This window comes from Prevotella dentalis DSM 3688 (assembly GCF_000242335.1).
GTDB lineage: Bacteria > Bacteroidota > Bacteroidia > Bacteroidales > Bacteroidaceae > Prevotella > Prevotella seregens.
Genome location: NC_019960.1, coordinates 633,762 through 691,432, shown reverse-complemented (window position 1 = coordinate 691,432; position 57,671 = coordinate 633,762). Strand labels below are relative to the sequence as shown.

The 57,671-nt window shown below is 52.8% G+C and carries 44 protein-coding genes, 2 tRNA genes and 5 pseudogenes (2 of these 51 cut by a window edge); 32 read left to right on the top strand and 19 right to left on the bottom strand.

Going from position 1 to position 57,671, the window contains the following annotated elements:
- Window positions 1-261 carry the 3' portion of a Fur family transcriptional regulator gene (locus PREDE_RS02795; protein WP_005843542.1) on the top strand. Its footprint begins 159 nt before the window's first position, so 261 of the gene's 420 nt are visible here — the last part of the coding sequence; its start codon lies beyond the left edge, outside the window; its stop codon occupies window positions 259-261.
- Window positions 262-464: 203 nt separating this feature from the next.
- Here PREDE_RS02795 and PREDE_RS02790 read toward each other — a convergent pair whose 3' ends face one another.
- From PREDE_RS02790 to PREDE_RS02765, 6 genes are all read right to left on the bottom strand, one after another.
- Window positions 465-3,005, bottom strand: coding sequence for a transglycosylase domain-containing protein (locus PREDE_RS02790; protein WP_015298410.1), 2,541 nt, complete (start codon window positions 3,003-3,005; stop codon window positions 465-467).
- An 89-nt stretch (window positions 3,006-3,094) separates the two neighbouring features.
- Window positions 3,095-4,012: a tRNA (adenosine(37)-N6)-dimethylallyltransferase MiaA gene (miaA, locus tag PREDE_RS02785; protein ID WP_005843546.1), complete on the bottom strand. Its 918-nt coding sequence runs from the start codon at window positions 4,010-4,012 to the stop codon at window positions 3,095-3,097.
- A gap of 45 nt (window positions 4,013-4,057) precedes the next feature.
- The gene (lpxA, locus tag PREDE_RS02780; RefSeq protein ID WP_005843548.1) at window positions 4,058-4,828 is read right to left on the bottom strand and encodes an acyl-ACP--UDP-N-acetylglucosamine O-acyltransferase; all 771 of its coding nucleotides are present in this window, start codon (window positions 4,826-4,828) and stop codon (window positions 4,058-4,060) included.
- Window positions 4,829-4,834: 6 nt separating this feature from the next.
- On the bottom strand, window positions 4,835-6,226 hold the full coding sequence (locus PREDE_RS02775) for a bifunctional UDP-3-O-[3-hydroxymyristoyl] N-acetylglucosamine deacetylase/3-hydroxyacyl-ACP dehydratase (RefSeq protein WP_005843550.1): 1,392 nt from the start codon (window positions 6,224-6,226) through the stop codon (window positions 4,835-4,837).
- A gap of 11 nt (window positions 6,227-6,237) precedes the next feature.
- Complete coding sequence (gene lpxD / locus PREDE_RS02770; RefSeq protein ID WP_005843552.1) at window positions 6,238-7,272, bottom strand: UDP-3-O-(3-hydroxymyristoyl)glucosamine N-acyltransferase; 1,035 nt, start codon at window positions 7,270-7,272, stop codon at window positions 6,238-6,240.
- 203 nt (window positions 7,273-7,475) lie between these two features.
- Window positions 7,476-7,712, bottom strand: a complete 237-nt coding sequence (locus PREDE_RS02765; RefSeq protein ID WP_005843554.1) for a hypothetical protein — start codon at window positions 7,710-7,712, stop codon at window positions 7,476-7,478.
- A 177-nt stretch (window positions 7,713-7,889) separates the two neighbouring features.
- Between PREDE_RS02765 and istA the strand changes: the two are divergent.
- Window positions 7,890-8,665, top strand: a pseudogene (istA, locus tag PREDE_RS13815) (IS21 family transposase); the annotation flags it as partial.
- 54 nt (window positions 8,666-8,719) lie between these two features.
- Window positions 8,720-9,034: pseudogene (locus tag PREDE_RS02755) on the top strand (ATP-binding protein); the annotation flags it as partial.
- A 194-nt stretch (window positions 9,035-9,228) separates the two neighbouring features.
- Here the strand turns inward: PREDE_RS02755 and PREDE_RS02750 are convergent.
- The 3 genes and pseudogenes from PREDE_RS02750 to PREDE_RS14220 all read right to left on the bottom strand — a co-directional run bounded on the left by PREDE_RS02750 (window position 9,229) and on the right by PREDE_RS14220 (window position 10,910).
- Window positions 9,229-10,015 (bottom strand): annotated as a pseudogene (locus tag PREDE_RS02750) (DUF481 domain-containing protein).
- Window positions 10,016-10,144: 129 nt separating this feature from the next.
- On the bottom strand, window positions 10,145-10,561 hold the full coding sequence (locus tag PREDE_RS02745) for a hypothetical protein (RefSeq protein WP_005843564.1): 417 nt from the start codon (window positions 10,559-10,561) through the stop codon (window positions 10,145-10,147).
- Between the two features lie 202 nt (window positions 10,562-10,763).
- Complete coding sequence (locus PREDE_RS14220; RefSeq protein WP_005843565.1) at window positions 10,764-10,910, bottom strand: hypothetical protein; 147 nt, start codon at window positions 10,908-10,910, stop codon at window positions 10,764-10,766.
- Between the two features lie 694 nt (window positions 10,911-11,604).
- On the opposite strand from PREDE_RS14220, the pseudogene PREDE_RS13390 reads away from it, so the two are divergent.
- From PREDE_RS13390 to PREDE_RS02705, 7 genes and pseudogenes are all read left to right on the top strand, one after another.
- Window positions 11,605-12,174, top strand: a pseudogene (locus tag PREDE_RS13390) (DDE-type integrase/transposase/recombinase); the annotation flags it as partial.
- A pseudogene (locus PREDE_RS13810) lies at window positions 12,170-12,648 on the top strand (ATP-binding protein); the annotation flags it as partial. The pseudogenes PREDE_RS13390 and PREDE_RS13810, both read left to right, overlap by 5 nt.
- Window positions 12,649-12,755: 107 nt before the next feature.
- Entirely contained in the window at window positions 12,756-14,066 is a 1,311-nt protein-coding gene (locus PREDE_RS02725) for a replication-associated recombination protein A (RefSeq protein ID WP_005843569.1), read from the top strand.
- Between the two features lie 12 nt (window positions 14,067-14,078).
- Entirely contained in the window at window positions 14,079-15,029 is a 951-nt protein-coding gene (locus PREDE_RS02720; RefSeq protein ID WP_005843571.1) for a D-2-hydroxyacid dehydrogenase, read from the top strand.
- Entirely contained in the window at window positions 15,030-15,665 is a 636-nt protein-coding gene (locus PREDE_RS02715; protein ID WP_005843573.1) for a trimeric intracellular cation channel family protein, read from the top strand.
- 83 nt (window positions 15,666-15,748) lie between these two features.
- Window positions 15,749-18,217 (top strand): phenylalanine--tRNA ligase subunit beta, encoded by a 2,469-nt coding sequence (pheT, locus tag PREDE_RS02710; protein ID WP_005843575.1) that lies wholly within the window; start codon window positions 15,749-15,751, stop codon window positions 18,215-18,217.
- A 47-nt stretch (window positions 18,218-18,264) separates the two neighbouring features.
- On the top strand, window positions 18,265-18,993 hold the full coding sequence (locus PREDE_RS02705) for a YebC/PmpR family DNA-binding transcriptional regulator (protein WP_005843577.1): 729 nt from the start codon (window positions 18,265-18,267) through the stop codon (window positions 18,991-18,993).
- A gap of 94 nt (window positions 18,994-19,087) precedes the next feature.
- Here PREDE_RS02705 and PREDE_RS02700 read toward each other — a convergent pair whose 3' ends face one another.
- Window positions 19,088-19,588, bottom strand: a complete 501-nt coding sequence (locus PREDE_RS02700) for a hypothetical protein (RefSeq protein ID WP_005843579.1) — start codon at window positions 19,586-19,588, stop codon at window positions 19,088-19,090.
- A 38-nt stretch (window positions 19,589-19,626) separates the two neighbouring features.
- Between PREDE_RS02700 and lepA the strand changes: the two genes are divergently transcribed.
- The 6 genes from lepA (at window position 19,627) to PREDE_RS02670 (ending at window position 28,152) form a co-directional block, all read left to right on the top strand.
- Complete coding sequence (gene lepA, locus PREDE_RS02695; protein ID WP_005843581.1) at window positions 19,627-21,408, top strand: translation elongation factor 4; 1,782 nt, start codon at window positions 19,627-19,629, stop codon at window positions 21,406-21,408.
- Between the two features lie 52 nt (window positions 21,409-21,460).
- The gene (locus PREDE_RS02690) at window positions 21,461-22,051 is read left to right on the top strand and encodes a Crp/Fnr family transcriptional regulator (RefSeq protein ID WP_005843583.1); all 591 of its coding nucleotides are present in this window, start codon (window positions 21,461-21,463) and stop codon (window positions 22,049-22,051) included.
- 172 nt (window positions 22,052-22,223) lie between these two features.
- On the top strand, window positions 22,224-23,423 hold the full coding sequence (locus tag PREDE_RS02685) for a pyridoxal phosphate-dependent aminotransferase (RefSeq protein WP_005843585.1): 1,200 nt from the start codon (window positions 22,224-22,226) through the stop codon (window positions 23,421-23,423).
- Between the two features lie 4 nt (window positions 23,424-23,427).
- Entirely contained in the window at window positions 23,428-24,675 is a 1,248-nt protein-coding gene (locus PREDE_RS02680; RefSeq protein ID WP_005843587.1) for an ABC transporter permease, read from the top strand.
- An 89-nt stretch (window positions 24,676-24,764) separates the two neighbouring features.
- Entirely contained in the window at window positions 24,765-26,432 is a 1,668-nt protein-coding gene (locus tag PREDE_RS02675) for an AMP-binding protein (protein ID WP_005843589.1), read from the top strand.
- Window positions 26,433-26,487: 55 nt separating this feature from the next.
- Entirely contained in the window at window positions 26,488-28,152 is a 1,665-nt protein-coding gene (locus PREDE_RS02670; protein WP_005843591.1) for an AMP-binding protein, read from the top strand.
- 474 nt (window positions 28,153-28,626) lie between these two features.
- On the opposite strand, the gene PREDE_RS02665 is transcribed toward PREDE_RS02670, so the two are convergent.
- Entirely contained in the window at window positions 28,627-29,256 is a 630-nt protein-coding gene (locus tag PREDE_RS02665) for a TetR/AcrR family transcriptional regulator (protein ID WP_005843595.1), read from the bottom strand.
- 132 nt (window positions 29,257-29,388) lie between these two features.
- On the opposite strand from PREDE_RS02665, the gene PREDE_RS02660 reads away from it, so the two are divergent.
- Genes PREDE_RS02660 through PREDE_RS02635 form a run of 6 tightly spaced genes read left to right on the top strand, consistent with a single transcriptional unit; the run spans window position 29,389 to window position 36,736 of the window.
- Complete coding sequence (locus PREDE_RS02660) at window positions 29,389-31,677, top strand: NADP-dependent malic enzyme (protein WP_005843597.1); 2,289 nt, start codon at window positions 29,389-29,391, stop codon at window positions 31,675-31,677.
- A complete protein-coding gene (locus PREDE_RS02655) occupies window positions 31,677-32,117 on the top strand; it encodes a hypothetical protein (protein ID WP_005843599.1) in 441 nt (146 codons plus the stop codon). Before PREDE_RS02660 ends, PREDE_RS02655 begins: the two co-directional genes overlap by 1 nt.
- 49 nt (window positions 32,118-32,166) lie before the next feature.
- Window positions 32,167-33,651, top strand: a complete 1,485-nt coding sequence (locus tag PREDE_RS02650; RefSeq protein ID WP_005843600.1) for a glycoside hydrolase family 10 protein — start codon at window positions 32,167-32,169, stop codon at window positions 33,649-33,651.
- Between the two features lie 36 nt (window positions 33,652-33,687).
- Window positions 33,688-34,671: a Gfo/Idh/MocA family protein gene (locus PREDE_RS02645; protein WP_005843602.1), complete on the top strand. Its 984-nt coding sequence runs from the start codon at window positions 33,688-33,690 to the stop codon at window positions 34,669-34,671.
- Window positions 34,672-34,674: 3 nt separating this feature from the next.
- Entirely contained in the window at window positions 34,675-35,775 is a 1,101-nt protein-coding gene (locus PREDE_RS02640) for a DUF4421 domain-containing protein (protein ID WP_005843604.1), read from the top strand.
- Between the two features lie 19 nt (window positions 35,776-35,794).
- Window positions 35,795-36,736, top strand: a complete 942-nt coding sequence (locus tag PREDE_RS02635) for an N-acetylmuramoyl-L-alanine amidase-like domain-containing protein (RefSeq protein WP_005843605.1) — start codon at window positions 35,795-35,797, stop codon at window positions 36,734-36,736.
- Window positions 36,737-36,757: 21 nt separating this feature from the next.
- Here the strand turns inward: PREDE_RS02635 and PREDE_RS02630 are convergent.
- The 3 genes from PREDE_RS02630 to PREDE_RS02620 all read right to left on the bottom strand — a co-directional run bounded on the left by PREDE_RS02630 (window position 36,758) and on the right by PREDE_RS02620 (window position 38,575).
- Window positions 36,758-36,828, bottom strand: a tRNA-Gly gene (locus PREDE_RS02630).
- Window positions 36,829-36,846: 18 nt separating this feature from the next.
- Window positions 36,847-36,922 (bottom strand) — tRNA-Thr (locus tag PREDE_RS02625).
- 744 nt (window positions 36,923-37,666) lie between these two features.
- Complete coding sequence (locus PREDE_RS02620) at window positions 37,667-38,575, bottom strand: DUF6261 family protein (RefSeq protein WP_044127326.1); 909 nt, start codon at window positions 38,573-38,575, stop codon at window positions 37,667-37,669.
- Between the two features lie 389 nt (window positions 38,576-38,964).
- Here PREDE_RS02620 and PREDE_RS02615 point away from each other — a divergent pair, with 389 nt between their 5' ends.
- Window positions 38,965-39,216 carry a hypothetical protein gene (locus PREDE_RS02615; protein WP_005843615.1) on the top strand — a complete coding sequence of 84 codons (252 nt, stop codon included), beginning with the start codon at window positions 38,965-38,967 and terminating at the stop codon, window positions 39,214-39,216.
- Entirely contained in the window at window positions 39,206-39,550 is a 345-nt protein-coding gene (locus tag PREDE_RS02610; protein ID WP_005843616.1) for a type II toxin-antitoxin system RelE/ParE family toxin, read from the top strand. Before PREDE_RS02615 ends, PREDE_RS02610 begins: the two co-directional genes overlap by 11 nt.
- A 108-nt stretch (window positions 39,551-39,658) precedes the next feature.
- Here the strand turns inward: PREDE_RS02610 and PREDE_RS02605 are convergent, their stop codons facing one another.
- A complete protein-coding gene (locus PREDE_RS02605; RefSeq protein ID WP_005843619.1) occupies window positions 39,659-42,502 on the bottom strand; it encodes a fimbrillin family protein in 2,844 nt (947 codons plus the stop codon).
- A 227-nt stretch (window positions 42,503-42,729) separates the two neighbouring features.
- On the bottom strand, window positions 42,730-42,969 hold the full coding sequence (locus PREDE_RS13380; protein ID WP_015298404.1) for a hypothetical protein: 240 nt from the start codon (window positions 42,967-42,969) through the stop codon (window positions 42,730-42,732).
- Window positions 42,970-43,499: 530 nt separating this feature from the next.
- On the opposite strand from PREDE_RS13380, the gene PREDE_RS13805 reads away from it, so the two are divergent.
- Window positions 43,500-43,646, top strand: a complete 147-nt coding sequence (locus PREDE_RS13805; RefSeq protein ID WP_005843623.1) for a hypothetical protein — start codon at window positions 43,500-43,502, stop codon at window positions 43,644-43,646.
- Here PREDE_RS13805 and serB read toward each other — a convergent pair.
- The gene (serB, locus tag PREDE_RS02595) at window positions 43,643-44,887 is read right to left on the bottom strand and encodes a phosphoserine phosphatase SerB (RefSeq protein ID WP_005843624.1); all 1,245 of its coding nucleotides are present in this window, start codon (window positions 44,885-44,887) and stop codon (window positions 43,643-43,645) included. The two genes, PREDE_RS13805 and serB, sit on opposite strands and share 4 nt — an antisense overlap.
- Before the next feature lie 153 nt (window positions 44,888-45,040).
- Here serB and PREDE_RS02590 point away from each other — a divergent pair, with 153 nt between their 5' ends.
- The 7 genes from PREDE_RS02590 (at window position 45,041) to PREDE_RS02560 (ending at window position 55,731) form a co-directional block, all read left to right on the top strand.
- The gene (locus PREDE_RS02590) at window positions 45,041-46,183 is read left to right on the top strand and encodes a CobW family GTP-binding protein (protein WP_005843628.1); all 1,143 of its coding nucleotides are present in this window, start codon (window positions 45,041-45,043) and stop codon (window positions 46,181-46,183) included.
- Between the two features lie 32 nt (window positions 46,184-46,215).
- Complete coding sequence (locus PREDE_RS02585) at window positions 46,216-48,426, top strand: RelA/SpoT family protein (RefSeq protein WP_005843629.1); 2,211 nt, start codon at window positions 46,216-46,218, stop codon at window positions 48,424-48,426.
- 613 nt (window positions 48,427-49,039) lie between these two features.
- Complete coding sequence (locus PREDE_RS02580; protein ID WP_005843631.1) at window positions 49,040-52,369, top strand: glycosyltransferase family 117 protein; 3,330 nt, start codon at window positions 49,040-49,042, stop codon at window positions 52,367-52,369.
- Between the two features lie 102 nt (window positions 52,370-52,471).
- Window positions 52,472-53,083, top strand: a complete 612-nt coding sequence (locus tag PREDE_RS02575) for a polysaccharide deacetylase family protein (protein WP_005843633.1) — start codon at window positions 52,472-52,474, stop codon at window positions 53,081-53,083.
- Window positions 53,084-53,101: 18 nt separating this feature from the next.
- Window positions 53,102-54,076, top strand: coding sequence for a tRNA epoxyqueuosine(34) reductase QueG (queG, locus tag PREDE_RS02570; protein WP_005843635.1), 975 nt, complete (start codon window positions 53,102-53,104; stop codon window positions 54,074-54,076).
- Entirely contained in the window at window positions 54,073-54,363 is a 291-nt protein-coding gene (locus PREDE_RS02565; protein WP_005843637.1) for a hypothetical protein, read from the top strand. The genes queG and PREDE_RS02565 overlap by 4 nt, the downstream gene beginning before the upstream one ends.
- A 45-nt stretch (window positions 54,364-54,408) precedes the next feature.
- A complete protein-coding gene (locus PREDE_RS02560; RefSeq protein WP_005843639.1) occupies window positions 54,409-55,731 on the top strand; it encodes an MFS transporter in 1,323 nt (440 codons plus the stop codon).
- Between the two features lie 118 nt (window positions 55,732-55,849).
- Here the strand turns inward: PREDE_RS02560 and PREDE_RS02555 are convergent, their stop codons facing one another.
- Together PREDE_RS02555 and PREDE_RS02550 are read right to left on the bottom strand one after the other, a co-directional pair.
- Entirely contained in the window at window positions 55,850-57,274 is a 1,425-nt protein-coding gene (locus PREDE_RS02555; RefSeq protein WP_005843641.1) for a sulfatase-like hydrolase/transferase, read from the bottom strand.
- Window positions 57,275-57,490: 216 nt separating this feature from the next.
- Window positions 57,491-57,671, bottom strand: partial view of a Maf-like protein gene (locus tag PREDE_RS02550; protein WP_005843643.1) — the end only. It continues 380 nt past the right edge of the window; the window shows 181 of its 561 coding nt (coding positions 381-561); its start codon lies beyond the right edge, outside the window — the gene reads right to left on this strand; its stop codon occupies window positions 57,491-57,493.

The window sequence follows — 57,671 nt, the reverse complement described above, 5'->3', positions numbered from 1 at the left end:
ACGGTGTATAACAGCTTGCGGCTGTTTTCTGAGCACAATGCCGCCCAGATGATTACCATCGACGAACATCGGGTGTGCTATGATGGCGACATTCATCCGCACGTGCATTTCTATTGCCGCAATTGTGGCCGGGTGTTCGACCTCCTCGACGAGGATGCCCCTCACCTGAGCGGCCCCCGCAAGATAGAGGGAAACATTGTCGACGAGATTCAGCTCTACTACAAGGGCGTCTGCCACGACTGTGCCTCGAAGCAGACCTGAGTCTGCTTGTCGAGGGGTAGGGGACAGCCCGCCCTCATGCAAAAAAGGAAAGCCTTGCCTCATTTCCTTCTTGGGGGATGGGGCAAGGCTTTCTCTTTGGGGCAACCGTCCGGTGCCGGCAGGGCTGCGATGGCATGAATATGAAACAGGCGGACGTGCAAGAGCACGTCCGCCTGTGGCTTGTTCATGATGTCTGGCCAAGGTTACAGGTCGTCGAAGTTCACCTCCTCGGTAGAGCGGCGACGCTTTTCGGTCTTGCCGTCCGTGCCTTTGCTCTCTTTCGGCTCCTGCGTCGGCGCGGCGGTCTTGTTCTCTATGGGGTTGCCATTCTCGTCGAGGAAGATCTCTTGGTCGGAGACGATAGTGCTGTCGCTGTGTATGCTGTCGTTGTGGACGGGGGGATAGTAGCTCTGGCACATATACATGTCCGGTGTGATGCCGGCGTCGTCGGGCTTCTTGAACTTGCCGTGATACTTCTTGAACGCCGGGTCGGCCAGCACGGCCTGCATGAAGTAGCCCGTGATGGGAAGTGCTGTGCGCGATCCCTGCCCCAGTGCGCCCGTGCGGAAATGAATGCTGCGGTATTCGCCGCCCACCCAGGCACCGGCCACCAGATTGGGCGACACGCACATGAACCAGGCATCGGAGTGGTTGTTGGAGGTGCCGGTCTTGCCGCCAAATTCAGTGTCGCGATATTTGCCCACGTAGCCCCAGAGGCTCTGGCTCGTGCCGCCGGGCTCGCGCATGCCGCCCTGGAGCAGCTGCTGCATGAGGAAAGCACTCTTGTAGGGGATGACCTGCTCGCCCCGGCTGTTGCTGTTGAAGACTTCGTGGCCGTCCTTGTCGACAATGCGGGTGACGAGCACGGGGTCGTGGTGCATGCCGTTGTCGGCCACGGTGCAATAGGCATTGGTCATTTCCAGCAGGGTGACGTCGCTTGAGCCAAGGGCCAGCGAGGGGGCGTCGTCGAGCGGGCTCTTGATGCCCATGGCCTTGGCCGTGGCAATGATGCGCTTGATGCCCATTTCCTGCCCCAGACGAACGGCCACAGAGTTGATACTCTTGGCAAAGGCACTCTTGAGCGGCATGGAGTCGCCGGAGAAAGAGCCGTTGGCATTGCCGGGGGTCCAGGTGGTCATTTCGTTTTTCTTCTTGTCGAACACCTGCATGGAGATATACTCGTCGCGACGCTTGTCGCAGGGCGTGAGGCCCTGGTTCATGGCCTCGGTGTAGACAAAGAGCTTGAACGTGGAGCCGGGTTGGCGTTCGGCCGTCACCTTGTCGTACTTCCAGGCCTTGAAGTCTATGTCGCCCACCCATGCCTTCACGGCACCGGTCTGCGGCTCCATGGCCACCATGCCGCAGTGCATGAATGTAACCATGTACTTGATGGAATCTTCGGAAGTGAGGTTTTTGGTGATGGTGCCCTTGCTGTAGTCGAAGACCTTCACCGGGTGTTTCCACTCCTTGTAATAATAGCGCACGGAGTCGGGATTGTTGGGGAACCGCTCCTGAAGGGCCTTGTAGAAAGGCTGCCGCTCGGCAATCTTGTCGATGAAACCGGGGATGGGCTTGCCGTTCTCGTCACGCCAAGGCTCTTGGCGCAGCCAGTTGGTGTCCTGCGTGCGGTAGATGCTCCAGTGGTTGTTGAAGTTCTGCTGCACCTGCTTCATCTGTTTCATGGCGGCTTCCTCGGCATACTTCTGCATGCGGGTGTCGATGGTGGTGTATATCTTGAGACCTGCGCTGTAGAGGTCGTAACCGTTTTCTTCGCACCAAGGTTTCAGGTAGTCGGCAACGGCCTGGCGGAAATACATGGCCTGACCGTCGTAGTTCTCCTCCATCTTGAACTTGAGTTGGATGGGAAGTTGCTGCAAGGAGTCGCACGCCTCACGCGAGAGGTCGCCATGGGCCCGCATGTTGGCCAGCACGGTGTTGCGGCGTGACTTGCTGTTCTCGGGGTTGGTCCTGGGATTGTAGAGCGTGGTGGCCTTGAGCATGCCAACGAGCACGGCAGCCTCCTCGGTGGTGAGGTCTTTGGGAGTCGTGTCGAAATAGGTCTTGGCCGCAGTCTTGATGCCGTAGGCGTTGGAGCCGAAGTCCACGGTGTTGGCATACATCGTGATGATTTCCTTCTTGTCGAACACGGTCTCCAGCTTGGTGGCGATAATCCACTCCTTGCTCTTGACGATGAGAATCTTCAGCCCCGGGATTTTGCCCAGCAGACCGGTGGAATACTGGGAGCGCACGCGGAACATGTTCTTGGCCAGCTGCTGCGTGATGGTCGAGGCGCCACGCCCGTCATGACGGAGCACGGCATCCTTCATGGCACCCAGGATGCCCACGAAATCCACGGCCATGCCGCGCGGCCGCTGGTAGTAGCGCTCGTCCTCAGTGTCGATGAGGGCCTTGAAGAATGCAGGGGCCACCTCGTCGTACTTGACGGGCGTGCGGTTCTCATTGAAGTATTTGCCAATGAGCTGTCCGTCGGCACTGTAAATCTCAGAGGCTTGGCTGGTCTGCGGATCCATAATGCCCGAGAAATAGCCGGGGCTGCGGCCGAAGAGCCATAAAAAGTTGATGTCTACAGCACCCAGATAGAGGATGAAGACAATAATACACGACGTGATGCCGACAAGTGTCTTGGTGTACCACGCCCGTCCGCGATACAAACCCTTGTACCATGGCCAGAAGTTGCGGCCTTTACGCCACACCCAGGCGGCGAATGTTTTTATCTTTCTCATAATCGTTGTATCTCGTTCTAATTGGTTTATCATGCAGATGCCATGTCACAGTGGCTGTTTCTCCTGTACAAAAGTACAAAAAAGTGTGGTCATGAAATGGCTGCGTCAATTGTTTTTAAGATATATTCAACATTGTCGGGAGGCAGCCAGATGGTGGTCTCGTCTTTCTTGAACCATGTCATTTGCTTGCGCATGTACCTGCGTGTATTGGACTGGATTTGACGGATGGCCTCTTCCCGGGGAATCTTCCCGTCGAAATAGGCAAACAGCTCTTTATAGCCCACTGTGTTCAGGGCATTGAGCCCCTGAAGGGGATAGACGGTGCGTGCCTCCTGCTCGAGCCCGTCGGCCATCATTTGGACGACACGCTGGTTGATGCGTTCGTAAAGCTCTTCGCGGGGACGCGTGAGTCCGATTTTGATGATGCGGAAAGGCCGTTGCTTGTGGCTGTTGGTGCGAAAGGAAGAGTAGGGCTTGCCGGTCATGTGGCAGATCTCCAGTGCATGAACGACGCGTCGCGGATTCTGCAGGTCGACGATGGCCCAGTGTTCCGGGTCGAGCCGTTGGAGTTCGGCGGCCAAGGCTGGCAACCCTTCTTGCTGGAGACGCCGCTTCATGATGGCACGCGTCTCGTCGTTGACAGTGGGAATATCGTCGATGCCATTGCATACGGCATCAATGTACATCATGCTTCCACCAGCCATGATGGCAATGTCATGGGGCGTTCCGTCGGCCTGTCCACTGAATAATCGGTCGAGCAGCGAGAGCACATCTTGTTCAAAGAGCGCAGCATTGTAATAGTCGTCGAGATGATGGTTGCCTACAAAATAGTGCCTGACACGCTGTTGTTGCTCTGGGGTGGGGGCTGCCGTACCAATGGGGAGTTCGGCAAAGATTTGTCGGGAGTCGGCATTGATGATGGGCGTTCCATAGTGTTCGGCTATGCGAAGACACAGCTCCGTTTTTCCTACACCTGTGGGACCGAGAACAACGATGAGTGTTTTCATGCAGTGGGTATCCTCTGCGTGTACCGAAAGTCTGTGCAGTATGCCTTATCGGATGATACCGCGTTTGGAGGAGGAAACAAAATCAATGATATATTGAATCTCTGGTATGAGCTGGAGATTCTTCTGAATCTCTTCGATGCCTTCGGCAAGCACTCCTTTGCTGTAAAGCAGACGGTAAGCCTCGTGGATGAGCTGAATCAGATCGTTGCTGAAGCCACGGCGGCGCAGTCCTACCAGATTGATGCCAGCATAGCGAATGGGTTCCTTGCCGGCGATGATGTAGGGTGGGATGTCCTGACTGAACCGGCTGCCGCCCTGAATCATCACGTAGCTGCCTATCTTGCAGAACTGATGGCAGAGCACCTCGGCACTGATGATGGCATTATCGTCGACAGTTACTTCGCCGGCAAATTTGGTGGAGTTGCCGATGATGAGATGGTTGCCCAGCACACAGTCGTGGGCCACGTGCATGTTCTCCATGAGAAGATTGTTGCTGCCTACCTTGGTCGTTCCTTTGGAGGCTGTGCCACGAGAAATGGTCACATTCTCGCGGATGCTGTTGTTGTCGCCAATCTCGCACAGAGTTTCCTCGCCCTTGAACTTCAGATCCTGTGGCTTGGTAGACAGGCTGGCACCGGGGAACACCTCGTTGCCGTTGCCGATACGGGCACCGAAATTAATCGTTACACTATTCTGAAAGACGTTGTTGTCGCCGATGACGGTGTTGCGGTCAATATAGCAGAAAGGGCCGATGACATTGTTCTCACCCAGCTTGGCCTCGGGATGCACAAAGGCTAAAGGACTTATCTGATTCATGATTGTCTATTTGTTCTTGATGATTTGAGCGGTAAAGGTGGCCTCGGATACGACGTGATCGCCCACAAACATGTAACCTTTCATGGAACTGATGCCGTGGCGGACGGGCTGAAGCAACTCTACGCGGAAAAGCAGGGTGTCGCCGGGAACCACCTTGTGACGGAACTTGACATCGTCTATTTTCAAGAAATAGGTGGACCATTTCTCAGGTTCTTCCAGTTGGCTAAGCACCAACAGGCCTCCACACTGGGCCATAGCCTCAATTTGAAGTACGCCTGGCATGATGGGCTCATCGGGGAAATGGCCCTGGAAGAAAGGTTCGTTGGCTGTGACATTCTTTACACCCACAATACTTGTAGCTCCCATGGCCACAATCTTGTCAACGAGCTGCATCGGGTAGCGGTGGGGCAGGAGCTGGCGGATGTGGATATTGTCCATCAGTGGTTCCTCGTTGGCATCGTAGATGGGAGCCTGCACCTCGTGTTTCCGAATCTCCTTACGCATGAGACGGGCGAACTTGTTGTTGATGGTGTGTCCGGGGCGCGTAGCCACGATACGACCCTTGATGGGTTTGCCAATCAAGGCCATGTCACCAATCACATCCAGCAGCTTGTGGCGTGTGCACTCATTGTCCCACATGAGCGGTTTGTGCTGGATATAGCCAATCTTGGTCGCATCCATGTGGGGAACCTTGAGCAGGTCGGCCAGTTTGTCGAGCTTGTTTTGCTCCACTTGCCGCTCATAGATGACGATGGCATTGTCCAAGTCGCCTCCTTTGATGAGATTGGCCTCCAGCAAAGGCACAATATCGCGTACAAAGACAAAGGTGCGTGCCGGAGCTATTTCCTCGGCATAGCTGTCCACGTTGTCGAGCGTGGCAAACTGGCTGCTGATGAATTTCGACTGGAATGAGCACATGGCCGTAATAGAGAAGTCCTGGTCGGGGAGAATGGTGATGCAGGAGCCTGTGTCCTCGTCCTTGATTTCGATTTTCTTGCGAATGATATAATAGTCCTTGGGGGCATTCTGATCAACGATGCCCACTTCGCGGATATGCTCAACATAAAGGGCTGCAGAACCGTCAAGAATAGGAAATTCGGGGCCGTTGACCTGGATGAGACAGTTGTCAATCCCCAGTGCATAGAGTGCAGAAAGCCCATGCTCTACGGTAGAAATGCGTGCGTTGCCTTTCTGTAGTACAGTACCACGCTGGGTATCGGTCACGTTTTCGGCAACGGCTTCAACGATGGGCTGCCCGTCAAGGTCTATACGCTGTATTTTGTAGCCTGTATTCTCAGGTGCCGGATTGAAAGTTACCGTAAGGCTTAAACCTGTATGCAGTCCCTTGCCAAAGAGAGAGAAACTCCCTCCCAGTGTCTTTTGTTTAGCGGTATCCATATTCTTCTTATCTATTTATTCTTCCTAAATTTTTCTACCTCTTTTTGTAATGCGTTCAGCTGCTTGTACATGTCTGGCAGTTTTCGCAAGATGGCCTGACTCTTGAAATAGGTCAGCTTGGGCATGGGAGGGGTGCCAATGAGCATTTGATTGCCTTTAATGGAGCCGGGCGCACCCGACTGGGCTCCGAGCATGACACGGTCACCGATGGTAATATGACCGGATACGCCAACTTGTCCACCAAACATACACCACTGTCCCACCTTTGTGGAGCCGGCAATGCCGACTTGTGCAGACATCACTGTATTCTGGCCAATGTCGGTATTATGGGCGATCTGCACCAAATTGTCGAGTTTCACACCTTTCCTGATATAGGTGGAACCCATTGTGGCACGGTCCACACAGCTGTTGGCTCCAATCTCCACATCGTCTTCGATGGTTACAATACCAATCTGGGGAATCTTGTCGTAACTGTCGCCGTTGGGTGCAAACCCGAACCCGTCAGCACCAATGACAGCCCCTGCATGCAGAATAACATTATTACCAATGCGACAGTCATGGTAGATGGTAACGTTGGGGTAGACGATGCAGTTGCTTCCTATGGTGACATTCTCACCAATTGTAACATGGGGATAAATCTGGCATCCCTCGCCAATCTCTGCTCCCTCCGCAATATAAGCAAAGGCACCGATATACACATTCTCGGGCACCTTGGCTTGGGGCGACACGTAGGCCAGCGGATCAATGCCTGTTTTCTTGGGCTTGGTTGATTCGTAGAGCTGAAGCAACCTTGCTACACAGTCGCGGGCATTCTTCACGCGAATTAATGTGGCTGATACCGGGCGGTCAATCGTCAGGTTCTCATCGACCAAAATGATCGACGATTTTGAGTCATAAATATAATGGAGATATTTGGGGTCTGCCAAAAAAGAAATGGCTCCGGGAGTGCTTTCTTCTATTTTCGCAAAAGTGTGGACACTTACATTCTCATCGCCTTCTACCTTTCCTTGGATAAATAGGGCAATTTGCTTTGCGGTAAATTCCATAATTGAAATCTAATTTTAATATCTGTGCAAATATACCAAATTATTCCCTAATCCATGAAGAATTGCCTTATATTTTGCAAGAAAAGTTTACGACAGGCTAAAAGTTAGGTTCTAAATGAAGAGGAGAATCCATACTTCGATAACTTAAAATGTTGGCTTAATCTTTTCTTATACCGTAATAATAAGCCAAATCGACACGGCGATCATGATGCCAGCGACAATACGTTGATAGCGTTTCTTGTGGGCATAGCGGATAAGAGCAATGCGATGAAGTTGCCGACCATCATGGCACAGCCGATAAAAAGGCCGTTGAGGAAGATGCTCCAACTCATCAAATTGAACCTGCCATAGGTAATGGCCTTGACAATGTGCATGGAAGCAGCTGCAGCCGCCTCGCTGACAATGTAGGCCACAGGAGTAAGATTAAGGGTGAGGAACACGGCTGGAAAATCCAGTGTAAGATGCCCCCTAAAACCAAGCGATTCTATCCCCTTGTGCCAAAATAATCCTGCCCATTGATTCCAATATAAAAATGCCCCTGTCAGACAATGTCCGGCAGGGGATTTTTTCGTAGATTTGATACCCGTCTTGACCGGTGGGATAAAATCATTTCTACTATGACAACAAAGATAGCAAACATTCTCCAGTGTTACGCATTGGGGATGGGGATAAAGCAGATAAGCAGGAGCTTTGAGCTGTCCCGCAACACGGTGCGCAGATATGTGCGCCTGTTTCAAGAGTGTGGCATACCGATAAAGGAACTGGCAGCCATGCCTTCCGCCCGCATCCAGGAGATGTTCTCCGAGTGTGTTGGCCGCAACAGGGTTCCGTCACAATGCCAACTTGAGCTTGAGGCACTTCTTCCTGCGTATGCCGCCCGACTTAGTCGCCGGGGTGTAACAGTGAAAACCTTGTACGAAGAGTACCGCGAAACACATCCTAACGGATACAGACATGCCAGTTTCGGCAACTATCTCATGCGCTACCGCATGGTAACGCATGTTATAGGACATGTCGAGCATTATGCCGGAGACTAGATGTACATCGACTTTGCCGGCGATAAACTTGAGGTAGTTGACAGTGAAAACGGCGAATGCCGCAGCGTTGAAGTGTTCGTGGCCATACTTCCATGCAGCCACTATACCTACTGCGAGGCGGTCTGGTCCCAGTCAAGGCAGGACCTGATCAGGGCGTGTGAGAACGCCCTTCATCTTTACGGCGGGGTTCCGATGGCGATAGTACCTGACAACATCATCTCAAGGCCGCCGTGACCCGTAGCGACCGCAACGAGCCTGTAATCAACGAGGAGTTTACAGCATTTGCTGAACACTATGGATGTACCGCATATCCCGCACGGGTACGTCATCCAAAAGACAAGGCCTTGGTGGAGTCACCTTCCAGCTTCACCATTACAGTGTACCGAAAGAGTATATAGGCAAACGTGTCGAAAGTGGCAAAATTAAAAGGCACACTGGAATCGGAACTCAAGAGAATCGAACGGAGCACACTGCTCATATTGGATAATCTATTCCTTGTGAACCTTGACGCCAAGGAACGTCCCATCCTGCTTGATATAATAGAGGACCGGCATGGACGTAAGTCTATCATCATTACCTCGCAACTGCCGACGGATAATTGGTATGACGCAATCGGGGAACCTACCGTGGCAGATGCCATAATGGATCGTATTATACATACGGCTCACCGAATTGAGTTAACCGGAGAAAGTGTCCCGAAGATGGCGGCATACAGAGGGAATTAAACTAAAATAATAATAACCCCATCGGTCAAGACTTTTTAAGGGGGCATTATTGAATATTTTCAGGGGGTAGAATCATTTTGGGTTTAGGGGGCATCTTACACTGGATTTTCCAGATGTAGCCAAGCCTTATTGTATGTGGACTTTCCGTCTCTCGTCTGGATACTTATGCCAGGAATATGCTGCAAGGCAGCTGTTTAGAAAGCGATGTTAAGCCCAGCCTCTACCGTAGTGTAAGTCTTCCTTATAGGGACGATAGGGTCTGTATCATAGATGAGACGGTAGGCACCATTGATGCCAATTTTCGGTGTTATGTTATATTTCAGGTCTACAGCACCTCCGAAGCGTGCCGCCTTGAAGTAGCTGTCGGGTTTTGTCTGATGGATGGCTGTGGTTGTCAGCTCCCAATGGTCACCCAGATGGTACTTACAACTGACGGACAGATGAGTCTTTATGCTGCGGCTATAAGCGTGAAGCCGAGCCGGGGCAGGAGAGGGGGCTTCCCACTTTTCAAACTCATAGAACAGCCCGATAGCGGCAAACATGAGAAACTTCTCTTTGTTTACCAGCCTGTAGCGTGACTGTAGTCCGGTGGAAATCTTGTACTTCATGCCGCGGCTCTCGGCCCACTGTGACTCCGCATAAGGATAAATCTCAAAGGGCACGACTTAACAGATAGCGGTATTCAACGTGTACGTAGCCCCCGCTTACCGTAACTTTCTTGCCATAGGTGGAGAACTCTAGTTTGTTGATCAGGTTAACGACACGTTTGTGTTTGATCAGCAGGTTGAGATTTGCTATGTTCTTGAGTGTGAGTACGTTTTCCTTTTCCGTCTTGAAGTCCAATACAGGCTGCAGCGATCCCTGTATGGTTTTCGTACTGTCTATGTCCATCGTCATGTTCTCTGAAAAGAGCATCTGTGAATAGGTGGGAAGATGGAATAAAACTACCGATAATAGGGGAAAAAGTAATTTATTTATCATTGTTTTTTGTCTTCTTGGAAAGTATATCCTTAACATTACGGACAGGCACTCCCGCCTATTTGTAGACATAATAGAGGAGGGCAGACGAGCTTGTCCATCCTCCTACTTGAACATGATTGTCACAAGATGTTATTTGTCAATGATTTGGACTCTTTTGTTCAATTTATCAATCTGAGTCTGGAGCTTGGCAATCTTCTTTTCCATCTTGCTCATATTCTTCTGACTCTTGGCAAGTTTCTTGTTGACGGATTTTGTCTCCTCAAGTTTCTTTACCGTATCCTTTGCCTGCTTTATAGTGGTTGAGGGATCGGATGCCGTGAAATCTGTCGTGGCAGAGTTTGCATCGGCGTTGACGTTGGCAGCCTTGACGCTGAGGGCATTGTAAGTAGCTTTCTCTTTCTCGTAGTCAAGCTGAAGTTTATTCAACTTTGCTGTCAAATTGAGCACTTTCTGCTGCTCTTTTAGGTTGTTGACTATGGTAGTGTTCTGGGAAAAGCCAGTAATAACTGATATTGCCATTATCCCCATCAATAATAATCTTTTCATCTTTAAAACCTATTTAGAATTACGTTGCAAATATACATATTTGTCCTGAATAAACGAACATTTATCCCCGTTTTTTCAATTATCTCGCTAAAATGGTTAGGGAAATCAATGTACTTCAGCCGTCAGGCTCTGCCTTTCCTCATGCCTGGCCGACTTTTGGGTAGACTTAAATAGAGTCGGCTGTGAATGTTTATCTTCGACTTTACTTCTGTGGTTCGCCCCCTAATCCAATGCCGTCCAACTGTCTGTCCAGTACTCCTCCCAGTATTCCCTCAATGGCTGTCGTAGCGGGATCGACGACATTCTCCTGCAACATTTTCTGTGCTTTTTGCCTGAGCTGTTCTTTCACGTTTATCTCCGACTTCTTGTAATACTGCTCCGCGGCCTTCTGCAGGTCGTCTTCGTCAACGGTGAAGATATGCCCTAAAGAGTCCTAAGGATACGATATAGTCCTTGTCATTAATAATGTACTTTCCCCAGTGAACAGACAACGTAGTTGTCAACGGTTACAAGGTTGTCGACGACAGCTTTGAAGACCTTGCCGGCAAAGGCATTGCTGATGCTTCGGAATGCATTGTCAATAAGCTCGTTCCTGGTTGTGTTTTATGTCTGATGCCGGCGGTGCAGACGAAGCTATGGGTGTGGTCTCGACGAAAGGGACGGCGTCTATCTGTGTTCCTTGTTTTCAGAGGGTTCCTCGCCGGATAAGATTGTACGAATCTCTTCTACCTGCCAGGCTGGGAGCCATTGTGTGCCGTCGGACGGCATCACCAATGCGTAGCCTGAATGTTACGTCTGGATAATTCCTTGAGGCTATAGTGGCTTCGCTTCTCATTATCAATGCTGATGTAGTATCCCTTTTTGGTTGATTTAAAGTTGCAATGGCAGGGGAAGAAAAGCTGGAACAGGCATTCTCCCTATTCCTCGACCGTTTTTTTGATAGGTGTGAAGTTATTTAATATTTCTGAACTGGCAAAGAACTTTTGTTTCTTTTTTATTGTTCTGAGGACGGGGTTTGTCTGCAGAGGCGTACGGGAAGGATGATTTTCGGCTGTTCGGAAGCCCGGCATAGGGAGCCCTCTCCCAGAAGGATTGAGTTGGAGGCTTTGCTTCCCGGATATGTATCCCGTCTGGCACGCAGAGGAATGAGTGTGAGAAAGTTGTTTAAGGAGTATCATGCAGAATATCCTAACGGTTTTCCAGCTCTCTTCTTTCAAGCGGGCCATCCGTGAGTATAAGTTTCACGTCAAGGTCACCGGCCATGTCGAGCTCTATGCTGCAGACTAGATGTATGTTGATTTTGCCGATGACAGGCTCGAGGTTACTGATGAAATGACAGGAGAGACGAAGAAAGCAGAGGTGTTCGTTGCCATCTTGCCGTTCAGTCATTATACTTACTGCGAGGCCGTATGGTCGCAACGCAAGGAAGATCTGATCAAGGGGTGTGAGAATGCCATGCTGTATTTTGAAGGAGGTCCCGGAAGTTATTGTTCCCGACAATCTCAAGGCTGCCGTTACCCGTAGTGACCGAAATGAGCCTGTTATCAACGATGATTTCCTCGCTTTTCCGGACATTATGACTGCGCTGTCTATCCTCCCGTGTACGCCATCCTTGCACGGGAATGGGGATTATCGTGCCCAGGCTGCCATAGCACGGCTTACCAAGAATGAGGCCTTCCGATACAAGGCCTATCCCGAACAGATTGACAATGCTGTAAACCGGGGACAGGAGCGTAATCAGATGGAACGCCTCACCACCCTTGATTTTGTGCATAAATGGCAGAACCTTTTCGTTACCGGTTCTTCATGGAGAAAAGCTATCTGGCCTGCGTACTGGGGCACGAGGTAGGGTAAAAGGGGAATCCGCACTTTCTATGCCAATGGCCCAAAACTGCTCGGGGCACTGAAAGTGGCCAAAGTCAAAGGGACGCTTGAGACAGAATTCAAGAAGATTGAGCGTTGTCAGCTGCTCATCCTCGACGACCTATTCCTTGTCCCTCTTGATGCCAAGGAACGCCCCATACTGCTCGAAATCATTGAAGATAGGCACGAATGGGAAATCAATCATCATAACCTCGCAATATCCATTCTTATTACTTATTCCCTAACTATCAAAGGACTTAAAATGTTTGTCTGCTAAAAAACAACTACCATTCTTGTGTCTTTCGCGTCTTTTTTCTAATTTTGCAGGTATATGAGTGAACCATTAGCAGAAAGATTGCGCCCGCGGACACTGGACGACTATGTGGGACAGGAACACCTTGTGGGCAAGGATGCAGTGCTACGCAAGATGGTGGAGTCGGGACATATTTCCTCTTTCATCTTGTGGGGGCCTCCTGGTGTGGGCAAGACCACATTGGCCCAAATCATTGCCTCACAGCTGAAAGTTCCTTTCTATACGCTGAGTGCCGTGACCAGTGGAGTGAAAGACGTGCGCGAAGTGATAGAGCGCGCCAAGCAGGGCCGGTTCTTCAATGCAGAATCACCCATTCTCTTCATCGATGAGATTCATCGCTTCTCCAAATCACAGCAGGATTCCCTGCTTGGGGCTGTGGAAAGAGGGGTGGTGACACTCATTGGTGCCACAACGGAGAACCCCTCGTTCGAAGTCATTAGGCCATTGCTCTCGCGTTGCCAACTCTATGTGCTCAAGTCGTTGGACAAGGAAGATTTGGAGAAAATTCTCCATAGGGCTATTACAGAAGATCGCATGTTGAAAGAGCGTGATATTCAGCTTAAGGAGACGGCTGCCATTCTGAGATATAGTGGAGGAGATGCCCGTAAGCTACTCAACATACTGGAACTGATGGTAGAATCGTCAGGGAACGGCCCTGTAGTAATCGCCGACCGGTTGGTGGAAGAACGGCTGCAACGAAATCCTTTGGCTTATGACAAAGACGGCGAAATGCATTACGACATCATCTCGGCTTTCATCAAGAGCATCAGAGGTTCAGATCCCGATGCTGCACTCTATTGGATGGCACGAATGATAGAGGGCGGAGAAGACCCGCAATTTATTGCCCGCCGTATCGTCATCAGTGCGGCCGAAGACATTGGCCTGGCCAATCCCAATGCTCTGTTACTGGCCAACGCCGCCTTTGACGCCGTGATGAAGATTGGCTGGCCCGAAGGCCGCATTCCTTTGGCTGAGGCCACCGTTTATTTGGCCACCAGCCCTAAGAGCAACTCTGCCTACTTGGGCATCGACACGGCACTTTCTGTAGTGCGAAAGACTGGTAATCTGCCTGTGCCGCTGCATCTGCGAAATGCACCGACCAAACTAATGGCTGACTTGGGCTATCACGATGGCTACAAATATCCGCACGATTATCCCGGGAATTTCACAGTGCAACAATATTTGCCCAATGAAATGTCTGGACAGCGTTTCTGGTATGCCCAGCACAGCAATGCTGAAGAAAAACTTTACCAACGTATGGCGGCTTGCTGGGGCAGCCGTTATGCTGATACAGAAAAATGCCCTTTGAAAGAAGAGGCACAACCATAAAGATATACAAACATGAATATCGTAATACTCGACGGTTATACCGCCAATCCTGGTGACCTCTCTTGGAAAGAGATGGAGGCCTTAGGGCATCTCACTGTTTATTCCCGCACTGCAGCAACAGAAGTGGTGGTGCGGGCTGCCAATGCCGAAATAGTTCTGCTGAATAAAGTAAAAATCACCAGCGAAATCATGGCCCAGCTTCCTAAACTGAAATATATTGGTGTACTGGCCACGGGCTATAATGTTGTGGACGTGGACTATGCCCACGAACATGGTATTGTTGTGTCGAACATACCGGCTTATAGTACCGAAAGTGTGGTACAGATGACCTTTGCACATATTTTGAACATCACCAACCAAGTGGGGCACTATGCCGATGAAGTGAGGCTGGGGAAGTGGAGTGCCCACCAAGACTTCTGCTATTGGGACACGCCTATAGGTGAGCTGACAGGCAAGACTTTCGGTATAGTGGGTCTGGGACATATTGGCATGCGCGTGGCCACCATCGCACGTAACTTCGGAATGGATGTGTTTGCACTCACGTCGAAAGAGACCTCCATGCTGCCCGACGGTATACAGAAGACCACGCTTGAAGGATTGCTGAGTGTGTCGGACTTTCTTTCTTTACACTGTCCGCTCACACCAGAAACTAACAAACTCATCAATGCCGACAGGCTGAAGCGGATGAAGCCCGGTGCCATACTGATAAATACGGGACGAGGTCAACTTGTTGACGAAAAGGCTGTGGCAGAAGCACTGGAAAGTGGCCAACTGCTGGGATATGGTGCCGATGTAATGACACTGGAACCTCCCTCGAAAAACAATCCGCTTTTGCGCCATCCACATGCCTACTTTACCCCTCATATTGCTTGGGCTTCCAAGGAAGCACGTATGCGTCTGGTAGATATAGCCACCCAAAACGTACAGGCTTTCATGGAAGGACATGCACAAAACAGAGTATAGATGTTATACGCAGATATAGCTTTTGTGCATGTACTTCAAGAAATTATTGAAATTCTGGGTACGTTGGCCTTTGCCATTTCTGGTATTCGCCATGCGGCAGCCAAACACTATGATTGGTTTGGAGGGTTCGTTTGTGGAATTGCCGTGGCCATAGGGGGAGGTACGCTGCGCGACGTGATGCTGGGCGTGACACCTTTCTGGATGACCTCGCCTCTCTATATCGTCTGTACATTGTTGGCACAGACCATTGTCATTGTTTTTTCCAGATCGCTAAAAAAACTGGATAACGCTTGGCTTGCATTTGACACGCTGGGACTGGCCCTCTTCACTATTGCTGGTATCCAGAAAACGTTATCTTGTGGTCATCCTTTCTGGGTAGCCATCACTATGGGCTGTATCACAGGTGTAGCTGGTGGTATCATTCGTGACATGCTACTCAACAAGACTCCCGTCATCTTCCAAAAAGAGATTTATGCTATGGCAAGTATTGCAGGAGGCTTGCTCTACTGGCTGATGATGGAGTCCGGCGTAAACGTGGCGGTTACTGTTGTATTCACATTTCTGATGATTGTTGTTATCCGTTTTATGGCTATCAAGTATCATATATCACTGCCGGTTTTAAAGGGAGAGAAATAAGAAATGTAGGACTGTGCTTGGATGAGTCGTAATTTTTTAGTAATTTTGCGCTGTTTAATCGATAGAAATAAAATCAAAATAGCATGAAGATTTCATATCAATGGCTGAAAGAATATGTCGACTTTGACCTGACTCCTCAAGAGACCGCAGATGCTCTAACCTCTACGGGGCTTGAAGTAGGTGCTTTGGAAGAGGTACAGGCTGTAAAAGGCGGACTGAAGGGACTCTTTGTAGGTCAGGTGCTCACCTGCGAGACACATCCAAACAGCGACCATCTGCATATTACCACCGTAGACTTGGGTAAGGATACGCCACAGCAAATTGTATGTGGTGCCCCCAATGTTGCTGCCGGCCAAAAAGTAATCGTAGCTGATTTGGGCTGTGTGCTTTATGATGGCGATCAAGATTTCACTATCAAAAAGTCAAAGCTACGCGGTGTAGACAGCTATGGCATGATTTGCGCCGAGGATGAAATCGGGGTGGGTACCGATCATCATGGTATCATTGTACTACCTAAAGATGCCCAGGTTGGCATGCCGGCTGCTGAATACTATCATTTGGAGAGCGATTGGGTGATGGACATTGATATTACGGCCAACCGCGCCGATGCACTGAGTCACTATGGTGTGGCCCGCGACCTTTACGCTTGGCTGGTGCAGCGTGGATACAAAACGACACTGCATCGTCCCGATTGTACTCCGTTTGCTGTGGACAACAACAAACTTCCCATTGAGGTGGAGATAGAGAACCAACAAGCCTGCAAACGCTATGCCTGCCTAAGTATAACTGACTGCGAGGTCAAAGAGAGCCCACAATGGTTGAAAGGCAGACTGACTGTTATAGGGTTACGGCCTATTAACAATATAGTAGACATTACTAACTATATCATGATGGCCTATGGCCAACCCATGCACTGTTTTGATGCCGATATGGTGGCAGGTCACAAAATCGTGGTGCGTACACAGCTCGAGGGAACCAAATTTGTCACTTTGGACGGCGATGAGCACACGCTTGGGGAACATGACCTGAGCATTTGCAACGCAGAGGAGCCTATGTGTATTGCCGGTATCTTCGGTGGAAGAGGCTCCGGCACGTACGAGACCACTCGTAACGTGGTGTTGGAGAGTGCCTACTTCCATCCCACATGGATTCGCAAGAGTGCCCGCCGTCATGGTTTGAGCACAGATTCCAGCTTCCGTTTTGAGAGAGGTGTAGACCCCAATGGGCAGGTCTATGCCCTGAAACAGGCGGCCATCCTCTGTAAGGAGTTGGCTGGGGGCAAGATTTCAATGCAAATCAAAGATGTCTATCCTGATCCGATGCCAGACTTTGAGGTGAAACTTAAATATGAGTACTGTGACCGATTGATAGGCAAGCAAATAGGTCACGACACTATCAAGCGCATTGCCGAGAGCTTGGAGATGAAAGTAGAAGAGGAGACCCCGGATGGTTTGTCCTTGCTTGTCCCTGCTTTTCGTGTGGACGTGCAACGCCCGTGTGACGTCGTGGAGGATATTCTGCGCATTTATGGATATAATAATGTAGAGATTCCGGTACAGCTTAAATCGTCATTGACGGTCGAGAGCGAACAGGACAAGCAATATCGTCTGGAGAACATCATTGGCGAGCAACTTGTTGGCTGTGGCTTCAACGAGATACTTAACAACTCGCTCACCAAGTCGTCATACTATGATAAAGACGAGCATAACACTTATCCTTGGGCATCAACTGTCAAGGTGATGAATCCGTTGAGTGCAGATTTGGGGGTGATGCGACAGACCCTGCTCTTTGGTGGGTTGGAATCGCTGTCGAGGAACATCAATCGCAAGCGCACCAATCTGAGATTCTTTGAGGTGGGTAATGTTTATACCTATGATGCAGCCAAGGATGACCACGATGAATCCATCAAAGCTTATTCACAGGAATACCACGTGGGTCTTTGGCTTACCGGCAAACGCGTGGAAGGTTCATGGGCACATCCTAATGAAGAGATGACTTTTTATGAGTTGAAAGCATATGTGGAGAACATTATGCGCAGAGCTGGGGTGAATGAGAAGACTACTACGATTGTGGCCAGTGAGAACAATGTCTTTTCCTATGGACAGACTTTGAAGTCGCATAATGGCAAAGTATTGGCCGACTATGGCAAGCTCTCAAAAAAAGTTTTGCACGGGATGGGGATTGATAATGACGTATATTATGCAGAAATCAATTGGGCTGGCATGCTGAAAGCCATCAAGAAAAACAAGGTGGAGTTTCATGAGCTGAACAAGTATCCCTCGGTGAGCCGAGACTTGGCCTTGTTGGTAGATAATAGCGTTGAATTTGCTCAGATAGAGAACATTGCACGCCAGATAGAAAAGAAAAACTTAAAGCGCGTAGAACTCTTCGACGTGTATCAAGGAAAAAATCTTCCAGCTGGAAAAAAGAGTTATGCCGTAAACTTTATTTTGGAAGATGACGGAAAAACACTGGACGACAAGCAAATTGATGCCATCATGCAAAAATTGATTAAAAATCTCACGACGAAGCTCGGTGCAGAGCTCCGATAGGGGAGTAGAAGTTATAGAACCAATAAACAACATAAGTATTAATTCCTATGGGAAGAGCATTTGAGTATCGTAAAGCTACAAAGATGAAGAGATGGGGGCATATGGCCCGCACATTTACGAAACTGGGTAAACAGATAGCCATTGCGGTGAAAACCGGTGGCCCTGAACCTGAAAACAATCCTACATTGCGCGCTCTTATTGCCACCTGTAAGCGTGAAAACATGCCGAAGGACAATATAGAACGTGCCATCAAGAATGCCCAGGGCAAGGACACGAGCGACTATAAAGAAGTGACCTACGAGGGATATGGCCCTCATGGTATAGCCGTGTTTGTGGACACTTTGACCGACAACACCACCCGTACCGTAGCTGATGTGCGTTCTGTATTCAACAAATACAGTGGAAACTTAGGCAACCAAGGTTCGCTGAGTTTCCTTTTTGACCACCGTTGCGTATTCACGTTCAAGATGAAACAAGGTGTAGAGATGGACGATCTGATTCTTGAACTGATTGATTTCGGAGTGGACGATGAATACGATATGGATGAGGAAGAGGGAGAAGTTACTATCTATGGATTGCCGACCAGCTTTGGTGACATCCAGAAATATCTGGAAGAAAACGGCTTTGAAATTACCAGTGCAGAATTCACGCGCATCCCGAACGACCTAAAAGACGTTACCCCTGAGCAGCGTGAGACTATTGACAAGATGGTGGAGCGACTTGAAGAATTTGACGACGTACAGAATGTCTATACGAACATGAAGCCTGAAGAGTAGGGGGATGCTCCCTCTCCGTGTCTTCAAGATAAACAAAGAAGGAAGTCCCGAAACTTGTAAATGAAAGTTTCGGGACTTTATTGTTTGCGGCTTGTCAGTCTGTGGGGTGCATCTTTGTTCGGTAATCCTTGGGAGTAAAGGATTCTTCGTACAGAATCTTGCCGGTCTTGGCCGACCGAAAAATGTAATGGAAGCAGAATCCGGCCTCCTTGTAAACCTGACTCCCCGTGTTGTCAATCAGTTCATCGAGTAGTGCTGCACGGAGTTTGGGGCGTAGCTTATCAATCAACTGAGTTTGATCTGCCTTTCCTGAAAGAACATAATAATAATTAAAGGTTCGATTCTGACGAGTGAAAGTGACACTGTCTGTGTGCTGAAAATCCTTGATAGGGGTAGGGCAGTAGCGCTTGGTATAATCGTATGCCTCTTTTTCGGCCCGATCCTCTAATGTCTCATGGTGACAGGAAGTAAATGCCAGCATAGCCATCATTCCGGTCACAGCCATCTGGAAAAAGCACTTTTTATTCATTTTAGAATTCGATAAGATGGTTGCAAAGTTAATAAAAAAGACGAATTGAATTCCGCTATATGCCATCTTTTTCGTACCTTTGCCCGATAAGAAAAGAACACTTTATGGAACATATAAGGAATTTTTGTATTATTGCACATATAGATCATGGCAAGTCGACATTGGCTGACAGAATGTTGGAATATACCCATACAATCCAAATCACGGAGAATCAAATGTTGGACAACATGGATTTGGAGCGTGAACGGGGTATTACCATCAAGAGCCATGCCATTCAGATGACCTATGGACTCAACGGCGAACAATACATCCTAAACTTAATTGATACCCCGGGCCACGTTGACTTCAGCTATGAGGTGTCGCGCAGCATTGCAGCCTGCGAGGGGGCATTATTGGTGGTGGACGCAACGCAAGGCGTTCAGGCTCAGACCATTTCTAATTTATATATGGCCATTGACCATGATTTGGAAATTGTTCCTGTCATCAACAAGATAGACATGCCCAATGCCATGCCTGAAGAGGTTGAAGACGAGATTGTAGACTTGATAGGCTGCGACCCGTCTGACATTATACGGGCCAGCGGAAAAACGGGCGAGGGGGTGGAAGACATTCTTAAAGCAGTAGTAGAGCGCATTCGTCCACCCAAGGGAGATGCGAACAAACCGTTACAGGCACTTATCTTTGACTCCATATTCAACTCGTTTCGAGGCATCATCGTTCTATGCAAGATAGAGAACGGTTGCATTCGTCAAGGCGACAAGGTGAAGTTTGTACAGACGGGTATGGAATATACGGCCGATGAAGTAGGGGTGCTGAAAATAGACATGGAACCAAGGGAAAAGCTCTCGACAGGCGAAGTGGGCTATATCATATCAGGCATCAAGAATGCAACAGAAGTCAAAGTGGGTGATACCATCACACATGAAAATGCTCCGTGCGAGAAAGCCATTGAAGGATTCCAAGAAGTAAAGCCAATGGTTTTTGCTGGGGTTTATCCCATTGATCCTAATGAATACGAAAACTTACGGACATCGCTGGAAAAGCTCCAACTCAACGATGCCTCGCTGACGTTCCAACCAGAATCATCCCAGGCACTTGGCTTCGGATTTCGTTGTGGCTTTTTGGGACTACTGCACATGGAAATTGTACAAGAGCGACTTGGCCGTGAGTTCAATACCGAGGTGATTACTACCGTGCCCAACGTGTCGTACATGGTGTATGATAAGCATGGAGAGGTGAAAGAGGTGCATAATCCAAGCGGATTGCCAGATCCTACGGCTATTGATCATATTGAGGAGCCTTACATTAAGGCTAGCATCATAACTTCGGCCGATTATATCGGTATGATTATGAAACTATGTATCGACAAACGTGGAGAACTGATAGACCAACAGTATGTGTCAGGCAATCGGATAGAGTTGCGTTTCATGATTCCATTGGGCGAAATCGTGATTGATTTCTACGACAAACTGAAATCCATTTCCAAGGGTTATGCTTCATTCGATTACCATATTGACAGCTTTAGGCCCTCTAAATTGGCTCGCTTGGACATCTTGCTCAATGGAGAACCCGTTGATGCTCTCTCTACGCTGGCTCATCAGGATAATGCCGTGACATTGGGGCGAAGAATGTGCGAGAAGTTGAAGGATCTGATTCCCAGACAACAGTTTGACATTGCCATCCAAGCTGCTATCGGTTCTAAAATTGTTGCGCGTGAGACGGTGAAGCAGGTCCGTAAGGATGTACTGGCCAAATGCTATGGAGGCGATGTTAGCCGTAAACGAAAATTATTGGAGAAACAGAAGAAAGGCAAGAAGCGTATGAAGCAAATAGGTAATGTGCAGGTGCCTCAAAAAGCATTCTTAGCTGTACTGAAACTGGATTAGAACAATTATAACAAACTATCCGACAAGGGTATTATAAGGGAGAGGTATAAACATGAAAGAGTTGCAGAACACGACACGAGACATTGCGCGGGAATTGGCTCGAAAATACAGTACCATGACTCATGAAGAACTGGACATTCTTGAGAGTGTCTTGGTTCCTCGAAAATTTGCCAAGGGAGAAACCATTTTGGCAGAAGGTGCGGTCTGTGAAGACATCTACTATATTGAAAAAGGACTTATTAGGCAGTTTTATTATAAGAATGAAAAGGAGCTTACAGAGCACATCGGTTCCGATGGCGAGATATTCATGTGTATAGAAAGTCTTTTCAAAGACGAACCTACGCATTTGCAAGCAGAGGCCCTCGAACCAACAACCGTGTTTTGTCTGCCCAAACGTAAACTTGAACAAGTTGCACTGCACAATGTAAATATCCAGATTCTCTATCGGAAAATATTAGAAGAAAGCTTGATTATTTCACAGGTACATGCTGATTTGGTACGATTTGAGACGGCACAAAACCGTTATCTTAGATTGTGCAAGCTCAAACCACAAGTGGTTCTTCGCGCGCCGCTTGTCTATATTGCCAGCTATCTGCAGATGACACCAGAGACGTTGAGCCGTGTCCGGGCAGCCTCGTTGTAATGGCTATCCATAGTCCCTTGCATCAATATATCTGTTTTTACATTATAATGGCCATTATGATAAATAACAGGAAGCACCCCCATATTACATAAAATTTATTGGCTGGGTCGGGAAAAAAGTCTAACTTTGCATCCTGTGAATTTTAAGGACAACATATAAACTGAAAATAAACATGCCTGAAATATCAGTTCGCGGACTGGAAATGCCGGAGTCACCAATTCGGAAACTGGCTCCTCTTGCTGCTGCAGCTAAAGAACGTGGTACAAAAGTATATCACTTGAATATTGGACAGCCAGATTTACCGACTCCGCAAGTTGCTTTGGATGCTCTGAAGCATATTGATCGGAAAGTATTGGAATACTCGCCATCACAGGGTTATTTGTCTTACCGCAAGAAGCTCGTTGGATATTACGAGAAATATAACATCCATATTAGTCCCGATGACATAATCATTACCTCAGGCGGTTCGGAGGCTGTCTTGTTTGCCTTTATGAGTTGCCTTAATCCTGGTGACGAGATTATCGTACCAGAACCGGCTTACGCCAACTATATGGCCTTTGCCATCTCTGCAGGTGCCAAGATACGCACAATTGCTACAACTATAGAGGAAGGCTTCTCGTTGCCCAAAGTAGAAAAGTTTGAGGAACTCATCAATGAGCGTACGCGGGCCATTATGATATGTAATCCAAACAATCCTACCGGCTACCTCTATACCCGACGGGAAATGAATCAGATTCGTGATTTGGTAGCCAAATACGACCTTTATCTTTTCTCAGACGAGGTGTACCGAGAATACATCTATACCGGAAGCCCCTACATCAGTGCCATGCACTTGAAAGGCATTGAGCAAAATGTGGTGCTCATCGATTCTGTTTCCAAACGGTATTCTGAATGTGGCATCCGTATCGGCGCTTTGATTACACGGAATTCGGAAATACGAAAAGCCGTGATGAAATTCTGTCAGGCGCGTCTGTCGCCGCCGTTGATTGGACAGATTGTTGCAGAAGCCTCGCTGGATGCCCCGGAAGAATACTATCGCGATGTCTATGACGAATATGTAGAACGACGTAAATGCCTGATAGACGGACTTAATCGAATTCCGGGTGTTTACTCCCCTATTCCCATGGGCGCATTCTATACCGTGGCACAGTTGCCGGTGGATGATGCAGAAAACTTTTGCAGATGGTGTTTGGAGGAATTCAGCTACGAAGGCGAGACGGTGATGATGGCACCCGCTGCCGGATTTTATACTACGCCCGGTGCGGGAATCAATCAAGTGAGAATTGCCTATGTGCTGAAACGCAAGGATTTGGAACGTGCACTTTTAGTGCTGCGCAAAGCATTGGAAACATATCCTGGAAGAACAGACTAAAGCCATGGATGTCCCCTTTTTGATAGCCAGACGGATACACCAAGAGAAATCCGAAGGAAACAAAACACCCGGACCAGCCATTACTATAGCAACCGTTGGAGTTGCTATAGGTTTAGCGGTTATGATTATCTCAGTATTTGTGATATTGGGATTCAAACACACCATTAGAAACAAGGTAATAGGCTTTGGGGCGCACATTCAAGTTACTAATTTCATGGCGCAAATGTCGGCAACCCCCTCTCCCATCGTGATAGACGACTCCATGCTGCACGTCATCAGGGATATACTGGGAGTGAAACACGTTGAACGATACGCCTACACACAAGGAATCCTCAAGACCGACTCGGACTTTCTCGGGGTTATGTTCAAAGGGGTTGGCCCGGAATTTGATTCTACCTTTTTACATCGAAACCTCATAAGCGGGAGCGTCCCTCTGTTTTCCGATCAAAAATCAAGTAATCAGCTTGTCGTGTCCCAGTATATGGCCAACAAACTGCACTTGAAGAGAGGCCAACAAATCTTTGCCTATTTCATCGGGAAAGGCGGAGTGCGCATGCGCAGGTTCACCATCCGAGGAATTTATGAAACCAATCTTGCCCAATACGATGAAAGCATTTGCTTTACTGACCTGTATACTGCAGTCAAATTAAACGGGTGGGAACCCGACCAGGCTTCCGGTGCAGAAATAACGGTTGCAGACTTTGGACTATTGGACCAGACGGAAGAGCATTTCATTCAGAAAATCAATCGTACCACAGACCACAACGGAGAGACTTATACCTCGCAAACCATCCGCGACACAAATCCGCAGATATTCAACTGGCTTGACTTGCTGGACATGAACGTTTGGATTATTCTGGCACTCATGATTGCCGTAGCCGGGGTTACAATGGTATCCGGGCTTCTCATCATTATTTTGGAACGAACCGCAATGATTGGGATTCTGAAGGCATTGGGCGCCCGCAACAGAACCATTCGACACATATTCCTCTGGCTGGCAACGTTCATCATCGGCCGCGGTCTCATCGTTGGTAATCTGATAGGCGTGGGGCTCTCCCTACTCCAAAAATGGACAGGTATCGTCAAGCTGGATGCAGCCACCTACTATGTCAGCACCGTGCCCATTGAAGTGAACATTCCCCTGTTATTGTTGCTGAATGTCGGCACGTTGCTGATTTGCGTACTCGTGCTGGTCGTGCCAAGTTTTATCGTTTCGCGCATCTATCCGGCAGCAAGCATGCACTACGAGTGATTTTCGGCTTCGGGGCAAAAAACTGCACATTATTTTTGGGATTGTGCATTTTACGTTGTACCTTTGCACAATAATTAGAATTTTGTGCAATGGATAATATACCCAGTTTCAATTCTCTCATCGAAAAAACAATTGTAAACCATTGGGAGAAAGATGCACTTACCGACTATAAAGGTGCAACCCTGCAATATCACGACGTCGCCCGCAAGATAGAGAAATTGCATATCATGTTCGAGCACTCGGGTATCAAACAAGGCGACAAGATTGCCATCTGCGGCCGAAACAGTTCCATGTGGGCATGCGCCTTTTTAGCAGCCGTAACCTACGGAGCGGTCATTGTACCCATACAGCACGAATTCACCCCCGACCAGATATACAACATCGTCAACCACTCTGATTCCAAACTGCTGTTTGTGGGCGATGTCGTGGCCACCTCCATCGATTCGGAACAAATGCCAAATCTGGAGGGCATTGTCTATCTGCCTGATGCTTCCTTGATTGTCAGTCGTTCAGAAAGACTGTCCTATGCGCGGGAACACCTCAATGAAATGTTCGGGCACAAGTATCCCAAATACTTCAGACAGGAGCACGTTCACTATTATCAGGACGACCCCGAGGGGCTGGCCATGATTAACTACACGAGCGGAACCACCGGCTTCTCGAAGGGTGTCATGCTACCCTATCGCGCGCTGTGGAGCAATATGGACTACCTGATGGAAGCCATAGGAAGCAAGCTCAAAAAGAACAGCGACGTGCTGGCCATCCTGCCCATGGCTCACATGTACGGCTTGACCTGCGAGTTCCTGTTGCAGTTCTGCATGGGCAACCATCTCTTTTTCCTGACCCGTCTGCCGAGCCCGTCCATTATTCAGGAAGCCTTTGCCGAAATACATCCCAGCATCATCGTCTCCGTACCTCTGATTATAGAAAAGATTGTGCGGAAGAAGATATTCCCCATCGTCAACAACACTCGCGTGCGTCTCTTGCTGAAGATGCCGGGAATCAACAAGAAAGTGAAGGAGCGTCTGCATCAGATGGTTTTGGATGTCATGGGGGGCAATGCCTACGAAATCATGATAGGCGGCGCCAGCTTCAGCAAGGAGATAGAGCAGTTCTTTACAAGCATCAACTTCCCGGTCACCGTGGGCTACGGCACGACGGAGACGGGGCCCATGATTACTTTTTCGGACTATACCGACTTTGTTCCGGGCTCCTGCGGCACTGCGGTGAAGCACATGGAAGTCAAGATATTAAGCCCCGACCCGGCCAATGTTGCCGGCGAAATTGTTACGCGCGGGCTGAATGTCATGCACGGCTATTACAAAAACGAACAGGCCACCCAATCCGTCATCGACGAGAACGGATGGTTCCACACCGGCGACCTGGCCAAGATGAGCCAGGACGGACACGTGTTTATCCTGGGCAGAATCAAGAACATACTTCTGGGAGCCAACGGGCAGAATGTGTATCCCGAAGAAATCGAGGACAAACTGAACTCGATGGCCATGGTCAGCGAGAGCCTGATTCTGCAAAAGGGAGACAAGCTCGTGGGCCTCGTCCATCCGGACATGGACGAGGTGCATGCGTTGGGATTTACTGACGAAGACCTGAACAGCATCATGGAGGAGAACCGAAAGAATCTCAATCTTCAGCTTCCCTCGTTTTGCAAAATCAGTGAAATTAAGCTGCACGACAAAGAGTTTGAGAAAACACCCAAGAAATCCATCAAGCGTTATCTCTATCAGAACGCAGTATAGCGCTCCACCAGTAGAGAAATCAAGAGACCCAAGAATTTCATTAATGAGGAGAAATATGGAGAATATTCCGAGCTTCAACCGGCTGATACAAAAAAGTATTGTGGAAAACTGGGAGCGAGACGCCCTCACCGACTTTAAGGGAGCAACCCTGCAGTATCATGACGTGGCACGCAAGATAGAGAAGCTGCACATCATGTTTGAAAACTCCGGGGTGCAGAAAGGAGACAAGATTGCCCTGGCCGGCCGGAACAGCGCCGCGTGGGCCGCCGCTTTCCTGGCCGTGCTCACCTATGGCGCCATAGCCGTGCCCATCCTGCATGAGTTTACGGCCGACCAGATTCACAACATCGTCAACCATTCCGACGCCAAGCTGTTGTTCGTGGGCGACGTGGTCGCCACGGAGATAGACGCCACCAAGATGCCCAAACTGGAGGGCATCATCTACATTCCGGACTACTCGCTGGTGCTGTCGCGCACGGACAAACTGACTTACGCCCGCGAGCATCTGAACGAAATCTTCGGCAAGAAGTTTCCCAAGTATTTCCGCAAGGAGCATGTGAACTATTATGTGGAGGAAAACCCAAACGAGCTGGCCCTCATTAACTATACCAGCGGTACGACGGGCTTTTCCAAGGGCGTGATGATCCCCTACCGTGCCCTGTGGAGCAACGCCGACTTTGCCGAACACGTGCTGGGCACCCAAATTCATGCCGAAGACAGTGTCATCAGCATCCTGCCGATGGCCCACATGTACGGCATGGCCTTCGAGTTCCTGTTCGAGTTCATCAAGGGCTGCCACATCTACTACCTGACGCGCATCCCCTCGCCGGCCATCATTGCCCAGGCCTTTGCCGAGGTGAAGCCCAAAATCATCATTTCCGTACCTCTGATTATCGAAAAGATCATCAAGAAAAAGGTGTTCCCGAAGATGCAGGACACCAAGATTCGCATCCTGCTGAAGATGCCGGGCATCAACAAACGGGTGTACGAGAAGATTTGCGAGCAAGTGTCGAAAGCTTTCGGTGGCAACTTCTACGAGGTCATCATCGGCGGCGCGGCATTCAGCCAGGAGGTCGAGACATTCCTGCACCAAATCGGATTCCGCTACACCGTGGGCTACGGGGCAACGGAGTGCGCACCCATCATCTGCTATGCCGACCACGCCTCGTTCGTACCCACGTCCTGCGGCAGGGCTGCCCTGCACATGCAGGTGAAGATTGCGAGCGAAGACCCCGCAAGGGTGCCCGGCGAGATATTGGCCAAGGGCCCCAACGTGATGCTCGGCTATTACAAGAATGAGGAAGCCACCGAGGCAGCCATCGACAAGGACGGCTGGTTCCACACGGGCGACCTCGGCACGATGGACGCCGACGGCAATGTCTTCATCAAAGGCCGCTCCAAGAACATGCTGCTGGGCTCGAACGGGCAGAACATCTACCCGGAAGAGATCGAAGACAAGCTTAACTCCATGACCATGGTCACCGAGAGTGTGGTCATCCAGGATGGCGACAAGCTGGTGGGACTGGTGTTCCCCGACTACGATGCTGCCAAGCAGATGGGATTCAACAATGAGGACCTGAAAGACATCATGGAGCAGAACCGCAAGCAAATCAACACCGTCCTGCCGGCCTACTGCCATCTTTCGTCCATCGAAATCCATGAGGAAGAATTCGAGAAGACCCCCAAGCGGTCGATCAAGCGATTCCTATACACCAGATAAAGGGTTCGAGGCTTTTTCCAACATATAGGGACATACACACGGTGTATGTCCCTATATTCAATTTATACATTCCTTTCCTTTGGCGTTTCGTGGGCCCCACGAAGGCTTCCCGACCATTCCTTTGGCGTTTCGTGGGGCCCACGAAAGCCTCCCGACCATTCCTTTGTCGTTTCGTGGGCCCCACGAAGGCTTCCCGGCCATTCCTTTGGCGTTTCGTGGGGCCCACGAAAGTCTCCCGACCATTCCTTTGGCGTTTCGTGGGCCCCACGAAGGCCTCCCGGCCATTCCTTTGGCGTTTCGTGGGGCCCACGAAGGCCTCCCGGACATTCCTTGGGCGTTTAGTGGGGCCCACGAAAGCCTCCCGGCCATTCCTTTGGCGTTTAGTGGGGCCCACGAAAGCCTCCCGGACATTCCTTGGGCGTTTAGTGGGGCCCACGAAAGCCTCCCGACCATTCCTTTGGCAAAAACAAAGACTTACATCTCCTCGATCTGGCGGTCCAGCTCACGGATTCCCTCCAACGTGCAGAATCCGCGGATAAACAGAATAATCACGTCGCGGAAAATCTCCTTAAACTCGTATTGCTTGTAAAGCCGGTTCTCCATCACGTAATTCATGGCCCCGTTGCCCACCTTTGAGATGAGCTCGTAATTGACGTTGGCCTTGAAATAGCCCTCCGCTATCCCCCGCTGGAAAAAGAGCTGAGCCTTGGCCTCCGTCTCCCGATGCCTCCCCTCCTTCCATGCCATGATCTCAGGAAACTTGTGCAGCTCCATGAAATACACGGGCGAGATGCCTGCCAGGTGGCGCATCTGCAAACGATAGAACTCCAGGATAATGTCGATGACATGGCGGTTGGCCCCGGAGGCATACGTGGCCATGTAGGCATCGAAACCGCAGTGTTCCTCCTTGACGCATTCCATCAGTAGCTGCTCCTTGTTCTTGTACAACTCGTAAACGGTGCGCTTGGAGACGGACAGCAGATTGGCAATGTCGTCCATCTTCACCGCCTTGATTCCCTTGGATTGAAACTCGCGGGTGGCAGTCTTAAGTATGCGCTGCCTGAGCCGCTGCCTGTATTCTGTTGGAGTGCCTGATTTATACATAGAAAGAAAGCATCATTAAAAACACAGTGCAAAGGTACAAAAAAACGAAAAAACCACTTTTGTTTTAAGGGTTTTTATTATCTTTGCAACTGCTTCAGAAAAGGTATCTGATAGATTTTAAACTTGATTACCATGGTCAAAATTACGAAAGAGGCCGCACTCGAGTATCATGAATCGGGGCGTCCGGGCAAGATTGAGGTAAAGCCGACAAAGCCTTACAGAACACAAACGGATCTAAGTCTCGCCTATTCTCCGGGCGTGGCCTACCCGTGTCTGGAGATTCAGAAGAACCCCGACGACGTCTACAAATATACGGACAAGGGGAATCTGGTGGCTGTCATTTCCAACGGAACAGCCGTTCTGGGCCTGGGCGACATCGGCGCCATGAGCGGCAAGCCCGTCATGGAGGGCAAGGGGCTGCTGTTCAAGATTTATGGCGGCATCGACGTTTTCGACATCGAGGTGGACGAGAAAGACCCTGTGAAATTCTGCGATGCCGTGGAAAAGATTGCGCCCTCTTTTGGCGGTATCAACCTGGAAGACATCAAGGCACCGGAATGCTTTTACATAGAGGAACGGCTGAAGAAGAACCTCGACATTCCCGTCATGCACGACGACCAGCACGGCACGGCCATCATCTCTGCCGCCGGACTCAAGAATGCGCTCGAAGTGGCCGGCAAGGACATTTCCCAGGTCAGGCTTGTGGTCAACGGGGCCGGCGCGGCTGCCATCAGCTGCACCAAGCTCTATGTGGCGCTCGGGCTGAAGACGGAGAATGTGGTCATGCTCGACTCCAAGGGGGTCATCACTTCCGACCGTCCCAACCTGACCCCACAGAAGAAACTTTTTGCTACCGACCGCCGCGACATCCACACGCTGGAAGAGGCCATCAAGGGTGCCGACGTCTTCGTGGGTCTTTCCAAAGGCAACATCCTCACGCAGGACATGATTCGCTCCATGGCCGACAACCCCATCGTGTTTGCCCTGGCCAATCCCATTCCCGAAATCAGCTATGAAGATGCCATGGCCAGCCGGCCCGACGTGCTGATGTCGACGGGGCGTTCCGACTATCCCAACCAGATCAACAACGTCATTGGTTTCCCCTATATTTTCCGTGGTGCGCTCGACGTGCATGCGCGGGCCATCAACGAAGAGATGAAGATGGCAGCCGTCCAGGCCATTGCCGACCTGGCCAAGCAGCCCATCCCCGATATTGTGAACGAGGTCTATCATGTCAACGACTTGAGCTTCGGCCCGAAATACTTCATTCCCAAACCTGTGGATCCCCGACTCATCACAAGTGTTTCCGCGGCCGTGGCCAAGGCAGCCATCGAGAGTGGCGTGGCCCGCGCCACCATCACCGATTGGGAGGCCTACAAGGATCGGCTGCGCCAGATGCTGGGCCAGGAAACCAAACTCACCCGCACCCTCCACGCCACGGCTGCGCTGCATCCCCAGCGCGTTGTGTTTGCCGAGGGCGGGCATCCCACGATGATGAAAGCTGCCGTGCAGGCCCGCCAGGAGGGCATCTGCCAACCCATTCTGTTGGGCAACCTCGACCGGCTGAACCGCATAGCCAGCCGGCTGAAGCTCGACCTCACAGGCGTGGAGATTATCGACATGCGGGCCGACAAGGAGCAAGGGCGCCGTGCCACCTATGCCAAGCATCTGGCCGAGAAGCGCGCACGCCAAGGCTATACTTTCGAGGAGGCCTACGACAAAATGTACGAGCGCAACTACTTTGGCATGTCCATGGTCGAGCAAGGCGACGCCGATGCCTTTATCACCGGCCTTTACACCAAATACAGCAACACCATCAAGGTGGCCAAGGAGGTGATTGGCATCCGTCCGGAATACAACACGTTCGGAACCATGCACATCCTCAACACCAAGAAAGGCGTCTACTATCTGGCAGACACGCTCATCAACCGCCACCCCGACCAGAACGTGCTTTACGACATTGCCCGTTTGACCGCGCACACCGTGAAGTTCTTCAATAATGACCCGGTGATTGCCATGATAAGCTATTCCAATTTCGGCACGGACGACATGGGATCACCCCAGAAAGTTCACCAGGCTGTGGAGAAACTCCAGCAGGATTATCCCGACATGGTCATTGACGGCGAGATGCAAATCAACTTTGCACTCAACAAGGAGTTGCGCGATGACAAGTTTCCGTTCACTCGCCTGAAAGGCAAGGATGTCAACGCGCTTGTATTCCCCAACATGAGTTCGGCCAACTGCAGCTACAAGCTGATACAGTCGCTCGAACCCGATGTGGAGACCATCGGCCCGATTCAGATGGGACTCAACAAGGCCATACACTTCACCGATTTTGAAGCCAGCGTGCGCGACGTTGTCAATGTCACGGCCGTTGCGGTCATCGATGCTTACGTAGACAAATTAAAAAACAATAAGTAATGAAAGCCTCCGAGCAGACTGTTCAGCAGATAGAGCGTTTTCTGAGAAAGATAGCCCAGAAGTTTCCCTCATGTCCCAATGCCACCATACTCACCGACATACATGTTCGGGTGGCGCAGGACAGCGGAGAACTTCTGGCTTTCAACGACAACGATGAGGAGATCACGCGTTGTGTCGTCGAGCAATGGATCGATAACAAGGACGAACGCTTCTACGACAGCGTTACCCTGACCATGCGCGCTGTTCTCAAGAAGTATCACGAGTTGGTCGACAATCTCGGCATTCTGAAGCCGTTCAGTTTCGTACTGGACGATGACGACAAAAACAGCTTTGCCGAGCTCTATTTGGCCGACGACGATACTGTCATTGTCGGGGGCGACTTGATGCAAGGGTTGGATAAGGATTTGGATGATTTCTTCGGTCATCTGATGGAAGAATAAATCCCATGCGCCTCTGGCAAATCATCACAACACATCCCATACCAAGGATATGAGACGATTTTTCCTCTTTCTCTTCATTTTCGCGAGCCTTTTAAATGGTCAGGCGCAAAAACGCCAGTTCAGGGGTGCCTGGATTCAGGCTGTCAACGGACAGTTCCAAGGCATGTCGCGCGACGAAATGCAGCGCACCCTGACTCATCAGCTCGACGTTTTGCAGCAAGACGGCGTCAATGCCATCATCTTCCAAGTCAGGCCCGAGTGCGATGCCCTCTATGAAAGCCGGCTGGAGCCTTGGAGCAGGTTCCTGACCGGAGTTCAGGGACGTGCCCCCTACCCTCTTTGGGATCCGCTGGCATGGATGACAGAGCAGTGCCACAAGCGCGGCATGGAAATTCACGCATGGATCAATCCCTACCGGGCCAAGACGAAAGGCACCACCCAGTTGGCCTCCGGCCATGTTGCCGTGCAGCATCCCGAACGGACTTTTTCTTATGACAATCAGATTATACTGAATCCGGCACTGAAAGAGAACCGCGACTACATTTGCCGCGTGGTTCAGGACATTGTGAGCCGTTACGATATTGACGGCCTGCACATCGACGACTATTTCTATCCCTACCCTGCCCCCGGCCAAACCATCCCCGACCAGCAATACTACGAGAGCAACCGTCAGGGCTTTTCCAACATTGGCGATTGGCGGCGCAATCATGTCAGCCTCTTCGTGCAGCAGTTGTCAGAAGTCATCCATCAGTGCAAGCCATGGATGAAGTTTGGTATTTCGCCTTTCGGCATCTACCGCAATCTTTCATCCGACCCTGTAAATGGTTCGGCTACCAAGGGTTTGCAGAATTATGACGACCTTTATGCCGATGTTATTCTTTGGGTCAACAACGGCTGGGTGGACTATTGTGTGCCTCAAATATATTGGCAGATTGGCCATCCCACGGCAGACTATGCCACACTCATCAAATGGTGGGACAAGCACGCTGCCAACCGTCCTCTCTATATTGGCGAAGACGTAGAGCGAACCGTGAAATTCGCCGACCCGCAAAATCCGGACAGCCATCAGCTGCCGGCCAAACACCGTTTGCATCAGCAGATGAGCCATGTAAACGGCACTGTGCTTTGGTATGCCAAGGCCGTTGTGGACAATGTGGGCAATTACGGCACCATACTCCGCAACAATTATTGGAAGTTTCCTGCCTTGCAGCCCCTCATGCCTTTCATCGACAGCAAGGCCCCAAAGAAACCGCGAAAACTGAAAGTGGTTGAAACCTCTGACGGTCCGGTCTTGTTTTGGCAAGGACGAAAGGCTAAAAACTGGGGCGATGAGGTCACGCAATATGTGGTCTATCGTTTTGGCAAGGGCGAGAAGATAGATCTGCAACAGGAGACGCACATCGTAGGCGTCAGCCGGCAGAATTTTATGAAACTGCCCTACAAGGACGGGCAAGAACGATACGTCTATATCGTCACTGCTCTGGACAGAATGTCCAACGAAAGTAAGGGCAGCAAAATAAAAATCAAGATTTAGTCTCCATGTAACTTTAAAGCGTTAACAAATACTGCAATGAAGGAAATCAGTTGGGGATTTATTGGATGTGGCGAAGTCACCGAGAAAAAGTCGGGGCCAGCTTTCAATGAGGTTCAGGGCTCACACGTAGAAGCGGTCATGAGCCGGAGTGAAGACAAGGCAAGGTCTTATGCCGAGCGTCATCACATCCGAAAATGGTACACCGACGCCCAGCAGCTGATAGACGATCCGGATGTCAATGCCATCTATATAGCCACTCCACCCTCCAGCCATGCCACATTTGCCATTATGTCCATGCGGGCAGGCAAACCCTGCTATGTGGAGAAACCATTGGCTGCCAGCTATGAAGACTGCCTCCGGGTCAACCGCATCAGCGAAGAGACCGGAGTCCCGTGCTTCGTAGCCTACTACCGGCGTTACCTCCCCTATTTCCAGCGTGTCAAAGATATTGTCAATGCCGGCGAACTGGGCAAGGTGCTCAATGTGCAGATTCAGTTCTCCGTGCCGCCGCGCGATCTTGATTACAACACAAGGGCCAGTCTGCCTTGGCGCCTCCAGCCCGACATCTCCGGCGGCGGCTATTTCTACGATTTGGCCCCTCATCAGTTGGATCTGCTTCAGGACTTGTTTGGCATTATCATACGCGCCCATGGCTATCCAACCAACCGCGCCCATCTCTACAAGGCCGAAGACACCATCAGTGCGGCCTATATATTTGCCAACGGCATCTCCGGCAGTGCCTCCTGGTGTTTTGTAGGTCATGAGAGTGCCAAGGAAGATCGCGTTACCATAGTTGGCGACAAGGGCACCCTGTCTTTCTCCGTATTCACTTACGATCCGATCCATCTGATTACCAACGAAGGGGATACCTGCATCCAAGTGGAGAATCCGCCCTACGTCCAGCTCCCCATCATTCGTTCCGTCATCAGTCACTTGCAGGGATTGGGTGAGTGCGAGTGTACCAGTATCAGTGCCACGCCCGTCAACTGGGTGATGGATCGTATTCTGGGCAAATTCTAATCCATGGACAGGAGCACATTTCAGCGGGCGATGTGTCTGGAGGTTGCTCTTTTGGCGACATTAGTTGTCCGTGCTCTCGGTGTCGACAGCCTGTCGGCGTCCCATCACCAATTGCGCACCCCTTTCCTGAACCGCATCTATCAGTTTGTGAAAGAGTTCTCTCGGGTAGACACCAGCTATGTAGAACCGCAGCACTACAATTTCACGCTGATGTTTCAAAACACCAACACTTACGAGGTTTATCATCTTCGCAACGCAGAAGGTCAAGAATTTGTATTTACCCCGAAACCCTCTTACAAGATAGGGCCTTACTTCGGGTGGCGCTGGATTTTTCTGGGCTACACCATCGACCTCACCCATCTTGGGGGCGAAAACAAGCAAGACTTCAACCTCAGCCTGTACAGCAACCAGATAGGAGTAGATTTGTTCTATCGCAAGTCGGGCGACGATTATCGCGTCAGCCGCGTATTCTTGGGCAAGAAATACAACACCGATGCCATGCGTGGTGCCGAGTTCGACGGTTTCCGCAGCAGCATCAAAGGCTTTAACCTTTACTATATTTTCAATCACCGCAAGTTCTCCTACCCTGCTGCCTACAGCCAGAGCACCGTGCAGCGGCGTTCCTGTGGCAGTCCCATTGCCGGAATCGGCTATACGCGCCACCAGCTGAGCGTCGACTGGCAATCGTTGGACAACCTGCTGGCCCAGCGTCTTGGCAACAACTATGCTCCAGAAGCTGTCGATTCCTCGCTCATGTTCTCAAATATCAAGTATTCCGACTATTCTCTGTCCGGCGGATATGCCTACAACTGGGTCTTCGCCCACAACTGGCTTTTCGATGCCTCTCTGCATATGGCCTTGAGCTACAAGCAGACCATTGCCGATATGAATAGTTCCACCAAAGGAATCTTCCGCGACTTCGATTTCCACAATATCAACGTGGATGGTATTACGCGTTTGGGCATCGTCTGGAATAACACCCGTTGGTTCTTTGGCACCAATGCCGTCTTCCATGCCTACAACTATCGTAAGAGCCGTTTCTCCACCAACAATGTCTTTGGCAGTGTCAACTTCTACGTGGGCTACAACTTTAGCAAACGATAACCGCTTTCTTCTTTCTGTCATGAAACAGCGTTTCTTCCTCATTTCTTTCTCCGCCCTTTTCAGCATGATGATTGGGCAGGGTATGATGGCCAAGGCCTCTATCCCCGATTACAGGCGCAGCGACTCCGTCAAGGTGATGCGTCTGTTCCGACAGGCTTCCCGGCTGGATTCCAACACCAATTTCATGATCTATTTTGCCCGCCAGCTTTGCGGACTGCCCTATGTGGGCAAGACTTTGGAGAAAAACGACAACGAGCGGCTCGTTGTCAATCTTCGGCAGCTCGACTGCACCACCTACATGGAAACTGTCGCGGCCCTCACGCTGAGCATGCGCCAGCGCAAACCCACCTTTGCGGCCTTTTGCCACAATCTGCAACAGCTCAGATACCGTGGCGGCCAAATAGCCTATACCAACAGACTCCACTACTTCACGTCATGGATAGAGGAAAACAGCAGGAAAAATCTCATCACCTGCATAGACAGCCCTAATCCGCCGTTCACCGCCACACAGACGGTACGCGCCAACTACATGACTACACACACCAGTCTCTACCCCATGCTGGTGAAACATCCCGACTGGATTCCGCAAATTGCCACGATGGAGAAAAGCATCACGGGCAAACGGTTCCCTTATATTCCCAAGAGCCAGCTCGCCAATGACAAACTCTTGCGTCAGACCATCCACGACGGCGACATCATCGTTATCCTCACTTCCAGACGAGGTCTCGACACCAGTCATATCGGCATTGCCGTCTGGCATGCCGACGGTCTTCATCTGCTCAATGCTTCCAGCATCCGCCATCGTGTGGTCGAAGAACCCAAGCTCTTCAGCCGATACATGCGCGAGCATCCCTCACATATAGGCATACGCGTGGTACGGTTGAATACGCCTAAAAAAGCCACATCAATACCGATTAAAAGTAAGATTTGCGAGGGTAAAAACAAGTCGAACCCCCAATAAACTTATTGATTTCCAGATTTGAGCGGAATACGGGAGTCGAACCCGCCTCCCAGGCTTGGGAAGCCCGTGCACTACCGATGTGCTAATTCCGCAATTTCAAATCTTGATATTGGAGCCGATACTCGGACTCGAACCGAGGACCTACGCATTACGAATGCGTTGCTCTACCAACTGAGCCATATCGGCATTTGCGATTGCAAAGGTATCATATTTTTTTTAATGCGCCAAATTTTCGGAGTAAAAATATAGCATGTGCATTTTTTAGACAGAACAAGATATTGAGTATATGGCTGCGCGGTGTTTTTTAGACAGAACAACATATTGAACATATGGCTCCGCGGTGAGGTTTTAGACAGAACAACATATTGAACATATAGCTGCGCGGTGAATGTGTACATGGGGTTTAATGTGTGATATTGCCGTGCGAGCCGGCCCCTACGCCAATACCCTTATACGCATTCATCGCGCAGCATCTGTGAAATCCGTGCAATCTGTGAGAAAATACCACGCATGGAATCTGTGGGAAAACGTCACGTATGGAATCGGTGTGCCCCTTTCCATCGCGCAGCTATATGTCCCCATCTGTTGTTCTGTCTAAAAGAATCGCGGGCCGTGTCTCACGACACAGCCCGCGCAAAAAGAGATATTATAAAAACACGATATTGAGAGTATTGTAGTTACCTTGTCTGCATAAAGGGATGGCCGGCACCCCGCGCGTGGCCGTTCATACGACCGTTATTGGATGGGGGTTGGCAAAGACAACTGGGAACAACAGATAACAACAACATGACCGTGGCGCAGCGTTGTTTATGGTTGTTTGTTGTTGTCTTTTGAATCTATGCGACATGTCGTTGCCTTTTGAACCCATGTGAAATGCCGTTGTCTTTTGAACCCATACGATATGTCGTTGTCTTTTGAATCCAACGCGCTTCACCCCTCCACTTTCTCGTACACAAAGAGGGAGCCGTTCTTGTTCTGTCCCACCCAGATGGTCCTGGACTGGCCGTCGGGCGTGGTCTGGCCCGCCACGGCAAGCTCGTAGTGCCGCTTCGCGCCCGTTCCCTCCGTCTTGCCCGTGAACGACAGGCTGCCGGCCGCAAGCCCCAGTTGCTGCTCCAGCGCGGCGAAACCCGGCCGCAGATGCGCCTCGTGCTCGGCACGCCGGCGGTCGCGCGCCGTCTGCGACGTGCCGGCGCGGTGGGCCAAGAGCGTGCGGCGGTTGTCCACTAAGTTGTTGTACTGCGTGATGAGCGAGGCGATGGGGGCCGAGGGCTCCAGCTCGTCCAGCGCCTCGACGCGGCGCAGCACGGCCGACAGCGCACGGTCCGTCGCGGCCGTCTTGAGCTGCGCGTGGAAGAGCTTGTCGAACACCGTGTTGTCCATCTCCAGCCGGTTCACGTACAGGTCGGCGTCGATCTTCGTCACGTGCTGTGCCACGTCGTCCGTGCCCAGGTCGGCCACGAGGTTGCGGATGAGGCCCGTCTCCTTGTCGTAGTTCGATGCCGTGACGTTGGGGTAGGCCTCCATCACGCGGTTCACGGCCTCGGCGGCGGCCAGCGTGGGCGCGTCCGTGCTGTGCAGGTGCAGGGCCACGGCGAGCCGCAGGGCTTGGTACGACCTGTCGCGCCGCTCGTCGGCCTCGCGCATCTTCTGCGTGTTGGGCTCCGTGCGGGGCTGGTTGAGGGCTTTGTCCTCCTCGGCCACGGCAGTCTCGAGGGACCCGAGCACGGCGGTGAGCTTCTCGGTCTTCGCCTCCTTGCAGAGCGTGAGCACGCGGTCGGCAAACTGGTAGTGCTCCATGTTGTGGAGCTGGCTTTTTTGAACAGGTTTAATTTCCATTTTGCTAAAGGTTTAAGTGAAAGATTATGGTGGAATATTTTTCCAAGGGGTTGGAAGCGTAGCCGATGGATTTTTTTCGCTTTCCAAGGGGTTGGAAACGCTGCCAGCGACTTTTTTTCGTTTTCCAAGGGGTTGGAAATGCCAGCTGGTGGCATTTTTTGGCTTTCCAAGGGGTTGGAAGCGCATTTTTTTCCCTTTTTCTGTCCGTCCAAGCCCTTGGATGGGCAGGGAACAGGTTTCTTCGAGTCCGGGGAGTCGTTACAGGACAGCAGTCCTTGCCATGACACACCCTGTATCGGTAGATGGAATTTTGCACGCTCTAACTTGCACTTCCCGATTTTTTGCTTATATTTGCAACATGAATCGATAAACAAGAAGGAGGCAGAACAATGACTACACTACAACTTGACGCGGCCATTCACCGCGAACTGAGCTATATCGTGGGCGACGAGACGATGATGGAACAGGCGCTGCGCGCGTTGCGCCGCATACGTCGTGACCGTAAGAAAGAACAGCAACGGCAGGCCGACTCCGACGAAGAAATCGAAGCGAGGCTGCGCCGGGCGTTCTCGGAACTGAAAGACCTGAAAGCCGGCACGCTACAAGCCCGCCCGTTAGAAGAACTGCTCCATGAGTTATAGCCTGCGCACCATTCCGTCGTTCGACCGCGATGCCAAGCGGCTCGCCAAGCGATACCGCTCGCTGCGCGACGACCTGTCGAGGCTCGCCCGTGAGTTGCAGCAAGATCCCTTGCAGGGCACCGACCTTGGCGGCGGCATCCGCAAAATCAGACTTTCCATCGCCTCGAAGCAGAGCGGCAAGCGTAGCGGCGCAAGGGTCATTGTCCATGTGGAACTGCTGGCCCAGCCCGACGGTGGCACCGTCTGCTTTCTTGCCCTTTACGACAAGTCGGACCGGAGCACCATCTCCGACAATGCCATTCGCCAACTACTCATAGAGGCAGGCATCATTTGATGCCTGCCTTTTTTCATGGTATAGGGTGTGTCAGTATGTCAAAGAGCGAGAGATTTCGGGTGATCTTAACACCACCCGAAATAAAACGAATAAATCAAATCAATCGAATTATTCTGAGACAGGGCGGACAGAGAATGCGTACGACCGATGGCTGGTGTACTTCGGGTTCACGTTACCTCGGTAGAAGAACAGGTAGCAACCGTTGCCTATGTCGGCCGGGACGGCCGACCAATAGTAGCCGGCTTCGCCTATGCCGATCAGCGAACCATTGGCGTTGTGGCGATAACCCGAAGCAGGGAAATATACGGTGGCGTCAGGACTGGAAATCTTGTTGTTGAAGTTCCAACCGTTTTCCCAGGCACCACTGACATTCATTGTACCTCCGTTCTGACCATTGGTGGTGAAACCTGTGAAGGCGTTGGAAGCGGGCATCTTGAAGCCGACAGGACAGGGATCATAGATTGTCTTGATGACGGCGTTGTCGTTGAAACCTACTACATTGTTGTCGGCAGACCAAAGGTTATCGTAAGTGGCATTGCACCAATTGTACGCGTACATTTCAGTGCCCCCAGCATATATGAACATGTTCTCAGGATGCTGGATGGCATAACCCAAAGAGTGGCCACCGAGGGTGTTGTCGAAAGAGTAACTGCTACCAGATGCAAAGGCATCTGTACCGGGAAGCGCGTCCTTTCGACCGAATTGGTACAGAGTGTTGTAGAACTGACGCACGTTTCCGTCGTTCTGCGTGATGGTGATGTAGCCGACCTGCTTACCACCGGCTTGTCCCACGGTCTGCTCAACCTTCACCTTCACGCTGCGGGGAGAACGGTAGGAGGAACCACTCCAAGCTGTATATTTGAAGCCTAATGGCTCGTTGGTGAACTTGTAGGTCTTGTTCTGGTAATTGGTCACTTCCGTGGTGCTCAGCACGTCCTGCGGGGGAAACCACAGATGCCATGACCATACCACGGTGCCGCCTTTGGTGACGGCGATGACGGCATTGCCGTTCTTGATGGCGGAAGCAGGTACTTCGAAGTTCACGAAAGCATTAGTGCCAGTGCCAGACACGGTGGGGTTGATTACGAGACCGCTCTCGTCAGCCCATACTACCTTGGCACCATCGGGAGCATTGGCGCCGCTGTTGCTCTGCGTAATCCAAGGGTCGGTGATATCCTGATCAGCATGGTCTTTGAAGTGCTGCAGCACGTAAGTACCTGATACGGAGGTCTGGTACGAGCTGGGATTGTTGCTGCCGTTCGTGATGGCGTTGCCATAGACCAGTGGGATGCGGTAATGGCCCGGGGCGGAGATGACATAGCTGTTGGCCGTGCTGCGTGCTACGTTTCCGCCCTTGGTGGAGAGGTCGTAGGGACTGCCGGCGGAGCCTAATGCCGTAGCGGATTTCAACGCGTTGTTGCGGGCGGCGAGCAGATCGATAATGTTGGTGGTGAGCGTGACAGAGCCGCTTTCGGCAGCCGTTCCGCCATCGCCGTTCTCGGTGGTCAGGTTAGTCAGCCATGTAGGTTTGGTCTGCGTTTCTGCTCCCCATGTCAGACCGCCGTCGGTGCTCTCCTGATAGCTCACGACTTTCCACTTGACGGGTTGCTGCGTGTGGCTGACGGGGTCCTCGCGGTAGCTCTGCACGGTGTAGACGCCGGTTGCGGTGACATTGTATTCGACGGCGGCAGGGCTGGTTACGGTGAGCTGGTAGTCCCATGTGGACGTGTTCTGCGAGAGGGCGTAGGTCTTTGTTGTGCCGGGCTTCCATGTGCCCGAGAGGTTGGCCGTGATGGGTGTGGAGCCGTCGGAGAAGTGTATCTTCACGCTCACGCCCGAGAGCGACTGCGGAATCATGTAGAACGTGAAGTTGTCGCCGTTGTTGCCCAGGATAATCTGGTTCACGGCCGCCGTGGTGCTCACGTTCACCGTGCCGTCGCCGCCGAGGGTGAAAGTCTGCGGGGCGGAGAGGTTGCTCCATGCCGCACCCGTGCCGGTCTCGTCGGCGGAGAGCGTGTAGCGGCCCTTGCCCATGGCCCCGATGATTTCCACCTTGGTGATGGTCTTGCTGTACGACAGGTTCTGGCCCACCTTGAAGCGCACGGCCGTCAGGGCGTGGCGGAACTTGAGGTTGGTGGTGGGAGGCACGAACTGCGTGGCATACTGCACCACGCCCGAGCAGGCGGTCATGAGGTCTTTCTGGTTCTTCACGTCGGGCTCCACCTCGAAGTCCACGTAGGGTGTGCCGATGTAGGTGTCGGGAGAAATCTTGAGCCTGGCGTAGCTTGCGGCCTCGCGCGGGGCTATGGCGAAGAACTTGCCGAAAGGAACCTGCCATGACCAGTAGATGGGGCTGACGAGGGTGCCGTCGGGGTTGGTGTCCTTGTCATGGAACCACGGTGTGTTGCTGATGCCGGTTGCCGTGGTGCCGCGGTAGCCGATGGAGGAGAAGTGGCCCAGCGTTGGCAGTGTGGTGATATTGGCGCGGGTGGCGGCCTCGGTGCCGGTCGTGCTGCCGTTGCCGGAGGCCTCTGCACGCTCCGCGGCGGTTGCCGTGCGGTTGTCCTGTCGCATGGGGTTGACGCCGGCTATTGTGGTCTCAATGAGGCAGAAGTCGGTGCCGGCGGCTCCCTGCACGGCGAGCTTCTGTGTGGTGAGGTCCTCGGGTGTGAGGTTCATCATGCCCAGCTGCTCGCTGAACGCCGCGCGTGTCATGGGCACGCCCGGCATGGCCTTGGCGGCCGCCGCCTGTGCGTCGTTCTGCGCCTCGCTCACATTGAAGCTTACGGCGGCTCCCTTGTCGCCGCCATTCTTGTCATTGTCCTTGCCCAGGTCTTCGTTGGCGCACGAGCCGAGGAAGAGCCCGCCGAAAACTGCGAGCCCCGCGAGGCACACACTCATGAACGCCGCCCTGCGGGCCCTGCGTTCCAGATATTCCTTGAATCTTATCATGGTTGTTGCTTGTTGTTTAATCGTTGTCTACTTGTCAGCTTGTTTGCTTTTCCTTGCTTGCGAACTAACTTACTTGTTTTCTTAATGGTCTGCTTGTCTTAAGAGTGGCTCCGTTCTTGCTTCTCCCTTTCTCCGCGTCTCTGTGTGGGAGCTACACGAGTATGGCTCACGCAGAGGCGCAGAGGAAAGGAGGGATCGCGACAGCACCTTTTACTCTTTTACTTTTATCACTCTTCCCACGCGTCCCATCTGTTGATCCGTTTGGCTCCGGAGATTTCCGTGTCGTCATCGTCCTCTACGAGGTCTTCGATGCTGACGCTGCCTTTGTTGCCTACGGGGCCTCCACCACCAGGCTGAACCGCCGGACTATGGACAAGAATTGTGTGCTCGTTTTCTACAACGATGACTTCGCAGTTGGGGCAGACATAGGGCTGTCTGTGCTTGTCTTGCTCATTTTTCGTTTTCATGTTTATATGCTTCTTTTTAGTTTGGATTTAACATGCTTTTTGATATGCTTAAAAGCTGCTTATTTCCCTTTTCGCCCGGCTGCAAAAAGGGCATGAAAAGTGGGGCAAAGGAAACTCCGGGGAGTCCTTTGCCTATTGGGGTTGCGCGTGGTTCGCCTCGCGCGCGTACGCGTGTATGTTTTAGAGAGAGGTTACGCCAGTGGCTTGAGAGAGAGAGAGAGAGAGTAGCAAATTATTTGGAACTACCAAACAATTCGACGAAAAATTTGCAGGAAATTTTGCGGTTCCCTGCGCCTCTTCAGCTCTGTTGTATCTCTTAATGGTGTACATGTTTTGCGACAAATGCGGTGCAAAGGTAGTGAATGTTTGGGAAACAAGCAAGAAAAAAGGGTAAAAAAGTAAAAGGGTAAAAGGTAGATACACACCTTTGGGGGTACCCGTCCGCATAGTCCATGTGTGCCGTTTTACTTAAATATTGAACACCTTATTATATAAAGGTCGCAGACCCTTTCGGGCGTTTTCGCACCGGCATGAAAAAGGATTCTTCTTCAGGCCATATTAAAAACTCGGCCTGGGGCATCAACTACTTCGACACCTCGCCCGTGTACAGCGATTCGGAGGAGACCCACGGGCAAAGCGGGAAAGAACCGGCCCACAGCGATCCGGAGCGGGCCTAAAGGCGGCCCTGATCCCCCAGATAGCTGTCTTTGAATCCCAAGAAATAGAGCACGCCGTCGAGGCCCAGCGTGTTGATGCTCTGGCGCGCATTGGCCACCACGCGCGGCTTGGCGTGGAAAGCAATGCCCAGTCCGGCCTCGCTAATCATCGGCAGGTCGTTGGCCCCGTCGCCCACGGCGATGGTCTGGGCTAAATGCACTTTCTCCACCTGGGCTATGAGTTTGAGCAGCTCTGCCTTGCGGCGGCCGTCCACAACATCGCCTACATATCGGCCGGTGAGCTTGCCGTTGTCGTCGATTTCGAGTTCGTTGGCATACACATAGTCGATGCCGAACTTGCGCTGCAGGTATTCGCCGAAGTAGGTGAAGCCGCCGCTGAGGATGGCAATCTTGTACCCACACCGCTTGAGCACCTCCATAAGGCGGGGCACGCCCTCGGTGATGGGGAGCTTTTCGGCAATGTCCTGCATCACGCTCACGTCGAGGCCCTTGAGCAGGGCCACCCGCTCGGTGAAGCTTTCCTTGAAGTCTATCTCGCCGCGCATGGCCCGCTCGGTGATGGCGCGCACCTGCTCGCCCACGCCGGCACGCGCGGCCAGCTCGTCGATGCACTCGGTCTGGATGAGCGTGGAGTCCATGTCGAAGCAGATGAGACGGCGCATGCGCCGGTACATGTCGTCTTTCTGGAACGAGAAATCTATCTCCATGTCCTGCGAAAGCTGCATGAGTTCGGCCTGCATGGCGGCGCGATCCACGGGTGTTCCACGCAGCGAAAACTCGATGCAGGCCCGCACGTTGCGCTCAGGATGCTTGATGCTCATGCGGCCGGTGAGCCGCAGAATGGAGTCGATGTTGAGGCCCTGGGCCGCCACAATGTTGGCTGCACGCTCTATCTCGCGGGCCGACAGCGTGCGACCTATCACCGTCAGAATGTAGCGGTTCTTGCCCTGGCGGTCCACCCAAGCCTCGTACTCGTCGTCGGCAATCGGCGAGAAACCGATGTTCACACCGAGCGCAGTGGCCTTGAAGAGCAGCTCCTTCATCACCTGTCCCGAGCTGCGCTCGTCGATTCGGATGAGGATGCCCAGTGACAAAGTGGAGTGAATATCGGCCTGGCCAATGTCCAGCACCTTGGCATCATAGCGGGCCAGAATGCCCATCACCGAGGCGGTGAGCCCCGGGCGGTCTTGTCCCGTGATGCTAACCAATATTTGTTCTTCCTTGAGATTCTGTTCGTCCATCAATCAAAAACTGTTAATGGTGCAAAGTTAGCACATTTTTTAGACGTCTACGGCGTTTTTGGCATTTAATTTGTAACTTTGCAGGTGGCTGCCCCCAAGGGCCGCCACACGATGTGCAAACGAATCATCCTTTAAAAATAAGTCAATAGAAACATGAATCATCAGGAAACGCCCGTGCTGCTGCTCACCGGTTATCTGGGCAGCGGCAAGACCACATTACTCAACCGCATCCTTGCCAACGAGCGGGGCATCAAGTTTGCCGTCATCGTCAACGATATAGGAGAGGTGAACATCGATGCCAGCCTCATCCAGCAAGGAGGCATCGTGGGGCAGGACGACGACAGCCTGGTGGCCCTGCAAAACGGCTGCATCTGCTGCACGTTGAAGATGGATCTTGTGAAGCAACTGAACGACATCATCAGCACCCGACAGTTCGATTATATTGTCATCGAGGCCAGCGGCATCTGCGAGCCCGCCCCCATCGCCCAGACCATCAGCACTTATCCGAAGCTGCTGGCCCCCGAAGCACTGAAGAACGGAGCCGCCCGACTGGACGCCATTGTGACCGTTGTGGACGCCCTGCGCATGCGCGACGAGTTCGGACTGGGCGAGGAACTGAAGAAGAAAGACATGGGCGAGGAAGACCTGGCCAGCCTCGTGATTCAGCAAATAGAGTTCTGCAACATCATCCTGCTCAACAAAGCGGCCGAGATCAGCCCCGAGGACCTGGGCCATCTCAAGGGCATCATCCGTGAGATACAGCCCCAAGCCACCATTCTAGAGTGCAACTACGGCGACGTGGAACTCGACAAGATACTCAACACCCACGCCTTCGACTTTGAAAAAGTGGCCACTTCGGCCCGCTGGATCGAAGCCATGGAGGACGAAGACGAGGAACTGGAAAACGAAGAATCGGGCGAGGCGCTGGAGTATGGCATCCAGACCTTCGTGTACCGCCGCCGCCCGGCCATGAATCTAGGCCGCTTCGACGAGATGGTGTCTTCCCGCTGGCCGCGCAGCATCATCAGGGCCAAGGGCATTTGCTACTTCCGCGACGAGCCGGACACCTGCTACCTCTTTGAGCAGTCGGGCCGGCAGTTCAACATTACCAACGCCGGCCAGTGGTATGCCACCATGCCCAAGGACGAGCTGGAACAGTTCAAGGAGCGCAATCCCAGCGTCCGGAAAGACTGGGACGAGCAGTATGGCGACCGCATGCAGAAGATAGTCTTCATCGGTCAGGACATGGACCGCAAGGCCATCGAGGCCGAACTCGACAAGTGCCTGGAGGACTAACCGCAGGCATTCCCATCCCATCACCCAAGCACATGGAAGAGACTTTCACCTTTACCCCCGAAGAACGCCGGGCCGCCGAGGGCATACGCAGCCATCTACGCACGGCCATCGGCCCCTCGCCGCTCCCTGCCGACGAGGCCGCGCTGGAAGCCTACATCCGCCAAGGCATGGACGGCGGACATATCCACCGCGACGTTTTCGGACTCAATCCAGTGCTCACCGCGCTACAGACAGCCCAGATTGCCGTGGACGAAATAGGGCTGCGGCGCGACGGAGTGATAGCCACCCTGCTCTATGGAAGCCTCACCGGCGAGCCGGAGACGGCCAACGACATCCGCGGGAAGTTTGGCAACGACGTGGCCCACATCATTCAGGGTCTGGTCAAGATACAGAAACTCTACGAGAAAAACCCCGTCATCGAGAGTGAGAACTTCCGCAATCTGCTGTTGAGCTTTGCCGAGGACATGCGCGTCATCCTCATCATGATAGCCGATCGCGTGAATATCATGCGGCAGATACGCGACACTTCCAACAAGAGTGCCCAGCACGAGGTGGCCGAAGAAGCCAGCTATCTCTATGCCCCGCTGGCCCACAAGCTGGGCCTCTACACGCTCAAGAGCGAACTCGAAGACCTTTCGCTGAAGTATCTGGAGCACGATGCCTACTACATGATTAAGGAGAAGCTCAATGCAACCAAGCGTTCGCGCGACACCTACATCGAGCAGTTCATCGGCCCCATCCGGCAACGACTCGAGGCGGCCGGCCTAAAATTCCACATGAAAGGGCGCACCAAGTCCATCCATTCCATCTGGCAGAAGATGAAAAAACAGAAGTGCGGCTTCGAGGGCATCTACGATCTCTTTGCCATACGCATTATCATCGACTCGCCGATCGACCGTGAAAAGCAACAGTGCTGGCAGGCCTACTCCATCGTCACCGACATGTACCAGCCCAATCCCAAGCGTCTGCGCGACTGGCTCTCCATGCCGAAGTCGAACGGCTACGAGAGTCTGCACATCACTGTACTCGGTCCTGACAACAAGTGGGTGGAGGTGCAGATTCGCACCGAACGCATGGACGACATTGCCGAACACGGTCTGGCCGCCCACTGGCGGTACAAAGGCATCAAGAGCGGCGGCCACATGGACGACTGGCTGGCCAACATCCGCACCGCCCTCGAAGCCGGAGACAACCTCCAGGTGATGGATCAGTTCAAGATGTCGCTGGCTCCCGAAGAGGTGTATGTGTTCACTCCGAAAGGCGACCTCTTCAAATTCCCGGCTGGAGCCACCATCCTCGACTTTGCCTACCGCATACACTCCAAGCTGGGCAACACCTGCGTGGGCGGCCGCATCAACGGCCACGCGGTGCCCATGCGCGAGCAGCTGCACTCGGGCGACTCCGTGGAGGTGATCACCCAAAGCAACCAGACACCCAAGCGCGACTGGCTCAACCTGGTGAAAACCACCAAGGCCAAATCCAAAATCCGGCTGGCCCTCAAGGAGACCACCGTCAAGGATGGACTCTATGCCAAGGAAATGCTCGAACGCCGGTTCAAGAACCGCAAGGTGGATCTCGAGGAAAGCATCATGGGACACCTTGTCAAAAAGCTGGGGTTCAAGGAGGTTTCCGACTTCTACAAACAGATTGCCGACGGCAAGCTGGACTGCAACGACATCATCGAGAAGTATCTGGAAGTGCGCGACCATCTCCAGAACGCGACCAAGGAAAAAGAGATTCGCTCGGCCGAGAACTTCTCTTTCGAGAGCCCCGAACAGGAAATGACCCGCGAAAAAGAGGACGTGCTGACCATCGACCAGAACCTCAAGGGCATCGACTACCAGCTGGCTCCCTGCTGCAACCCCATCTATGGCGACGATATCTTCGGCTTCGTCACCGTGAGCGGCGGCATCAAGATTCACCGCACGGGCTGCCCCAATGCTCCCGAACTGCGGCGGCGCTTCGGCTATCGCATCGTCCGGGCACGATGGAGCGGCAAGAGTGCGTCGAAGTATGCCATCACCCTGCGCATCATCGGCAACGACGACATCGGCATTATCTCCAACATCACCAACATCATTTCCAAGGACGAGAAAATCGTGATGCGATCCATCAACATCGATTCGCACGACGGATTGTTCTCAGGCAACCTGGTGGTGCAGCTCGAAGACACTGCCCGTCTCCAGACGCTCATCCGCAAACTCAGCACCGTGAAAGGCGTCAAGCAGATTACGCGCCTGTAAAGACAGCGCCTCGTTCAGCCCGCACAGCTTTTCAATATTGCCATTCCGATTACTACTGTGGTTCATGGTGTCTCTGTAGGGGGCCGGCATTTGTCTTGAGACCTTTGCAGCTCTGCAACGTTCACTTCCCGTTGTCTTGGACAAATTTCCTGCGGGAAATGTTCACTTTCCGTTGTCTTGGATGAATTTCCTGCAGGAAATGTTCACTTCCCGTTGTCTTGGATGAATTTCCCGCGGGAAATGTTCACTTCCCGTTGTCTTGGATGAATTTCCTGCGGGAAATGTTCACTTCCCGTTGTCTTGGATGAATTTCCCGCGGGAAATGTTCACTTCCCGTTTTTTGATGGTTTAGCAAAGACAACGGGGACCAACACACATAACAATGGCAATACCGGGGGCACAGCGTTGTTTGCGGTTGTTATCGTTGTCTTTCAAATCCTCATACCCCGTTTGTTTCGGCAGCCACACACGGGGGTGTGGCCCTACAATTCCGAAGCACTGATAAAAGACAACTGGCAAAAAAAGTGAAAAACCGATGCCGTTACACCGTTCTCTCTCTGCTTTTTACTATCTTTGCAGGGATTTTTCGCGATTACTCAATTTTAAACTATAAATGAAACAGTACAGATTAGTAGACAATGTGCTGGGATGGCTGGCTTTCTTGATTGCCGCTTTCGTATATTGCTCTACCATTGAGCCGACAGCCTCGTTCTGGGACTGCCCCGAGTTTATCACGACCGGCTACAAACTCGAGATTGGCCATCCCCCCGGGGCGCCGTTCTTCATGCTGACGGCCAATCTCTTCAGCCAGTTTGTCAGCGACCCGGGCCAGGTGGCCCGCATGGTCAACACGATGAGCGCACTGCTCTCGGCCACGACCATCATGTTCCTTTTCTGGACCATCACCCACCTGACGCGCAAGCTCATCATGAAAGACTGGGCCGCACTCACATTGGGCAAAACCATTGCCATTGAGGCCAGTGGCATGGTCGGCGCACTGATTTACACGTTCTCGGACACGTTCTGGTTCTCTGCTGTCGAAGGCGAAGTGTACGCCTACTCCTCGGCTTTCACGGCCGTCGTGTTCTGGCTCATCCTGAAATGGGAGGACCATGCCGATGAGCCGCATGCCGACCGCTGGCTGGTGCTCATCTTCTACATGACCGGACTGAGCATCGGCGTGCACCTGCTCAACCTGCTCTGCCTGCCGGCCATCGTGCTGGTGTACTGTTATCGCCGCTTCCCCGACGTGGAAACCAAGGGATCGCTCATCGCGCTGCTCATCTCGTTTGTCATTGTGGCCGCCGTGCTCTACGGCGTCGTGCCCGGCATTGTCACCGTCGGCGGGTGGTTCGAGCTGCTGTTTGTCAACGTACTGGGCATGCCTTTCAACACGGGCCTGATGATTTACATCGTCCTGCTGGTGGCCGCCGTGCTGTGGGCCATCTACGAAAGCTATGTGGGCCTGAACAAGAAACGGGAGAACGTTTCGTTCCTCGTGGCTTTCGGTCTTATCGGCATTCCGTTCTACGGCTACGGCTGGAGTGCCGTCGTTATCGGCGTCGTCATCCTTGCCGCCGCCTTTGTACTGCTCGACCGCAAGAAGATGGTGAACAAGAAACCCGTGTATCTGGTGACCTCCCGGTTCAAGAATACGGCCCTGCTCTGCATACTGATGCTGATGATTGGCTACTCCAGCTATGCACTCATCGTGATTCGCTCGGATGCCAATCCGCCCATGGACCAGAACTCTCCCGAGGACATCTTCACCCTGGGCAACTATCTGAGCCGCGACCAGTACGGCGACCGTCCCCTCCTCTACGGCCAGGCCTATACCTCGCAGGTGGCTCTGGACCAGGAGGGCAACATGTGCATCCCCAGGAAGCAAGAGGGTGCGCCTATCTACAGCCGAAAGGAAAAGGTCTCGAAAGACGAGAAAGACTCCTACTTCGTGGTGTCGCACAAGAGCAAATATGTGTATGCCCAGAACATGCTCTTCCCGCGCATGTACGATGCCAGCCACACACAGGACTATGAATCGTGGATGGGCGGCGTGGACGGCACGGAGGTACCCTACGACCGTTGCGGCGAGGCCATGACCGTGAAGGTGCCCTCGCAGCTGGACAATCTGCGCTTCTTCCTCTCCTATCAGTGCAATTTCATGTACTGGCGCTACTTCATGTGGAACTTCGCCGGCCGCCAAAACGACATTCAAGGCAACGGCGAACTGGAGCACGGCAACTGGATTACGGGCATCCCGTTCATCGACAACGCCCGTCTGGGCGACCAGAGCAAGCTGCCCAACGACCTGAAGACCAACAAAGGGCACAACGTGTTCTACTGTCTGCCCCTGTTGCTGGGCATCATCGGCCTGTTCTGGCAAGCCTTCCGCGGCCGCCGCGGCATCCGCCAATTCTGGGTGGTGTTCTTCCTCTTCTTCATGACGGGCCTGGCCATTGTCATCTATCTGAACCAGACTCCAGTGCAGCCACGCGAGCGCGACTACGCCTACGCCGGTTCGTTCTACGCCTTTGCCATCTGGTGTGGCATGGGTGTGGCCGCCATCATCGACCTGATGAAGAAGTATCTGAAACTCGACAACGTGGCAGCCACCGCCGCGGTGTCGCTGCTGTGTCTGCTCGTTCCCATCCAGATGGCCAGCCAGACCTGGGACGACCACGACCGCTCCAACCGCTACACTTGCCGCGACTTCGGCCAGAACTATCTCATGACCTTGCAGGATAAGGGCAACCCCATCATCTTCACCAACGGCGACAACGACACTTTCCCGCTCTGGTACAATCAGGAAGTGGAGGGCGTGCGCACCGATGCCCGCGTCTGCAACCTCAGCTATTTGCAGACCGACTGGTACATCGACCAGATGAAGCGCCCGGCCTATAAATCGCCCTCTGTGCCCATCACCTGGCCGAGACTCGACTTCTGCTCGGGCACCAACGAGTATGTAGAAGTGCAGGCCGGCCTGAAGCAGCAGGTGCTCGACTTCTACAAGCAGAACCCTGCCGAAGCCAAGGCACAGTTCGGCGACAATCCTTTCGAGGTGGCCAACATCATGAAATACTGGGTGCGCTCCCGCCAGCAAGACATGCACGTCATTCCCACCGACACGCTCTACGTCACCATTGACAAGGCTGCCGTGAAGCGCAGCGGTATGATGATGGCCAGCGACACCATCCCCGACCGCATGGTCATCTCGCTCAAAGGCAAGAATGCCCTGTACAAAGGCGACCTGATGATGCTGGAAATGATAGCCCACTGCAACTGGACACGTCCCATCTACGTGGCCCTCACCGTGGGCCAAGAGAACTATATGAACCTGGGCGACAACTTCATTCAGGAAGGTCTGGCCAACCGCATCTCACCGTTCCTCACCAATGTGAAAGGTGCTTCCAACTTCGATACGGAGAAAGTCTACAACAATCTGATGACCCGCTACCGCTACGGCGGCCTGTCCACCAAGGGACTCTATCTGGAAGAAACCACCATGCGCATGTGCTACACCCATCGCCGCCTCTTCGGCCAGCTGGCCCTGCACCTCATTGCAGAGCAGAAAAACGGCAAGGCCCTCAAGGTGCTTGAGAAAGCCGAGCAGGTGATTCCTACCTACAACGTGCCCATGAACTACATGAGCGGCGGCACCGACATTGCCCGTGCCTACGCTCTGCTGGGCCAAAAGAAGAAAGCCCTCGAGGTGCTACAGGCCGTATGGGACAACGCCAGCCAGTACGAGGCCTACTATCTCACGCTCACCGGCGTGCGCTTCGACGGCGCACAGCGCGACTGCATGGTGCAGTTCACCATCATGTCGCAGGTGGCAGAGATTACGGCCATGGTCGACAAGCAGCTGGCCGCCAAGCGCAGAACGCAGCTCAACAACTATTACGCTACGTACATAGGCAAGGGCGGACAGTTGCTGGAAAACTAAAATTTCCTCCCCTCGCCCAAACGCTCGAATTAGGAATCATGGCCTCTCCCGACGGGCCATGATTCCTATTTTCAGGTCTGCAACCCTTCATTCACCGACGATATGTTTATAGAGCAACCTGCCAAATGGCTCCGCTGGCTTTACCCCGCCGCCCTGTGGCGCATGGATCCCCACGAGCATGCGGTTTATCTCACGTTCGACGACGGGCCCATTCCCGCATCGACCCCTTTCATTCTCGACACCCTGCGCGAGTTTGACGCCAAGGCAACCTTCTTCATGGTGGGCGAAAACGTGTTGCGCTATCACGACCTTTACAATCGAATCGTGGCCGAAGGCCATCAGGTGGGCAACCACACCTTCAACCATATCGGAGCCTTCAAGCACTGGACCATCACCTATGCCCTGAACACGGCACAGGCCAACGAGCTTATCAAATCCCATCTCTTCCGCCCGCCGCACGGCTGGATGCGTCACTCGGTGTACTGGTGGCTGCAGCGCAAGTACAAGATTATAATGTGGGATCTCGTGACCCGCGACTATTCCAAGTGGCTCACCGCCGACGATGTGGTGCGCAACGTAAAGCGGTATGCGCGCAACGGCTCCATCATCACCTTTCACGACTCGGTGAAGAGCATCGACAAGCTGCACACCGCCCTGCCCGAGGCCCTGCGCTGGCTCAAAGAACAGGGCTATGCCTTCAAGGTGTTCGACTAACCGGCAAGGCCACACGCCATGACATCCAACGAGCAGCTCACCCAAGAAATCAAGGCCGAGGCAAAGCGTCTGGGCTTCTTTGCCTGTGGCATGGCCCGTGCCGACCGCGTGTCGGCCGCCGCCGAACGCCATCTGCGGCAGTGGCTCGACAGCGGCATGAACGCCGACATGGACTGGATGCACAACTATCTGGACAAGCGCATCGACCCGCGCCTGCTCATGGACGGGCTGCAGACCATCGTCTGCGTGGCCACCAGCTATGCCCCGGCCCGCACCCTGCCCGAGGGCGAGCCCCAGATTGCCGCCTACGCCCTGGGGCAGGACTATCACGACTTGCTGAAGCGACGGCTTCACCAGCTGGCCGCCTTTGCCCTGCGGCGGCGGGCCAGCGATGACGCCCCCACCCCGGAAACCACCGGCGATGCCCCCCGCTACCGCGTCTTTGTGGACAGCGGGCCCGTGCTCGAACGCTACTGGGCCGTCCAGGCCGGCTTGGGATGGATAGGCCGCAACCAGCAGCTCATCATCCCCCGGGCGGGCAGCATGTTCTTCCTGGGCGAATTGTTCCTCGACTTTGAACTCTGTTATGACACGCCCATGCCCGACCGCTGCGGCTCGTGCCACCGCTGCATCGACCACTGCCCCACCCACGCCCTGCTGCCCAACCGTGATTTCGACGCCCGCCGCTGCCTCTCCTACCAAACCATCGAGAACCGCGGCGAGCTCTCGCCAGAGGCCCGGGAGGCCATGGGCGACTGCATTTATGGCTGCGACCGCTGCCAGCAGGCCTGTCCTTGGAACCGTTTTGCCACGCCCAACGCCACGCCCGAGCTGCAGCCCAAACCCGAACTGCTGGCCATGACCCGCGAGAAGTGGCAGCACCTCTCCGAGGAAGACTACAGGCGGCTTTTCAAGGGTTCGGCCGTTAAAAGAGCAAAATATGCCGGGCTCATGCGGAATATATCCAATCTTTTTCGTAACTTTACGCCATGAAAACATCACCGTCCAGTACTCATCCGGCCCAACCACAGGCATCGCTGGCCGCCGACGTGACCGATTTTTTCCGCAATTTTGCACTCCACGTACTCATGGCGGCCCATGTGGATCCCAACAATCCCCGGGCTTTCAAACAGGCCATGCTTGACCACTATGAAGAAATCTACCCCCGGTTTTCACTCACTCAAGTGTTCCGCGACAACAACGGCCGCGCCCGCCACGAAGAGATGGTGAGCGAATACCGCCGCTGCTTCTCGCTGTTGCTCGCGGGCCGGCTGCCTTGACACCCCATCTACCCTCGCCATTAAATCCTAATAATTTAAATCAATATGAACAGTACCTATCAGAAAGGTCGCGCCATCGCGATCGTTGCAATGATTTTCCTTTTCGGAATGATTGCCTTTGTGACCAACCTTGCTGCGCCCATCGGCGTCATTTGGAAAAACCAACCGGCCCTGTTGGGCAGTAATACGCTCGGCATGCTGGGCAACATGATGAACTTCCTGGCCTATCTTTTCATGGGCATTCCCTCTGGCAGGCTCCTTGTCAGAGTGGGTTACAAGAAGACGGCCCTGCTGGCCATTGCCTTCGGCTTCTTCGGCGTGCTCATCCAATTCCTCTCCGGCCAGGTTCTCACCGACAGTCTTTTCATCGGCCTGCCCGCCAATTTCTTTGTCTATCTGCTCGGTGCTTTCGTAGCCGGCATCTCGGTGTGCATGCTCAACACCGTGGTCAACCCCATGCTCAACCTGCTTGGCGGCGGCGGCAACAAGGGCAACCAGCTGCTGCAGGTGGGCGGCACGCTCAATTCGTTCATGGGTACGCTCACCCCGATGTTCGTGGGCGCGCTCATCGGTACAGTGAGCAAAGACACGGCCATCACCGATGTCAACGTGGTGCTCTACCTGGCCATGGCCATCTTTGCCGGCACATTCTGCGTTCTGAGTTTCATTCCCATTGCCGACCCCGAGGGCAACGACACCTCCAGCCACACCTTTGAACGCTCGCCCTTTGCTTTCCGCCACTTCACACTCGGCGTCATTGCCATCTTCGTTTACGTGGGCACCGAGGTGGGCATTCCCGGCACGCTCAACTTCTACCTCTCCGACACCACCACGGCCGGAGCCGGTCTCGACGTGTCCACGGCGGCCACCATCGGCGGTTTTGCCGCCGGCACCTACTGGTTCCTCATGCTCGTAGGCCGCTTCGTGGCCGGGCTCATCGCCTCCAAGGTGTCCAGCCGCGCCATGATGATTGCCGCCACCAGCCTGGGCATCGCCCTCATTCTGCTGGCCGTCTTCCTGCCCAAGACCATCACAGGAAGCATGCCTGTGTTCACGGGTTCGGGCTTCGAGTCGACCACGCTGCCGCTCAGCGCCATCCTGCTGGTGCTCTGCGGTCTGTGCACGTCGGTGATGTGGAGCTGCATTTTCAACCTCGCCACCGAGGGACTGGGCAAATACACGGCTCAGGCCAGCGGCATCTTTATGACCATGGTGGTGGGCGGCGGCATCCTGCCCCTCGTGCAAAACGGCATCGCCGACACGGCCGGCTTCATGTTCTCCTACGTGGTGCCGCTGCTGGCCATGGCCTATATGCTGTTCTATGCCCTCTGGGGCTCCAAGAACGTGAACCGCGACATCGCCGTCTGACCCCTCGGGCGCACGGCCCCTCCCCTATGACAAGCCCTGTCCCGACGCCGGCAAAGCGTCAGGACAGGGCTTTTTCTTGGTCGCTGCGGCCGGCCGTCAGGGCCATGCCGTCCCGCGGTCAGGGCTGCGCGGCTGGTTTCTCCCCTGGCAGCGGCCAGCAGGGCGAGGGATGATGCTGGGCGCGCATTTCCCGGTCGAACTGCTCCACCAGCTCGGGATAACGGTCGGCCAGGTTGTAGCTCTCGGTCATGTCCTCACGAATGTTGTAGAGTTCGAGCGGTTTCCCGGGCGACACGGTCACGGCTTTCCAGTCGCCCCGGCGTGCGGCGCGCTGCTTGCCCGGAAACTCCCAGTAGAGCAACCGGTGGTCGGTGTCCACCTCCCGGCCATAGAACAGCGGCAGAATGTTCATGCCGTTCAGCCCTTGAGGCAGGGCCTTGGAGCTGCCCGTGAGGGCAGCAAGAGTGGGCATCATGTCGGGGAAATAGACCAGATTGTCCAGCCGCTGCACGGGAATGCGGCCGGGTTGGTTCACGATGAGCGGCACGCGGATGCCACCTTCGTAGAGCTGTCCCTTGTGTCCACGCAGTCCGGCACCACAGTTCAGCTCCTTGAGCGGGGCCATCACGGCCGCCCCATTGTCGCTTGCAAAGATAATGATGGTGTTCTCGCGCAGCCCCAAAGCGTCCAGCGCGCCCACCACTCTACCTATATTATAGTCCATGTGGCTCACGAGGGCGGCATACCGCTTGGTGTCGGCCGTCCAGTCGCCACGGTCGTCATACCATGAGGTGTCGTCGATGTGGTAGGGTTCGTGCGGGGCGTCGTAGGCCAGAAAGAGGAAGAATGGATGGTCCTTCTCGCGGTGGATGAAAGCGATGGCATCGTCGGTCGAGATCTCGGTGTTGTGCCGCACATGGGCGTCGTGGGCGTTCTCGCTCACCCGCACAAGGCTGTCACCATGGATGCGGTAGGAGGGATAGTAGAAGTATGTGCCGTTGCTGATGACGGTTGAAATGGTCCAGCCGTAAAACTCGTCGAAGCCGCGGTGGTTGGGCGACGCGCCCGGGTCGTAGCCGTCGAGGTGCCATTTGTTCACCAGACAGCTGCGGTAGCCTGCCGTCCCCACCACGGTGGCCAGCGTGGTGTCCTCGGGCAGCAGGTTGGCCCGCCGTATATAGGTGGTGTCGCCCCGTGGCGACACCTTCATGCCACGGATTCCTCCCACGGGGCACTGGTTGTCGCGGATGCGCGTGCTGCCCGTATTCTTGCCCGTCATGAGCGAGCAGCGCGAGGGCGAAGAGATGCCGCTGCCGGCATAGCACTGGCTGAAACGGGTGCCCGTGGCGGCCAGCCGGTCGATGTTGGGGGTCTGAATGTAGTCGTTGCCATAGCAGTGCAGGTCGCCATAACCCATGTCGTCGGCCAGGATAAACACAATGTTGGGCCGGTCGGGAGTGGCCTGCCGGGCAGGCTGCTGCGCAGCGACGGGGGCCGAAACCGTGAGCGCCACGCTGCCGAGAAGTCGAATCTTCTTTTTCATAAGTAGGTGTATTTGATTGGTTTTCAGTAGATTTTTGTTTTAAAACGCCTGGCGGGCAAGAACCGCGCCGCCGCAGGGTACTTGCGAAAACGCCTTGATCGCCCGATCTCTACGGCGTAATGGCGGGGCGAAAACGCCGTAATCGGCATGCGAAAACGGCCTTGTCGCGACGCGATGACGGCGCAGAGCTTTTGCGCCGGCCGTGCCGTCGGCCCGTCAGTCCATGTGCTGCAGCTCCTCATAGATGCGCTGCACGGGCAGCCCCATCACGTTGAAGTAGCTGCCCTCAATGCCCGTCACGCCGATATAGCCTATCCATTCCTGAATGCCATAGGCCCCGGCCTTGTCGAACGGGCGGTAGCAGGAGATGTAATGGGCTATTTCCTCGTCGGAGAGC

What these genes read in the sequence shown, in the direction of transcription:
- PREDE_RS02790 (WP_015298410.1), bottom strand. Translation starts at nt 3,005, where the DNA reads ATGAGAAAGATAAAAACATTCGCCGCCTGGGTGTGGCGTAAAGGCCGC.
- miaA (WP_005843546.1), bottom strand. Translation starts at nt 4,012, where the DNA reads ATGAAAACACTCATCGTTGTTCTCGGTCCCACAGGTGTAGGAAAAACG.
- lpxA (WP_005843548.1), bottom strand. Translation starts at nt 4,828, where the DNA reads ATGAATCAGATAAGTCCTTTAGCCTTTGTGCATCCCGAGGCCAAGCTG.
- PREDE_RS02775 (WP_005843550.1), bottom strand. Translation starts at nt 6,226, where the DNA reads ATGGATACCGCTAAACAAAAGACACTGGGAGGGAGTTTCTCTCTCTTT.
- lpxD (WP_005843552.1), bottom strand. Translation starts at nt 7,272, where the DNA reads ATGGAATTTACCGCAAAGCAAATTGCCCTATTTATCCAAGGAAAGGTA.
- PREDE_RS02745 (WP_005843564.1), bottom strand. Translation starts at nt 10,561, where the DNA reads ATGAAAAGATTATTATTGATGGGGATAATGGCAATATCAGTTATTACT.
- PREDE_RS02725 (WP_005843569.1), top strand. Translation starts at nt 12,756, where the DNA reads ATGAGTGAACCATTAGCAGAAAGATTGCGCCCGCGGACACTGGACGAC.
- PREDE_RS02720 (WP_005843571.1), top strand. Translation starts at nt 14,079, where the DNA reads ATGAATATCGTAATACTCGACGGTTATACCGCCAATCCTGGTGACCTC.
- PREDE_RS02715 (WP_005843573.1), top strand. Translation starts at nt 15,030, where the DNA reads ATGTTATACGCAGATATAGCTTTTGTGCATGTACTTCAAGAAATTATT.
- pheT (WP_005843575.1), top strand. Translation starts at nt 15,749, where the DNA reads ATGAAGATTTCATATCAATGGCTGAAAGAATATGTCGACTTTGACCTG.
- PREDE_RS02705 (WP_005843577.1), top strand. Translation starts at nt 18,265, where the DNA reads ATGGGAAGAGCATTTGAGTATCGTAAAGCTACAAAGATGAAGAGATGG.
- PREDE_RS02700 (WP_005843579.1), bottom strand. Translation starts at nt 19,588, where the DNA reads ATGGCATATAGCGGAATTCAATTCGTCTTTTTTATTAACTTTGCAACC.
- lepA (WP_005843581.1), top strand. Translation starts at nt 19,627, where the DNA reads ATGGAACATATAAGGAATTTTTGTATTATTGCACATATAGATCATGGC.
- PREDE_RS02690 (WP_005843583.1), top strand. Translation starts at nt 21,461, where the DNA reads ATGAAAGAGTTGCAGAACACGACACGAGACATTGCGCGGGAATTGGCT.
- PREDE_RS02685 (WP_005843585.1), top strand. Translation starts at nt 22,224, where the DNA reads ATGCCTGAAATATCAGTTCGCGGACTGGAAATGCCGGAGTCACCAATT.
- PREDE_RS02680 (WP_005843587.1), top strand. Translation starts at nt 23,428, where the DNA reads ATGGATGTCCCCTTTTTGATAGCCAGACGGATACACCAAGAGAAATCC.
- PREDE_RS02675 (WP_005843589.1), top strand. Translation starts at nt 24,765, where the DNA reads ATGGATAATATACCCAGTTTCAATTCTCTCATCGAAAAAACAATTGTA.
- PREDE_RS02670 (WP_005843591.1), top strand. Translation starts at nt 26,488, where the DNA reads ATGGAGAATATTCCGAGCTTCAACCGGCTGATACAAAAAAGTATTGTG.
- PREDE_RS02665 (WP_005843595.1), bottom strand. Translation starts at nt 29,256, where the DNA reads ATGTATAAATCAGGCACTCCAACAGAATACAGGCAGCGGCTCAGGCAG.
- PREDE_RS02660 (WP_005843597.1), top strand. Translation starts at nt 29,389, where the DNA reads ATGGTCAAAATTACGAAAGAGGCCGCACTCGAGTATCATGAATCGGGG.
- PREDE_RS02655 (WP_005843599.1), top strand. Translation starts at nt 31,677, where the DNA reads ATGAAAGCCTCCGAGCAGACTGTTCAGCAGATAGAGCGTTTTCTGAGA.
- PREDE_RS02650 (WP_005843600.1), top strand. Translation starts at nt 32,167, where the DNA reads ATGAGACGATTTTTCCTCTTTCTCTTCATTTTCGCGAGCCTTTTAAAT.
- PREDE_RS02645 (WP_005843602.1), top strand. Translation starts at nt 33,688, where the DNA reads ATGAAGGAAATCAGTTGGGGATTTATTGGATGTGGCGAAGTCACCGAG.
- PREDE_RS02640 (WP_005843604.1), top strand. Translation starts at nt 34,675, where the DNA reads ATGGACAGGAGCACATTTCAGCGGGCGATGTGTCTGGAGGTTGCTCTT.
- PREDE_RS02635 (WP_005843605.1), top strand. Translation starts at nt 35,795, where the DNA reads ATGAAACAGCGTTTCTTCCTCATTTCTTTCTCCGCCCTTTTCAGCATG.
- PREDE_RS02620 (WP_044127326.1), bottom strand. Translation starts at nt 38,575, where the DNA reads ATGGAAATTAAACCTGTTCAAAAAAGCCAGCTCCACAACATGGAGCAC.
- PREDE_RS02615 (WP_005843615.1), top strand. Translation starts at nt 38,965, where the DNA reads ATGACTACACTACAACTTGACGCGGCCATTCACCGCGAACTGAGCTAT.
- PREDE_RS02610 (WP_005843616.1), top strand. Translation starts at nt 39,206, where the DNA reads ATGAGTTATAGCCTGCGCACCATTCCGTCGTTCGACCGCGATGCCAAG.
- PREDE_RS02605 (WP_005843619.1), bottom strand. Translation starts at nt 42,502, where the DNA reads ATGATAAGATTCAAGGAATATCTGGAACGCAGGGCCCGCAGGGCGGCG.
- PREDE_RS13380 (WP_015298404.1), bottom strand. Translation starts at nt 42,969, where the DNA reads ATGAAAACGAAAAATGAGCAAGACAAGCACAGACAGCCCTATGTCTGC.
- PREDE_RS13805 (WP_005843623.1), top strand. Translation starts at nt 43,500, where the DNA reads ATGAAAAAGGATTCTTCTTCAGGCCATATTAAAAACTCGGCCTGGGGC.
- serB (WP_005843624.1), bottom strand. Translation starts at nt 44,887, where the DNA reads ATGGACGAACAGAATCTCAAGGAAGAACAAATATTGGTTAGCATCACG.
- PREDE_RS02590 (WP_005843628.1), top strand. Translation starts at nt 45,041, where the DNA reads ATGAATCATCAGGAAACGCCCGTGCTGCTGCTCACCGGTTATCTGGGC.
- PREDE_RS02585 (WP_005843629.1), top strand. Translation starts at nt 46,216, where the DNA reads ATGGAAGAGACTTTCACCTTTACCCCCGAAGAACGCCGGGCCGCCGAG.
- PREDE_RS02580 (WP_005843631.1), top strand. Translation starts at nt 49,040, where the DNA reads ATGAAACAGTACAGATTAGTAGACAATGTGCTGGGATGGCTGGCTTTC.
- PREDE_RS02575 (WP_005843633.1), top strand. Translation starts at nt 52,472, where the DNA reads ATGTTTATAGAGCAACCTGCCAAATGGCTCCGCTGGCTTTACCCCGCC.
- queG (WP_005843635.1), top strand. Translation starts at nt 53,102, where the DNA reads ATGACATCCAACGAGCAGCTCACCCAAGAAATCAAGGCCGAGGCAAAG.
- PREDE_RS02565 (WP_005843637.1), top strand. Translation starts at nt 54,073, where the DNA reads ATGAAAACATCACCGTCCAGTACTCATCCGGCCCAACCACAGGCATCG.
- PREDE_RS02560 (WP_005843639.1), top strand. Translation starts at nt 54,409, where the DNA reads ATGAACAGTACCTATCAGAAAGGTCGCGCCATCGCGATCGTTGCAATG.
- PREDE_RS02555 (WP_005843641.1), bottom strand. Translation starts at nt 57,274, where the DNA reads ATGAAAAAGAAGATTCGACTTCTCGGCAGCGTGGCGCTCACGGTTTCG.